The organism is Devosia aurantiaca, from assembly GCF_011058215.1.
In the GTDB taxonomy this organism is placed as follows: domain Bacteria; phylum Pseudomonadota; class Alphaproteobacteria; order Rhizobiales; family Devosiaceae; genus Devosia; species Devosia aurantiaca.
Genome location: NZ_JAALFG010000003.1, coordinates 340939 through 396092, shown reverse-complemented (window position 1 = coordinate 396092; position 55154 = coordinate 340939). Strand labels below are relative to the sequence as shown.

The following is a 55154-nucleotide window of genomic DNA, read 5'->3' as shown; positions in this document are numbered from 1 at the left end:
TGTGAGGCCGCGATGGTGACGGCCGCCTTCATTGCCAAGCGCTTCACCGTCGTCACCACCATGGAACGCTCGCGCGTCCCTATCGAAGAGCTTGCGCACCGTTACGGCATGGCTGCGCGTGCCCGCATTCGCGCTGCAGACGTGCCCGTTCTCTCGCTCGAAGATCCCAATTCCGACGCCCGCCAGAAATTGCGCGCCGAAATTGGTCGCGCCATAGCCGACGATCGTGCCGAGGCCATCGTTCTTGGCTGTGCCGGCATGGCCGACCTGGTCAAATCCTTTTCCGCCGAGTTCGGCCTTCCCGTCATCGACGGTGTCGGCGCTGCGGTAAAGCACGCCGAAGCGCTCGTGGCCCTCGGCTTGCGCACCAGCAAACAGGGCCCCTACGCCCCTCCCCTCGCCAAGCGCTACGACGGCGCCCTGGCTCAATTTGCACCGGCCTGATCGGCCCTTTTCAAGGAAACAATCGTGGCAAAAGAGATCCTCGTGGGCTTTGGCGTCGATGTCGATGCGGTCGCCGGTTGGCTCGGCTCATATGGCGGCGAAGACAGCCCCGACGACATTTCACGCGGCATGTTTTCGGGCGAAGTGGGCTCCCCGCGCCTGCTCAAGCTCTTCGAGCGCGCTGGCATCAAGACCACCTGGTTCATCCCCGGCCACTCGATCGAGACCTTCCCCGCCCAGATGAAGGCTGTCGCCGATGCAGGCCACGGATCGGCATGCACGGCTATAGCCACGAAAATCCCATCGCCATGACGCGCGAGCAGGAAGAGGCGGTGCTCGACAAATCCATCGCCCTCATCACCGAGCTCTGCGGCAAGCGCCCGACCGGCTATGTCGCGCCCTGGTGGGAATTTTCCACCGTCACCAACGAACTCCTGCTCGAGCGCGGCATCAAGTACGACCACTCGTTGATGCACGACGACTTCACGCCCTATTACGTCCGCGTCGGCGATAGCTGGACCAAGATCGACTATTCGGCGCGACCGGAAGACTGGATGAAGCCCCTGGTGCGCGGCGCCGAAACCGACCTCATCGAAATTCCAGCCAACTGGTATCTCGATGACCTGCCGCCGATGATGTTCATCAAAACCGCGCCCAACAGCCACGGCTTCGTCAATCCGCGCGATATCGAGCAGATGTGGCGCGACCAGTTCGATTGGGTCTATCGCGAGATGGACTACGCGGTCTTTCCGATGACCATCCACCCCGACGTCGCCGGCCGCCCGCAGGTGCTGCTGATGCTCGAGCGGCTGATCGAATACATCAAGGGCCACGAAGGCGTCCGCTTCGTCACCATGGACGAAATGGCCGACGACTTCGCTCGCCGCTCGCCCCGCACCTGACGCCATGTGCTCCCTATGCGGCATCCTGGGGTGCGACGATCATTGGTCAAGCGCGGTGTCGCGCGAGGGCACCTATTCGCCCAATACCGACCGCCTGGCTCGCCGCCGTGAAGCTGCCCAGCGTCAGGATACGGTCAACGCGATCCTTGCCACCCAACGCATGAAGCTGAGCGACTGGCACGGCCGCCAGTATGTGCTGCGCACCGCAACCGGCAAGGCCAAGGTCTTCGATAGCCTTTCGCATCTCTGGCCCGAAGCCGAAGCGTTGGGCGGCGTCTCCTTCGACCCGCTAGACCCGGCGCTGCTGGCCCGCCTCAAGTCGCGGCCATGACGCCGACCACCATCAATCTCCTCACCGGATTTTTGGGCTCCGGCAAGACCACGCTGCTGCAGCGCCTTCTCGACCACCCCGACCTCCACGGCACCGCCGTGCTGATCAACGAGTTCGGTGAGGTAGGTCTCGACCATCACCTCCTCGACCGCATCGACGCCAATGTCGTGCTGATGAAGTCAGGCTGCCTTTGCTGCACGGTGCGGGGCGAAATCGCCGATGCCCTCCTCAATCTTCACGCCATGCGTGCTCGCGGCGAAGTCCCTTGGTTTGACCGCGTCGTCATCGAAACCACTGGCTTGGCCGACCCTATCCCGTTCTCTCCACAATCCGCGCCCACCCGGTGCTGCGCAGCCATTTCGTAGCCGGCGCAGTGATTGCCACTCTCGATGCTGTAAACGGCCACGGCCTTCTGTCCACAAGAGAGGAAGCACTGCGACAGCTTGCGGCAGCCGATACCGTCATTCTGACCAAGACCGATCTGGCCGCGCCAGCCGAAATTTGTGCGCTTAAGACCATGGCACGCGCGCTTAATCCTGCAGCCGCGATCCAGGATGCTCAGACCATGTCGGCCGACGCGCTGCTCGACACACACTTTAACGACCTTCGCGTCGCGCCGTTTGCCAAGGAGGATCACCGGCATCACCACGTCGATGGTTCCGATATCCGCTCATTTTCCATCGTGACCGACGATGCGCTGGATTGGACGGCATTCGGCGTCTGGCTGACCATGCTGCTAAATCGCCATGGCGACAGGGTGTTGCGCGTAAAGGGCATTCTCAACGTTGCCGGCAGTGAACGACCGGTGGCCATCCATGGGGTACAACGCCTCGTCCACTCCCCGGTGCATATGTCTGCCTGGCCAGACGAGGACCGCCGCTCGCGTCTGGTCTTCATTCTCAGTGATCTCGATCCGGCTTTGGTGCAGCACTCCTTCGATGTATTTCAAAGCCTGAGGCGGGCGCCCGCACTTGCACCGGCCCAAGCTGGCGAACGGAGAATTTTGGGATGAAACGCATTGTCATCGTGGCCACGGGAGGCACCATTGCCTCGGGCCGGGCACAAGACCAATCGGTGATTGCGGATCGAAAAGGCGCCGCCCTTTTGGCAACCCTCCACGACCCACTTGAGGGTATCGCGGTCGAGGTCGATGACTTCACCGCGCTCGGCAGCTACGCGCTTGACCTGCAGACGCTGCATCGGCTGATCCTTCGCGTCGCCTCCCACCTTGAACGCAGCGATTGTGACGGTGTCGTCGTTACCCACGGCACCGACACCATGGAAGAATCCGCCTTCGTTTCAGACCTGCTGATCGGTAGCGACAAGCCGGTTGTCTTCACAGGTGCCCAGCGGCATGCCGACATGGTCGATACCGATGGCCCCCGCAATATCGCCGATGCCGTCCGCGTCGCAGCATCTCCCCAGACCGTTGGCCTTGGCACATTGGTGGTCTTCGAAGGTGATATCCATGCGGCCGCCACGGTTACGAAGACCCATGCTTCACGGGTCGATACCTTCCGCTCGCCCGGCTATGGCAAGCTCGGCTTCATCGACCAGCAAACCGTCTTCATCGGTCGACGTTCAGCGCGACGATGCATAGACAATCATGGGCTGGCCGAAGGCATCGAGCTTGTCAAGCCGGGTCTAGGGTCGAGCCCCGACTACCTCGAATATTGTGCGACGAAAAACGTCTCCGGAGTAGTCTTGGAAGCCTTCGGCCGTGGTAATGCGCCAAAGGGCTTTGCCGCAGCGGTGGCAAAGCTCGTTGGTTCATCCATTCCCGTTGTAATCGCTTCCCGCTGCCCGGAAGGACGCACCGACCAGATCTATGGCGGCGACAGCGGCGCAGTGACGCTCAAAGCCGCTGGCGGCATATTTGCCGGCGAATTGTCCGCCATCAAATCTCGCCTTCTCCTCTCCGGGCTAATTGCCGGCAAGGCGACGCAAAACGAAATCGCGAACAGCTTTTCTATGTTCTGAAAGAGCTGCAGCCTCAGCGCACAGCATTGGCGAATTCTTGGATGCGTGTCACGGCAGCCTCAAGGTCCTTATCGGAGGCTGCATAGCTAAGGCGCATGTATCCCGGCAGGCCGAAGGCAGCGCCGTGGACGAGGGCGACGCCCTTTTCTTCGAGCAGGGCGCTAACCAGCGCTTCGTCATCCACCAAGGCCCTTCCCGTTTCGCTGGTCTTGCCGATCAGACCTTTGACGGAGGGAAAGACATAGAATGCTCCTTGGGGGATCAAGCATTCGATGCCGGGAGCGGCGTTGAGGCCGTCGACCACCAGATCTCTGCGCGCTTGAAATCGGGCGCGCCAGTCATCCAGAAATCCTTGTGGTCCTGTCAAGGCCTCCACCGCCGCCCATTGCGAAATCGAGGACGGGTTGGTGGTGGACTGCCCCTGCAGCTTGATCATCGTCGACAAAAGCGTGCGAGGGGCGGTGCAGTATCCGATCCGCCATCCGGTCATGGCGTGACTCTTGCTGACGCCGTTCATCGTCAATGTGCGCTCCATAAGCGCCGGCTCGACTTCAGCTATGGTGACGAAGGTGCCGCCATCATAGATCAATGCCTCGTAAATATCGTCGGTGAGGATGTGAACGTGCTCGTGCCGCATCAACACAGCGGCCAGTGCTTTGAGCTCATTGCGACTATAGGCGGCGCCAGTCGGGTTGCTTGGAGAATTCAGCAAGAGCCACTTGGTGCGCGGCGTGATCGCAGCCTCAAGCGCTTCCGGCGTCAGCTTGAACCCGGTCGACGCATCCGCCATGGCAAAAACCGGAGTGGCGTTGCAGAGGCGTACGATCTCGGGATAGCTGACCCAGTAAGGCACCGGGACGATAACTTCGTCGCCATGATTAAGCGTTGCCAGCATGGCATTGAAAATGATCTGCTTTCCGCCTGTAGAGACCATGCAGTCAGCGGCCGTTACATCAAGGTGGTTGTCGCGCCGAAACTTGGCTGCAACGGCTTCCCGAAGCTCGAGCACACCATCGACATTGGTATAGCGCGTCTTACCTTGAGCCATGGCTCGGGACGCCGCTTCTTGAATATGCAAAGGGGTGTCGAAATCAGGCTCGCCGGAGGAGAGTGCGATGACGTCCCGGCCTGCGCGCTTCATGTCTGCGGCCCGGGTCGAGATGGCAACGGTAGCCGATGGAGCAATCCGCAAGGCGGCGTCGGAGAGGAAGGCCATGTTAGCCCTATCGTCTAGAATTGGGGATGTGCGACGGCGCAAGCACACGCTGCTGAGTAAGTGGGGACGTCCGTCGCGGATCGGGTGCCGGAGCAAAAAGCGGCTCGATTTCAGGACTGACGCCCGGAGCTAGCGCGACTGGATAAGTTCCGCTGCTCACAAGGTCATCGGCCTTTGGTGAAGACCGGAGTACCAGCGAGGCGGTTCAGAGCCTCTTCCAAGGTTTGCCGGGTGCAGCCAAAATTGAGCCGAACAAATTGTGCATACTGGACACCAAAGTCACTGCCGCTGCTAAAGGCAACACGGGCGTGTTCGAGGAAATAGGCTTGTGGATCGGCGAGGCCGAGGGCGCTGCAATCGAGCCAGGCGAGATAGGTCGCCTCCGGCGCCAGCAGGGTGACGCCGGGCAGACGCTCAGCCACGGCCTCGACCAAATAATCGCGATTAGCCTGGAGGTAGGCGACGACCGCGTCACGCCAGTCAGTGCTGTCACGAAAGGCTGCGAGCGAGGCTTCGAGCCCCAGAATATTGACGCTATCGACCATGCCCAGACGCGAGGCATTGAAGTGCTCGCGCATTGCCTTGTCGGTGACGATGGCGAAGCCGGCCTTGAGGCCTGGGATGTTGTAGGTCTTGGCGGCCGACATCAGGGTGGCGGTGCGCCGGGCAATGGCGGGATCAAGCGAAGCGATCGGGATGTGCCGTAGCCCGTCATAGAGCAGCTCGCAATGGATCTCGTCGGCAATGATCGGTTTGTCGCCGGTCGCGGCGGCCAAGGCGAGCAGGTCTTCTCGGCTGTAGACCTTGCCGGTCGGGTTGTGCGGATTGCAAAGGAGAACCGCATCGGCCAGCGCCAGCACCGAAGCCTGTTCGTCGACGGGCTGGTCAACGCGAAGATCGACTTTGGACAGATCCCAATGGCGCGGCGCCATCAGGATGGGGCGGTAGATCGGGGTCTGGATGACAAGTGTCTTGCCGCGCGGCACGAAGGCCTTGATGGCCATGTTGAAGCCCGGTTCGACGCCCGGCAAAAACACGATGTCGTCGGGCGTGATCGTCCAATTATATTTGGCCTTCATGTCGGCGACGATCTGCTCGCGCAGTTCGGGCTTGGCCGAGCAATAGCCAAAAACCGGATGGCGCAGCCGCTCTGCGATCGCCTCGACGATCGGCGGAGCGGCCGCAAAATCCATATCCGCCACCCACATCGGCAACACGTCGGAGGCGTATTTGCTCCACTTGTTGCTGCCGGTATTGCGCCGGTCGATCTGGGTGTCGAAGCCGTAGTCCACGCCCTAGAGCCCCTTGATCATGCCGCCATCGACACGGAGCATGCTGCCGGTGACATAGCTCGCCTGCTGGCTGGCAAGAAACGCGACCACGGCGCCAAATTCCTCGGGACGGCCATAGCGACCGGCCGGAATTTCGTTGCGGAGGCTTCTTGTACCGCCTCGACGCTAGCGCCGGTGCGGCTGGCCTTGCCCTGGTCGAGCTCGCGCAAGCGATCGGTATCGATGCGGCCGGGCAGAACCATGTTGACGGTGATGCCGTGCTGAGCGACTTCGCTGGCGAGGGTCTTGGACCAGCCGGCGATGGCGCCGCGGACGGCATTGGACAGGGCGAGATTGGGGATCGGCGCGACAATGCCTGACGAGCCTACGGTGATGATGCGGCCGAACTTGCGCTCGATCATCTGCGGCAGGAGCGCGTCGGTGATCGCATAGAGCGATGTCGCCATGGTTTCGAAGGCGGCGAGCCAGTCGGCACTTGCCTGACCTTGTGCAGGGCCGGCCTTTGGTCCGCCTGAATTGTTGACCAGGATGTCGACACCGCCCTCGGCCTTGACCTTTTTGATGAGGGCGGCGACGGCGGTTTTGTCGCCGAGATCGACGGGATAGTCGCCCGAGCGCGATGCACGGAGGACAGTAACGCCTTCGGCGGCGAGGGCTGCGGCGCTGGCTGCGCCAAGACCGCGACTTGCGCCCAGGACAAGGGCGCGCTTACCGGAAAGTCCGAAATCCATTACGACAAAGCCTCAAGTTTTTTGGTCTGGCGGGTGATCAGGCGTTCGACTTCAGCGATCGCCTTGGGGGCAAGCATTGCGCCGGGACGACGCTGGGTGGCGCTCGCGATAGCGCCGCGCTTGGCGAGCGTATGCTTGCGCACGGCGAGGCCAAGGCCGGGCTGCTGCTCGTAGCGCACCAAAGGCAGATAGGCGTCGAACAAGTCCTGGGCGCGATCCATCTCGCCCTTCCCCGCATGGCGAACGACGTCGACCATCATTTCAGGGAAGGCGAAACCGGTCATGGCGCCATCGGCACCGCGTTCCATTTCTTCGGGCAGGAAGACGCCACCATTGCCGCACAGGATGGAGATGCGGCGACGGCCCTTTGCCTCGGCGTTGCGGATATCGGAAATCTTGGCGAGGCCGGGCCAGTCTTCATGCTTGAGCATGACGATCGAGGGCATGGCCTCGACGATCCGGCCGAGTAGCGAGGACGAGATGTGAATGCCGGTGACCAGCGGAAAATCTTGGAGCACCAGTGGCACGTCGGTGCCCAGTGCGTCGACGACGTTCTGGTAGTAGCCAAAGATCTGGTCGTCGGTCTTGAGCGAAGCGGGCGGAGCGACCATGACGCCGGCGGCGCCCAAGTCCATGACTGCCTTGGTGAGCTCTTCGATGGCGGCAAGGCCGGGGGCCGAGACGCCGACGATCACTGGTTTGTCGCCGGAGCGCTTGAGGGTCTGGCGGCTGATTTCGATGGCTTCGGACTGGGTGAGCTTGGGCGCCTCGCCCATGATACCCAGGATGGTCAGGCCATCGGCCCCCTTGTCGTAGTAAAAATCCACCATGGAATCGACGCTTGCGCTATCGACCGCCATCGTGTCGGTGAAGGGGTGACGGCGATGACGAAGACACCCTTCGTCTCGGTCGTGATTAACGGCATTGGCGGATCCTAGTGCTGAAACCAATGGGAGGAGAGGCGCGGCGCATATTTGCCGTCGCCCGGCTGGTTGACGATCGCCTGCCCATCCCAGGCCAGCTTGCCGCCGACATAGGTGCGCTTGACGCTGCATTCGAAGCGCCGGCCGTGGAAGGGGCTCCAGTTGAGCTCGTCATGGGCCTTCGCCTCGTCCCAGACTTGGGGCTCGCGCGACAGGATGGCGATATCGGCATCCGCGCCGGGCTGCAGCACGCCTTTTTCTGGCCAGAGGCCAAAGAACTTGGCTGGGCGTTCCGCAAGTTGCTCCACTGTGAGGCGCAAGGCATCGAGCTGGCGCTGCAGGGCGCCGGTATAGAAGGCTGGCAGCAGGGTTTCGAGACCCGGCACCCCTGCCCCGGCGTCAAAAATGGAGGGCGTGAACTTGTTGTCAATGGGCCAGCTCGAATGGTCCGAGCTCACAAAAGCTACTCGGCCCGCCACCACGTCGGCCCAGAGCGCCTCGATCTGGCCAGGGCGGATGGGCGGATTGACCTTCATGCGGGCGCCCAGCGCATTATCGACCGAAGGATCGAACCAGAGGTAGTGCACGCAAAGCTCGCCGGTCGACCGGAAGCCATCACGGCGATAGTTTTCGACAAGATGGAAGCCGCGAGCCGAGGTCAGGTGGACGATATGGGCATGGGCGCCCGAGAGCGCGCCAAGCTCGAGGAAATGGGCTGTCGAGGCCTGCTCGGCGGCCAGTGGGCGGCTGGATGAATGGGCTTCGATGCCGTTTTGCCCCGCGGCTTTGGCGCGGACGATGCGGGCGCGGACGATTTCCTGGTCTTCGTTATGGATGCCCAGCGGCACGGCGGTCGGCGCAAGCGCTTCGAAAAGATCGAGCACTTGATCGGCGGCGATGCGAGGAAACCGGGTCGGGCTAGACTCAAAGCCTGAAATCTTGAAGGCGACGACGCCGGCATCGATCAGCGGCTGCACGGCGCTCATGTCCTGGCCCGGCATCACCGTGCCATAGAGCGCCACATTGGCATGGGCGTGCGCAGCGATCGCCGCCTTCTTTTCCTCGAGCCGCTCCATGGTGTTGAGCGGGTTCGGATTGTCATATGGCATGTCGACGATGGTGGTGATGCCACCAGCAACGGCGGAGCGCGTCGTCGAGGCAATGCCCGGGAGGCCGCCATAGCTGCCGGCATGGGTCTGCCCATCGATGATGCCAGGAATGACATAGGCTTCGCCGGCTTCGTGGGTGACGGCGGCAGCAGGCGCTTCGCCCTCACCGATGGCGGCGATCTTGTCTCCTTTGATGGCGAGCCAGCCGTTTTCGATCGGCCCTGTTGGGGTGACGATGGTGCCGCGGATCAGCTGGTCCATAGGTCAGCGCGCCTTTGTGCGATAGTGGAGATCAAGATTAATGACGGCAAGCGCCACGCCGGCCTGGACGGGATCGACGACCGGCAGGCCCAGTGCATCCTCAAGCGCGGCGCGATAGGAGCCGAGCCCAGCGCAACCGAGGATGACGACATCGGCGCCGTCTTCGTCGCGCAGTTTTGTGCCGGTGCGCACCACGGTTTCGACCACGTCATTGGCCATGAGCTGGGGGATAGTCATGTCAATGGAGCGGTCGCCCGCCAGGCGGCCGGGGAGGCTCAAGGCGTCCAGATAACGCTTATGACGGAGGATGGAGGATGGCCCCAGCGAAACGATGCCGAAGCGCTGACCGAGGCCCAGGGCGGCGAGGTAGGCAGATTCGGCGATGCCGGTTACGGGCTTGTCGGTTGCCGCGCGAACCTGGGCGATGCCTGGATCGGAAAAGCAGGCGAGGACATAGGCATCGGCGCTAGTTTCGCCGATCTTTTCGATGATGTTGGGGATGACCATCGCCACGTGCTCATCGGTCTCGATGCCAGGGGGCGATTTGGGCAGTTCGATGCAGGTGACGTCGTATTCGGTACGTGCCCGCACAATTCCCAGGCACCCGTCCATCGACCGCGTGACAGTGGGCGAACTATTGGGATTGATGACGAGAATCGACGGCACAGCGCACCCCACATTGGAATATTCCACGTAATATACTAGAGACTTGGACAGGAAAAGGGTGTGTGCGACTTAGATAGTCAATCTTGGCATGCTGCCCTATGTTGAGGCATAGCCGTGGGCGTCGCCCTTACGTTTGATCCGGGGATCCATGGACCTGTCGAGCAAAATCAAGACCTCGTTGACCGACCAGGCCTATCAGCAGCTGCGCCAACGCATCATTACCGGGCAGTTGCCGCCAGGCAGCGAGATGAGCGAGCTGGAACTGGCCGACGATCTGGCGATGAGCAAGACGCCAGTGCGCGAGGCGCTAGGGCGGCTCGGGGTAGAGCGCCTGGTGGAGGCCTTTCCGCGCCGCGGCTATCGGGTGACCACGGTGACGGTCAAAGACATGAACGACCTGTTCGCCGTTCGTGCCATGCTGGAAGGCACGGCGGGTGCGCTGGCCTCGGTTAACCTCACGGAAAAAGAACTTGAACAGCTCGATGCGCTGGCGGATGCGAGCTATGTGCGCGGGGAAAATGTCAGCACGCAGAGTTTTGTGCGGGCCAATGAGGACTTCCACACCGCAATTGCCCGGGCGACACGCAATCCGCGGCTTTTGAGTCTTGTGGTCAGCCATCTCGAAGAATGCGGCCGGTTTTTCTATATGGGCGCGCAGGTGCGTGACGTGAATCCGGAGACCACGAACGATCACCATCGGATCGTCCAGGTGCTCCGGCAGCGCGATCCAGAGGCGGCGCGCGCGGCAATGGTCGAGCACAACGAGAACACACGGCAGGGTCTGCTGCATGCCCTGCTCGACACCGCCCAGAGTGGAATTTCGTTCTAGCTCAGGCGGCCCATTCGTCGCCGGGGACCTGGACCATATGGCCGGGCGTTGGCTCGCGGTATTGCCGGACCGGCGGGACGTAGTCGGCGGCACGCACGGGACTGCGGATTTCGTCATTGTCGACGACGCGCCTGATGTGTCGCCGCTTTGGGTCGGCGATTGGCACGGCGGCGAGGAGCTTTTTGGTATAGGGGTGCTGCGGATTGCCAAAAATCTGGGCGCGCGGACCGATCTCGACGATTTCCCCAGATACATGACGGCAACGCGGTGGCTGACGCGCTCCACCACCGCCATGTCGTGGGAGATGAACAGATAGGCGAGCTTCAGCCGTTCCTGCAGCTCGAGCATCAAATTGACCACCTGCGCCTTGACCGAAACATCGAGGGCAGACACCGCCTCGTCGGCAACGATGAGGTTGGGCTTGAGCGCCAAAGCGCGGGCAATGGCGACGCGCTGGCGCTGGCCGCCGGAAAATTCATGCGGGAAGCGCTGCGCCATGTCAGCGCTGAGGCCGACGCGGTCGAGTAGCTCGACGACGCGATGGCGAGCCATCGCCGGTGTTTCGATGCCGTGGCTGAGGAGCGGCTCGGCAATGGCGTCGCCGATGCGCATGCGCGGGTTAAGGCTCGAAAAGGGGTCCTGAAAGATCATCTGCATGGTGCGGCGCTTGGCGTCGAGCGCACGCTTGGACAGGGTGCGAACGTCTTCGCCCGCCACTTCGATGGTGCCGCTGGTGGCGTCGATAAGGCGAAGGACGGAGCGGCCGGTCGTGGATTTGCCGCAACCTGACTCGCCGACCAAGGCCAGGGTTTCGCCCGGCTGCAGCGAGAAGCTCACATTTTCGACGGCATGGACGCGGCCCATGACCTTGCCGAAGAGGCCGGAGCGGATCTAGCGCGTGGTGAGATTCTTGACCTCAAGCACCGGCTTGCCGGGCTGGATGGTGTCGCCGCTTTCGCGGGCCGGGGTGGTTGCGCCCGTGGCCACATCGACGATCGAAAACTGGGTGGGATGGTCGATGCCGGCCATGGAGCCGAGCTGGGGAACGGCGGCGAGGAGGGCGCGGGTGTAGTTTTCCTCGGAATGGGCGAAGATGTCTTCGGTTGGGCCACTTTCGAGGGCGCGGGATCGGAACATCACCACGGTGCGGTCAGCAATTTCGGCGACCACGCCCATGTCGTGGGTGATGAAGAGCACACCCATATTTTCTTCGCGCTGCAGTTCCTTGATGAGATCGAGAATTTGGGCCTGGATGGTGACGTCTAGCGCGGTCGTCGGTTCGTCGGCGATAAGGAGGCGCGGGCGGCAGGCGAGCGCCATGGCGATCATGACGCGCTGCAGCATGCCCCGGAAAGCTGGTGCGGAAATTCGTCGTAGCGGCGTGATGCGGCGGGGATGCGCACCCGGTCGAGCAGCTGGATGGTCTGCGTTTTGGCATCGCGGCGACTGAGGCCACGATGGCGGATCAGCGTTTCGGCGATCTGGCGGCCGACCGTCAGCACCGGATTGAGGCTCGTCATCGGCTCCTGGAAGATCATGCCGATCTTGTTGCCGCGCAGGGACTGCATGCGCTTTTCGTCAAAGCGGAGCAGATCCTCACCATCGAGCAGGACGCGGCCGGTGATTTTGCTGACCCGCTCGGGCAAAAGACCCATGATGGAGAGTGCGGTTACGCTCTTGCCCGAGCCAGACTCTCCGACCACGGCCACCGTCTCATTGGCGTCGATATCGAAGCTCACATCATTGACGACAGTGTTCCATTGGCCGGCGCGGCGCAGCTGGGTGGTCAGATGCTGGACGGAAAGGATTGGCACGGGGATATCCTTTGAGGGAGCAGTTCATCACAACGCCCGGCATGACAGAAGTCAACGTAATATGCTACGTGATATTCCAATGAATGCTGGAGACGTGCCGTGATCGACCCCATCCGCAGCCGGGTTCTGCTGACGCCTACCGAGCTCAAGGCGATGATGGACGCGGGGCACGACCTTATCCTGCTCGCGGTGCAGTCGCACAATCCCTATACGGGCGCCGACTCTATTCGTGACCGGCGCATCGCAGGCGCGATTGACACGGAAGCCTATGAGGACTTCCAGTCGCCATCATCGCCCAAAGGTGGTGCCCGTCCCCTGCCCGACATCGGCGTCTTACAAGAGAAGGCTAGGACATGGGGACTTCGTCCGGAGGCGACGATCGTTGTTTATGACAGCGATCGCAGCATGGTGGCGGCGCGGGCCTGGTGGGTGCTGCGCTGGGCCGGCCATCCAGATGTCCGCGTACTCGACGGCGGCATGCCGGCCTGGTTACGTGAAGAGCTGCCTGTCGTGACGGATGTCTCAACTCCCAAGCGCAGCGAGATCGTGCTGACGCCAGGACACATGCCTCAACTGGATGTGGACGGTGCTGCTGCTTTAGCGCGGAGTGGTGTCCTGCTCGACGCGAGGATCAAACCCAATTATGTCGGCGGATTAACGCCCGATGGCGTTCCGGCCCGAGGACATATTCCCGGCGCCATCAGCACGCCGGCGCATGATAATTTGACGGATTATGGCACCTTCGCCGATCAGGATGCCCTCACGGGCATTTATGAAGCCGTTGGCGCCGATGGCAGCAAGCCGGTCGGCGCCTATTGCGGTGCCGGGATGTCGGCGGCTCACACAGTTCTCGCGCTTGCAACGATAGGGGTAGAGGCCGCGCTCTATGTCGGCTCTTGGTCGCAATGGGCCAACGAGCCGTCACGGCCTGTCGCACGAGGCGGATTGCCAAGCTGAGGAAAAATCAGCTGGCACAGCAAGGCGGGGCGACGAAATGTTTCGTGCTCCCTGCCTTCTTCGCCACGCTGTTGCGTAGGTTGATGGTCACACCGCACAATTTTTGTGCAGACCTAATGCCTGTACCAAAATCGAAGCAGCGCAGCTTTACAGTCAAAAATACGTAGGATATTTCGTAGTATACCAGCCGAGATATGACAGCTGGCGTCATTGTTCAGACCGCGAAGGGGTCACCGATGAAGTTACGCAACCTCCTGGCAGGCGCAGCTATCGCCCTGCCGCTGATGCTCAGCACCGCCTATGGTCAGAGCACAGACCCGACCAAGACGCTGATCGTTGCTGTGCCGTCCGATGCTGTGGGCCTTGAGCCAGGCGCCAACAAGGCGGAGCCGGTCGGCAGCGAAGTCATTCTCAACGTTTTCGATACGCTGGTCGCTTGGACCGCGCCGGACTTCACCCAGCTCGAAGGCCGCCTGGTGGACAACTGGACGGTTTCCGACGACGGCACGGTCTTCGACTTCAAACTGCGTGAAGGCATCAAGTTCCACGACGGCACCGACCTCGATGCCGAAGCGGTCAAGTTCTCGCTGGAGCGCACCAAGGCCATCAACACCTATGTGGAAGCTACGTTCGGCCTGATCTCCGAGATCGCCATCGTGTCGCCTACCGAAGTCAAGATCACGCTGAGCGAACCCTACCCGGCGTTCCTGTCGATCCTGGCGCAGCCGCAGGCCGCTATCGTCAGCCCGGCAGCCGTCGATGAATATGGCGACGAAGGCTTTGCCACCCACCCCGTGGGCACCGGTCCCTTCAAGTTTGCGAGCTACCAGGCTGATACCAATATTGTGCTCGATGCCAACCCCGATTACTTCCGCGGTGCGCCGCAGCTCGAACGCATCATCTACCGCGTCATTCCCGATGCTTCGACCCGCCGCCTAGAGCTCGAAAACGGTGGCGTCGACGTGGTGCAGCAGCAGGGCCAGCTTTCGGCCATTGCTGCCGAGGACGTGGCAGCGCTCGAGTCCAATCCGGACGTGACCATCCTTGAAGCGCCGAGCCAGATCATCCGCCAACTCGAATTCAACAACAACAACCCCGATAGCCCGGTCGCCGACATCAAGGTGCGCGAAGCCATCGTCCATGCCATCGACTATGACGGCCTGCTGCAGGGCGTATTCGGCGGCACGGCCGAGCGCGTCTATGGCCCGCTGACCAGCAATAGTTGGGCGTTCAATCCCAAGATGGAAGAACTGGCCCCGACCTACGATCCGGAACTGGCCAAGGCGCTGCTTGCAGAAGCCGGCGTCGATCCGTCGAGCCTCGACCTAACGCTTTATAGCTTCCAGGGTCCGCTTTGGGGTGCGGTTGCAACCTTCGTCCAGGCCAACCTTGCCGATATCGGCATCAATGCCACCATCGCCCAGACCGAATTCCCGGCCTACCGCGCGCTCCAGACCGCCGGCGAGTTCGATGTGGCGCTCGATGGCCGCCAGCCCTGGCACAACGACCCCGATGCGCATATCACCATTGGCTACCTTTCGAGCCTTGCCGACACGGCCATGACCTTCCGCATGCCCGAAGACGCTGAACTCGACGCGCTGATCCTCCAGGCGCAGCAGACTGTCGACCAGGACGAGCGCAAGCAGCTCTACTTCGACATCCAGGAAAAGATCGCGGCCAAGGTTCCGGGCGCCTACCTTTTCAGCCCCAAGCTGATCGTTTTCACCCGCGCCAATGTCAAAGGCCTCGTGATCAACACCGCGCCTCCGCTTAATGAATACTGGGGCGTTTCCAAAGAGTAGGCTGACCCTGCTCGACCTGCCGCGGTGCTTGTCCCTCAGCGCCGCGGCAGATTTTCGTCAGACGGAGACCTGGACATGGCGAGTTTTCTGGTGCGCCGCCTGGTGGCGCTCATCCCGGTCCTGATCCTGGTCCTCGTGATCGTTTTTTCGCTTGTCCGCCTGATACCCGGGGATCCGGCCGTGACGCTGCTCGGCCCCGGCGCCACCGATGCGCAGATTGCTGCACTGCGTGCGCAGATGCGCCTCGACGAGCCGTTCTACCTTCAGTTTTTCAATTACGTGCTCGGCCTGTTGCAGGGCGACATGGGCACCTCGCTCAAGAGCGGTGCACCGGTATTGCAGGAAATCATGCTGCGCTTGCCGGCAACGCTGGAGCTGGCGATCTGCGCGACCCTCGTCGCGATCGTTTTCGGCGTGCCGATCGGGGTGCTTTCGGCGACGCGGCCGAACTCGCTCTTCGACCACTTCACTCGCGTCTTTTCGCTCGTCGGCGTCTCCATGCCGGCCTTTTTGCTGGCGCTCATCCTGCAGCTGATCTTTGCCACCTATCTCGGCTGGCTGCCGGTTTCGGGGCGCCTCAGCCCCTATATCATCATGCAGCCGATCACCGGCTTTGCCATCATTGACGGCATTATTACGGGACAGTGGGACGTCGTGTGGAGCGCGGTCCAGTACCTGATTTTGCCGACCGCCGTGCTGGCAGCGTTCCTCGCGGCAACGCTGGGGCGCTTCGTTCGCAACACCATGCTTGAAGTGATGTCGGAAGACTTCATTCGCACCGCTCGCGCCAAGGGTCTCACCCGATCCCAAGTCGTGCTGGAGCATGGGCTGCGCAATTCCCTTCTGCCGGCGATCACCGTTATCGGGCTCAAATTTGCGGAAATGCTGGGCGGGGCGATCCTGACCGAGACGATCTTCGCCTGGCCGGGTATTGGCCGCTTCATGTTCGAGGCGATCAAGAACCGCGACTATCCGGTGATCCAGGGCACGACCCTCGTCTTCTCGCTGCTGTTCATGCTGACGTCCGTCCTGGTCGATCTCCTCTATGGCGTGCTCGACCCCCGCGTGCGCAAGAGGATGAAATGACGGCTTTGATCCTTTTCCTACGCAAGAACAGCCTCGCGACCGTCGGCGGCCTGGTGTTGCTGGCAGTCATCCTCGCCGTGATCTTCGGGCCGATGATCAGCCCCTACGGGCCGACCAAGCTCGATGTGCTCAACAAGCTTCAGGGTCCGAGCTGGGCGCATTGGCTGGGGACCGACAGCCTTGGCCGCGATGTGATGACGCGCGTGCTGCATGGCGGACGCTATACTCTCGCCATCGGCATCGGCGTGGTCAGCATCGCCTTTGCCGTCGGCGTCTTGTTCGGCACGCTGGCGGGCTTTGTCGGTGGCGCCATCGACATGATCATCATGCGCGTGGTGGACGCCATGCTGTCGTTTCCGGCGCTGGTGCTGGCCATTGCGCTGGCGGCAGCCTTCGGGCCGAGCCTCAACAATGCGATGCTGGCCGTAGCCATCACGCTGGCGCCGCAATTTGCCCGCGTGGCGCGCAGCCAGGCGCTGGCTATTTCGGTCAAACCCTATGTCGAGGCGGCGGTATCGCTGGGCCTGCCGACACGGCGCATTCTTTGGCGCTATGTGTTTGCGAACGGGCTGGGGCCGCTTCTGGTACAGGCCTCGCTGAGCTTTGGCAGCGCTATCCTCCAGACGGCCAGCCTTGGTTTCCTTGGCCTTGGTGCGCAGCCGCCACTGGCGGAATGGGGCGCCGACGTTTCGGCGAACCTGCAATATATGCGCGAAAGCCCTTGGGTCGCGCTGTCCCCGGGCATGGCGATCCTGCTTACAGTGCTCTGCTTCAATCTCATCGGCGACAGCCTTGCTGACTGGTTCAATCCGCGCCGGCGCAACGAGATCGATTGATGCTGACCATCGCTCTCGAAAAGCTCGACTTCCTGCCGGCCAACCGGGTGACGGACGACACGTCGATCCTGACGCTCAAGACGCTGGCATTCGAACCGCTGCTCCGTTGGCGGCCCGGAGGACGCGTGGCGCCGGCGCTGTTTTCAGAATGGTCGCACAGCGCGGATGGGCGGCAGTGGCACTTCACCATCCGGCCGGGCGCGATGTTTCATGATGGAGTCGCGTGCACGGCCGAGCACGTGCTCGCCTTTATCGATGGAATTTTGAACTCGGTCGACATGTTCGGCATGAAGTGGAGCTATTCTCGCTATCTGGCCGCCGCAAGAATTAGCGCGCCGAGCGCGGACACCGTGCTCGTCGATAATCCCGAGCCCCTCGCGGACATCCTCGACATCTTTTCGGAATTCTTCATCTGCCGGCAGAACGAGGCCGGACAGGCGGTGCTGGGCACCGGGCCTTATCTAGTGGCGGAGTTTGCGGCGGGGCAGTCGGCACGGCTTGAGCCGGTTGAGGTCGGGCGCGTGATTGCCGTGCGCTGCGTGCCCGCTGCTGAAGAGCGATACGCGCTGCTGCGAACTGGTGAGGTCGACGCGGCGCTCAATCTCGAGCGCATGCACGCGGCGGTGGACTTTGATCCGCAATTCCAGTGGGGCCAGGCGGTAAACACGCTGTCGGTCATGTATTACCTCAACTGCAGCGTGGGGCTGTTCCGCTCGGCCGGAGCGCGGCTGGCGGTAAATTATGCGGTAGATAAAAAGCGGCTGATTGACGAGATTTTTCAGGGTTTCGGCGCGGAAGCGTCGACGGTCGTCAGCCCATTTCACCTGGGCATGTCGGAGCCGATTGCGCCGATTGCCTATGACCCGGATGCCGCGAAGCGCCTGCTCGACATAGCAGGCGGTCCGAACGCCATTACCTTACGCACGCCGCTTTATATGCCCGAGCGGGCGCCGCAGATCAGCAACTTCGTGGCCGCTTCGCTTGAAGCAGTGGGGCTGTCGGTCACTATCGAAACAGTGACGGATCGGCCCGACTATGCGCGTCAGGTGGGGCGCAAGGAAATGGGCGACATGGCCATTTTCGACTCCTCGCCGCAAAGCACTTTCCGCGTGCTAGACGACAAGATCTCGGCCCGCAACAAGGCCGTCTGGTGGCAGGGCTTCGAGGACGCGGAGACCGACAGCCTGATCCAGGCCGCCAATCGTGCGGTGGCCGATGATGACCGGGAAGCGGCCTACGGCGCGACGCTGCGGCGGCTCAACCAGAACCCGCCCTGGCTCTACCTCTTTCACCCCACCGATATCTTTGCAGCCCGGGCCGATATCGGCGGGCTGGGCATCGATCACAAGGGGATCCTGACGATCCAATGAGCAGCGACATGACCAAAGACTATTCGATCACCTTTTTCTATTACCCCGACATCCATGCGGTGACGGATTTCTACGAGACCGTCCTGGGCTTCGAGCTGGTGCTCGACCAAGGACTGGCGCGCATCTACCGCATCGCGCCGAACAGCTATTTCGGCATCGTCGACGGCAATCGCGGTCACCTCAAGCATCAGGAAAAAGCGCGGTGCTGCTGACCATCGTGGCGCAAGATGTCGAAGGCTGGCATGCCAAGATGAAGGCGGCGGGTGTCGCCAACCTTTCCGAAATGCTGCGCGGCAATTATTGCGAGCACTTTTTTTTCGAGGACCCGGCAGGCTACGCCATCGAAATCCAGCGCTTCCACAATCCCGACGTCGCCAAGCTTTTTCAATGATCGCGCCCCGTTTGACGCTGCGGGTGAATTTTACCCACGAAGACAAGGCCGCCAAGGGGCTGCGCTCGTTTCGCGAACCGCAGGCGGCCCCAGAGCCTCCCGTGTATTTTACCGCGCGCGAAGCCGTGGCGATGTTCCCGCGGCTCTTGCTTTTGGGCGAGCGCGGTGCCGGCAAGACCGTGTTTGCCAAGGCTCTCGCCGCCGAGACGAAGGCGCATTACGTCGATTTGGCAAAAGGGCTGAATCTGCCAGGCATGGGCGCGCTGGTGCTCGATGGGCTGGACCGGATCGATGCGGCAGCCCTGCCGAAGTTGCTGGAGGAGATCGGCGAGCGGCCGGTGGTGCTGTTGGGCGATGGCGCGGTGGTCAAAGGCTGGAGGCTGCCGTCCGATATCGCCGTCCATAGCCTGATGCCGCTTGATGCGGCTGAACGGGCGGATTTTTTGGCGGAAGCAGAGATTGCTTCGCCGGCTGCGCTTGGGGACGCTGCGGGCAACTTTGCCCTTTTGCCCTGGCGCTGACTTTGAGCGAGGCGGCGGACAGCGGCGAGCGGATGATCGACGTCGTCCTGCGGCAGCAGCCAGAGCGGGCACAGCAAGGTTTCGAAGCGCTGCGGAATGGCGCGTCGGACAATCGGGCCGTGGATGGGCTACTTGCGGGGAGCTATTTGACTGCGGTCGACGATCAAGCCGTAGCTGCGCTTTTTCTTGATGATGCGACGCGATGGGGACCGAGCGTTACCAGCCTGCTCAAACGCCAGCCGGAGCGAGCGCACACGCTGGCGCCCCTGCTGATAGATGGGGAGAGCGACGCTGCGTTGCGGGGCGCCTTGCTGATATCGGACGTTCTGCCGGACGATCGTTCGATTTTGGCGCGGCTCAGGGCGATGGTCGAGGCGGGACGGCTCGCCCCGATGGACCGCGATCGCGCAGCAAAGGTGCTCTCCGTGGCCGGTGATCCACGCGACCTCGAGGCGATGTGTGCCGTTCCGGGCGGGCGCTTTACCATGGGGTCGAAGAGCCACCCCAACTCAATGCCGGTGCACGAGGCCGAGGTCGACGCTTTCCGCATCGGCCGCTACCCCGTCACCAATGGGCTTTACGCGCGCTTCATCGCTGCCACGGGCCGGCAATGGGTGTCGCCTGACGCGGATAATTCGCAGCGGCGAAACGTGCCGGCGACGGACCTAACCTGGCATGATGCTCGCGCCTATTGCGACTGGCTGACCATCCAGTGGCGGGCAGAGAGCCGCATCGGCGCGGACGAGGCAGTGCGGCTGCCAACGGAGCCTGAATGGGAGCGCGCGTCGCGCGGGGATCAGGGCGACGGTGGGGACGCAATCGTTTATCCCTGGGGGCTAAGCTGGAACAGTGATGCCGCCAACTCGGAGGAAAGCGGCTTTAACGCGCCTTGTGCCGTGGGTCTTTTTCCTGCGGGCCAGTCCCCCTATGGCTGCCTCGACATGGCGGGACAGGTTTGGGAATGGACGACGACGCTTTGGGGCGACGACATGGCGACGCCCCACTTTGCCTACCCCTATGCCGATGATGGCCGCGAAGACCTTGACGCCGGGCCGGCCATCCGCCGCGTGCTACGAGGCGGATGCTTCTCCAGCACGAGCCTCAAGGCCTGCTGCTCTTATCGCGGTAGCCTCGAACCGGATGGCTTCTGGCGCGGTAACGGATTTAGGATCGTCGTGAGCTGAAAACATTCAGGGTCCGCGACACGATAGAGCGATCACTCTTCAGGGGTGCCAGTGAGCCGAAGCGTTCTGAGATCATTGGTGAGGAATTCTTCGATCTGGGCGTCGGTAAGATCGATGTCACCACGTGCAGCAAACAGCATGCGGCCTGCCATCCGGTCGAAACGGCCGGAACCGACCGCAACGCTGAGTTCTGCTGCGCGCTCGGGCGGCACGTTGACACCGCGGCTGAACATGTCGGCGATCCCACTCAGATATTGCTGCCCGGCCGGGTCAGTGAGCTGAAATTCGGTCATCGAGGTCCGTACCAAACCTGGATCCATGGCAAAGATCCGCACGCCCGTGCCGTCCAGAGTGCCCGAAACGCTTTCTGTAAACCGCATCACGGCAGCCTTGCTCGAGCCGTAGCCAGAGCCCTGCGGAAAAGGCGTGCCGGTGCCGCCGCCCGTCAGGTTGATGATGCGGCCTGAGCCTCGCTGCAACATCGCTGGCAACACCGCTCGGCAGCAGTTGAATGTGCCGCGTACGTTTGTCTCGATATCACGCCACCAGGTGTCTGGATCGACTTCCCATATCGGTCCAATCGCGAAAAAGAGGCTGCGTTGTTGGTCAGAAGGCTGACCGGCCCGAGATCGCGCTCGATGGCCTGAAATGCGCCACCCACGGAGGCACCATCCAGGATATCGACGCGATAGGCCATTGCCTCGCCGCCCGCGGCCTTGATTTCGGCCGCAACCTCTTCGACCTCTGCGCTGCGCGCCAGCACCGCCACCTTCGCACCGGCGCGCGCCTGCTCGATGGCGATTGTGCGTCCTATCCCGCGGCTTGCACCGGTTACCACAGCGACCTGCCCCTTAAGCACGTTACTCATGTTCCGATCTCCCGCGGTTCGTCGTTTCAGGTTCAGTTTGATGATTCAGTCAGGCTAGCAGGAAAGGTTGGTGGCACCTACGTGATGTCACGGAATTATCAAGGTGGGCTCACACCGCCGGACAATGTGCGAGCCATTGCAGTGGCTCAGACAGTCAAAGATTGGCTTTCGTTTCGTACCCGCTTAGCCGCTAGTTCGGCGACACAAAGGGCTAGAATCCCACCGCCATGCCATCCTTGCGATGGGCGGAGCCGCCGATATACCCGTCGCCGTAGCGGTGGATCAGTTGGGCGCCGCCGAAGGCGAAGCTGGTGTCCGGGCTTTCCCGGGTCACCTCGTGTCCCAGATCTTGCAGGCCGATGACCGTTTCTGGGCTGACGCCCCATTCGAGAGCGACCGCCTTGCCGCGTATGAAGCGCCAGCGCGGTGCGTCGCTGGCGGCTTGCGGGTTCTGTTTATAGAGCTGCGTTCGCAAGACCATCTGCACATGCCCCTGTGCCTGCATAGGACCACCCATGACGCCGAAGCTCATGAGCGGCTTGCCGTTCTGCATCAGAAAGCCCGGAATGATGGTGTGAAACGGGCGTTTTCCGGGACCGACTTCGTTGGGGTGTCCAGGTTCAAGGGTGAAGCCCGAACCTCGGTTTTGGAGGTGGATGCCGGTACCGGGCACGACAATGCCTGATCCAAAGCCACCGTAGTTCGATTGGATAAAGGACACCATCATCCCCTGAGCATCGGCGGTCGTGAGATAAACCGTGCCCCCGTGGTCGGCGCTCCGGCGCCGAAATCCTGCGCCCGTCCGGGGTCGATCAGCGCTGCGCGTCGCTTGAGATAAGTCTCATCCAAGAGGGCGTGCACCGGTACCGTCATGGACGATACGTCCGAAACGTAGCGTTCCGCGTCAGTCATGGCCAATTTTACGGCCTCGATCTGAAAGTGAAACGCGTGGGCGCTATCGGCCTCATGATCGGCGACCGGCAAGTATTTGAGCATGCCCAGAGCCATCAAGGCGACGATGCCTTGACCGTTTGGCGGAATTTCGTGGAGGGTGACGTCGCCAAAATCCATCGAAATGGTTCCGCACCAATCATTGGTGTGGCTGGCGAGGTCCGTGGCATTTAATGCCGCGCCATGTGCCTGTGCAAAGGCAACGATACGGTCCGCCAAGTCGCCTCGGTAGAAGGCTTCTCCTTTGGAAGAGGCAATGGCCCGGAGCGAGGCTGCAAGTGCAGGATTTTGAAACATCTCGCCCACATTTGGAGTGCGTCCATCGCGCATGAACGTCTCGGCGAAACCTGGCTGTTCGGCGAGAAGCGCCGCGCCGGTGCGCCAACCGCGCGCAACGGTTGGGCTGACGGGAAAGCCTTTATCGGCGTAGCCGATCGCCGCCTGCAAAAGATCTGCGAAAGGCAGAGAGCCGAAGCGATCGGACAGATCGACCCAGGCCGAAACAGCGCCCGGTACAGTGACGCTTTCCCAGCCCATCCCCGGCATTTGCGACAATCCGGCAAAGCGTTGCGGCGTCCAGGCGGCGGGCGATCGTCCTGAAGCATTCAGACCATGAAGTGCATCGCCGTCCCAGACAATTGCGAAGGCGTCGCTTCCCAATCCATTGCCCGTCGGCTCCACCACGGTGAGTGCCGCAGCCGCGGCGATGGCAGCGTCTACCGCATTGCCCTCACGAGCTAAAATTGCCAACCCCGCCTGAGCAGCCAGGGGCTGTGACGTCGCAACCATGTTTCGCGCCAGCACTGGGCGGCGCGGCGCGAAATAGGGTGTGGCGAAAGAAAATTCCGTCATGAGAGCCATGTCCTCTTCACCAATCCGCGCCTGCTGAAGATTTCAGCAGCTTCGAAAACAGCACAAGGTTGCATCAATGTATATTGTATGACAAGGTTTTGGCGATCTAAGCCGCTGTGGTCCAAACTGTAAGTGCCGATGGCGGATCAAAATTCAGCGTTTAGAAGCCATGGGAGGAAGTGAAATGTCGCCAGCTGATCAACGCTCACTTGCTCGGAAACGATACTCTACAGTCTTCGCTTACCGGCTTGTGTCGCAACGACTTGCCGCAAAAGCGCCGGGTCGAACTTCCCCGACACTTCACGCGGGCCACGATCAGCCAAGGCACGAATATTGGTTTGGGCGGCTTGGGACGAATAATGCGCAACGAGCACTGCATCATAGAACGCAGCGAAAGCAGCACTCTGCTCTCGTTCAAAATCGGCGACGAGCTTTGTGGCGGCGTCCCGATCAAGACCCTTTAGCGACGTCAGCAGCGCGGCCACTTCCGGATTTTCGGCAGCAATCATCAAGTCCTCAAGCCGATCAATCCGGCTGGTGGGGATCAACAGGGAAACCAGGAACCGCAAGGATTCATCGTCTTGTGCAGGCATCGACGTCATGGTTTGAGCTCCAAAGGGCGGGACTGTAGGTCATGGCTGAGCTGGCAGCAGATGTGGTCATCATCGGCGCCGGCCCTACCGGCGCTGCTGCTGCCTGGCGCCTGGCCAGCCAAGGCATTTCCGTGATCATACTCGATCGCGGTCACTGGTTCGACTACCAAGCCGCCGACCGCGACAGTTCCGATTGGGAATTTCGCCGCAGCGCGGCCCTTCACGCCAATCCCAATATCCGGCGCGCACCGGATGACTATCCGGTCGATGATAGCGAGACGCCAATCAAGCCGATGATCGGCAATGGCGTAGGTGGCAGTTCCATTTTCTGGTCTGCGCATGTGCCGCGTTTCCGGCCCGAGGATTTTCGAACCAGAACGCTCGACGGCGTCGGCGATGATTGGCCAATCAGCTATGCCGATCTGGAACGCCATTATGAACTGCTCGACGAGCGTTGGGGGTCGCCCGTGTTCCCGGTGATCCCTCCGCAGTTCCTGCGAGAGCCCGACCACTGACATTGCCGACCATCGACGCACATGGCCGCCGCATCGCCGAGGTTTTTGATCGTTTCGGCTGGCATTGGTGGCCGGTCGATCTGGTCGTCGGGCGAGACGGGGATGAGCCTCGAAACGGGCATTGCACCCATATTGGACCGTGCGACGTGGGCTGTCCCAGTCGAGTCCGGTCCGGTGCCGACCGCGCCTTCGTCAAGGACGCCGTGGCTGCAGGCGCCCGTTTGGTCACGGGTGCGCGCGTGCAATATCTTGAACACAACGCAGCCGGGCTGATTACGGCGGCGGTCTGCCGAGGCGCAACCGGCACCTACCGGGTTGTAGCCGAGCGCTTCATGATCGCCGCCAATGGCATGGGCACGCCGCGTCTCTTGTTGCTGTCGCAATCCGCCCGTTTTCCTCAGGGCCTGGCCAACAGCTCCGGTCTCGTCGGCCGCAACTTGATGCTGCACCCCTATGCGCGCGTGGACGGGATTTTCGAGGAGCCCCTGGGCGCTTGGGTCAGCGGGGAAAAAGCGGGACTTGTGTCCTTCGAGTTTACCGCCACCCGCCCAGAACATCCCTTCAAGCGAGGCCTAAAGTTGCAACTGACCGGCGGGCCCGGTCCCCTGGCTTTGGCCAAGGGCGCCGTTTACGGGTCGCGGCTGCCATGGGGCGACGGACATCAGGCCGCTTTCGAGCAGCGCTTCGACCATAGTTGTGGCTTTACCGTTTGTGCCGAGGATCTGGCCGAGCCCGACAACCGCATCGCGCTCTCGACCGAGCTCTCGGACAGCGACGGCCTGCCGGCGCCGAAGATGATCTACAAGCTCTCCCAAAACAGCCGGAACATTCTCGACTTCGGAATGGCACGCGCCGACGACGTGTTGCGCGCGGCCGGCGCGGTTCGCACCGTCCACACGCCGTTGCGCAGCGAAGCAGGCTTCCACCTCATGGGGACTGCGCGCATGGGCGACGATCCGGAACGCTCCGTCGTCGATGCCTATGGGCAGTGCCACGACGTGCCCAACCTTTTATCGCCGATGCCAGCACGTTTGTGACGTCTGCCGCCATCAACCCGACCGCCACCGCCCAAGCCCTCGCATTGCGTACAGCCGATCGCATCGCTGCGGGCCGGGGTGCCTGAAACAAGGAAGTTCGCCGTGAGATTGATCTTTGAAGCCGATGTGGTGATCGACGGCACGGGATCACCAGCCTTGCAAAGGAGCGCAGTTCTTGTGGAAGACGGCAAGGTCGTGGCCGTGGGCCGTCAAGCCGATTTCGGCCTGCCCGAAGGTGCGACCCGCATCGCCATGCCACCGGGATCAACGCTGATGCCCGGGCTGATCGACTCCCATGTTCACCTCGCCTATTCGGGAAGCGCCGACCCAAAATGCCTGCGGGCCGACCGCATGGACATCTCATATCCCGCGATGGCGTTGCGGGCGGTCTCCCACGCGCAAGATGCGCTCGTCCACGGTTTCACCGCCTTGCGCGACATGCATTCGCCGGGCGGCGCCATCATCGATCTGCGCAATGCCATTGCCCGGGGCGACGTGGTTGGCCCGCGCCTTACAGCACCTGGGCGTGGCCTAACGGTCAGCGGCGGTCACATGGACCTTCCCGTCTATGCCGAGCACGTGACTCTGGACAATTCGGCCCATGCTTGCGACGGCCCGGACGCTTTTCGACGCGGTGTCAGGCTAGAAGCAAAGCGCGGCGCCGATTTCATTAAGCTCAACACCTGCGTGGGCTCGCGCAAGAAGCCCGGTATCTACTGGCGCCCCGAAATGAATCCCGAGGAAATCCGCGCCGCCTGCGATGAGGCACATGCCCAAGGACTGCTTGTTGCTGCCCACACATCAGGCGGCCCGCCACTGACCGCCACCGTGGCCAATGGCGTCGATTGCGTCGAGCACGCGCATTGGATCGATGATGACTGCATTGACCTCATGGTCGAGCGGGGCACCTTCCTCGTCCCCACCCTCCTCGTCAACGAACGTAACTTCGAAGTGGCGCTGGCGCCCGGACAGGTTCTGTCCGAGTGGGCCTATGCTTCCCGCAAGGCTAAATGGGTGTCGCTCGAGAAGGCCCGTAAGGCAGGTATCAAAATCGGCGCGGGTACCGATGCCGGCTTCATGGTCCCGCATGGCACAATGCATTGGCGCGAGCTGGCCCTGCTCGTTCAAGGCGGCTTTTCACCCATGGAGGCGATTGTCGCGGCGACTGCCGTCAACGCCGAGATCATGGGCATCAATGCGGGCCTGCTGGCGCCCGGCAGACATGCGGACATGCTGGTGGTCGCCGGTGATCCGCTCGCGGACATCGGTACCCTGGGCGATGTGCAAAAGCTCACCGTCTTCAAGGACGGCGTCAGGGTCGCCGAAGGTGGCGCCCTTCTTTCATCCATCCCGGCGGAGCTTGCCGCATGAAACTCATTCGCGCAGACCAGTTGATCGATGGCACCGGCGCGGCGCCATTGCATGGTGCCGCCATTCTTATCGAGAACGATCGCATCGTGGCAGTTGGACGAGCGGCGGATATCGGCACGCCGGACGGTGCCGAAATCATCGACGCGCCGCCCGGCTCAACGATCATGCCGGGCCTGATCGATGTGCATGTCCACTTGGCCTATAGCGGCGATGTCGACCCTGATGCGTTCCGGGCCGAGAGCGCCACGATCCACTACCCGGCCATGGCCTTGCGCGCAGCACGCTATGCCCGCGAGTCGCTGGAATATGGCTATACCGCGCTCCGCGACATGCATGCGCCAGGCGGCGTGATCATTGATCTGCGCGATGCGATCAATCGCGGCTACCTGGAAGGCCCTCGCATTAAGGCGCCGGGACTGGGGCTGACCGTCACCGGCGGTCACATGGATCAGCCCGGCTTTGCCGACTTTGCCACGTTTCGAGACATGAGCGCGGCATGTGACGGCCCGGACGGATTTCGCAAAGGCGTGCGCGCGCAGGCGAAACGTGGCGCCGACTTCATCAAGATCAATCCTTGCGTCGGCTCACGCCGGGACGAGCGCTTCTACCGCTTCGAGATGACCGTGGATGAAATCACAGCCGCCTGCGATGAGGCGCATGAGCAAGGCTTGATGGTTGGCGCGCACACTTCGGGCGGGCCACCGCTCTCCGCCGCCATCGCAGCCGGCTGCGACACGGTTGAACACGCCCACTGGATCGATGATGCAACGCTTGAACTAATGGTCGAACGCGGCACCTTTCTGGTACCGACCCTCGCCGTCAACGAGGCTTCATCGACCTACATCTTCGAGCAGCCCGATGCCCCCGCAAAAACGCTGCGCTGGGCGCAAGCCTCCGAGGAGGCAAAGTGGGAGCGCCTGACGCGCGCCAAGCGCATGGGCGTCAAAGTCGCGGCTGGGTCGGATGCCGGCTTCTTCATGCCGCATGGAGCCGGCAATGGCCGCGAACTGGAATTGCTGGTGCAAGGCGGCTACTCGCCGCTCGAAGCCATTCACTGCGCGACGGCCGTCGGCGCCGACCTGATGCAGATCGAGAGCGGGCGCCTGTTGCCCGGCAAACTTGCCGATCTGCTCTTGGTGAAGGGCGATCCCCTCCGGCACATTTCCATTCTGCGCAAGCGCGAAAATCTCGACGTCTATCTCGGCGGCAAGCCTATCTCCCGACGTCTCGCAGTGGCCGCCTGACAAGATGCGACTTCCGCATCGTGGTTGAGCAAACATGACGATCTCGCAGCAGATGCAAAGCGTGAGGTCTCAATCGGCAATCGAATAGTTTTCAGCAAAGGAACTCCGATGACGACGATAAAGACGCTGCTCCTCTCAAGCCTGGTGGTGGCGCTGCTGCCCTCGGCCGGTGTTTACGCCGCCCCGCCCGACGATACTCTGGTGGTGGGTTTTTCGGCCGACGCCAGCACCTTCGATCCGGCCCAGATTTCCTCGCGCGACAATTCCAATATCGCACGCCACATGTTTCGCACCCTGTATGAAGGGCTGCCGGACGGTGACACTGTTCCCGACCTTGCCGTGTCCTATGTCGTCTCCGACGACGGGCTCGATTACACATACACGCTGGCTGAAGGCCTGACCTGCGAAGACGGAGAGCCGCTGACGGCGGAAGATGTCGCCTATTCCTTCAATCGGGCGGCCGATCCTGCGAACAAGTTCACCGGCAGCACTCCGGGCTACATCTTCTCCTCCGTGGACTTTCAGTCTGCCGAAGCGGTGAGCGAGCTCGAAGCCAAGATTTCGATTGGCCGCAAGAATCCCATCGCCTTCAGCCTTCTTGCCGACGTCTTGATCCACTGCAAAGACAGCTATGAGGCGCTGAGCATCGAGGAGGCCGTGGTTGCGCCTGTCGCATCCGGCGACTATCGGCTCGTCACCTGGGATCGCGGCTCGCAGATCGTGTTGGAAAAGTTTCGCGGCGACGCAGCATTCGACAACCTGGTCTTCCGCATCATTCCGGAAGCGTCGACGCGAACGGCCGAATTGATTGCCGGCAATGTCGATATCATCACCAATGTCGGGCCCGACCAGATCGACGCCGTCGACAGCTCCGGCAACGCCGTCGTGCAAAAGGTGGAGGGCACGCGCCGCATCTATGTTGGCTTCAACCTGCGAGAAGATTTCGCCGAGGCAAGTGAGGGTGGCGCAGCCATCCAGAAGACGGATGTGCGCAAGGCGCTGCAATATGCCATCGACGTACCGGCCATTTGTTCGCAGCTCCTCAACTTCGACTGCGTGCGGGCCGATGGACTGGTCAATCCGCCCAACGACAATCAGAGCCTTGAGCCCTACCCTTTCGATCCCGATATGGCTGAAGAGCTTTTGGATGCCGCAGGCTACCCACGAGGCGAAGATGGGGTCCGCTTCGAAATCAACCTTCAGGGGCCGCGCGGCCGCTATCTCAACGATGCGGCCGTGATCCAAGCCATCGGGCAGTATCTTAACGATATCGGCGTCAGCACCACTGTGGAGCTGATGGAGTTTGCCTCGGTCTATGTGCCGCTGATCCGGGAAAAGAATGCCGGGCCGCTTTTCTTTCTGGGAACTGGCGGCAATCTTTCCAGTCCGCTCAATGACATGACCGACCTGTCGACGGTTGAAGCTGGCACCAACTACACCAGCTGGGCCAACCCTGAATGGTTCGATGGTTGGGCCGAAATCGCCGAAACGACGACGCCCGAGGAGCAAAGGCCGATCATCGACCGCATGCTCGAGGTCTTCTACAACGACCCGCCTTGGCTGATGCTCTACTTCCAGCCCGACTTCTATGGCGTCTCCAACCGCATCAACTGGGAAGCGCGTCGTGACGAGCGCGTCTACCTATGGGGCGCGACACTGGCGTCCCAATAATCGGGCTTCATGATCTGACGTGAACCTTCTGGTCGCCCTCCATCTGTTCCAGAAAGTGGAGGGCGGCACGGCGCATCATAGGACTCAGACGGATTATAACCTTTGCGAGGACTGCGAAGGCGCAAGTCCTGAGGCCAGAGCGATCTGCAAAAGTTCGGTCAGAGTGCTTGCGTCGAGGCGATGCATCAGCTGGGCGCGGTGCAGTTCGACAGTGCGAGGGCTGATGCCAAGCTTTTGGGCAATGGACTTGTTGGTGCCGCCCTCGACCAGGCCGACCGGGACATCATGCTCCCGCGCGGTCAACCTGCCTACTCGTCCCAAGGCGCTTTCCTTGGCTGTCGCGGGACGCGCGACGACGGAGCATTGTCGGATAGCGGAGGCAATAGTGGTCTCGAAGCCCGGGTCGCCGACATCGACAAGATAATCGGATGCCCCTGCTTTCATCGCCGTCACCGCCGCCTCGACGCCCACCCCTGCCCGATCAAGCAAGATCGTCGGCAGATCGATCGCCCGTGATTTGAGTTCGCGAGGGATCTGGAGGCCGTCGCTCTTTCGTGTTTGCAGATCGACCAGAACACAGCCTGAAACAAGAACGGGCGCGAGATTTAGAAAGGCCTCGGCAGTCTGAAAGACGCGAACCGTGAAGCCCTCAGACCTTAAAGCGTTGGCGAGCCGTCGGGCGTCGGCGCTACGGCCGCAGATAAGGTAGACCTGCGTTGAAATGTCAGGTGTCAGATCCTCGGTGATGCCGGCAATGCGATAAACGGCGCCGTTCTCGTCAAGGATCGGAAAGCTCGTGTCGTGCAATTGCCGCACCGCGCCATCCTTGGATGCACGAGGCGATAATCGAACTTGGTGACCTCGCCTTGCGCCACCGCATCAAGCGCGCGCTTTACCTGATCGCGGTCGTCCTCATGGACATCCTTTATCCAGTCGGCCAGCGAGTCTGCGCCATCGTCACAGGACTGGCCGCAGATGGCCTCGTATGCCGCACTGCGATAAACAATGCTGTCCTCAGACGGATCGCCGATCCAGATCAGATTGCTGCTATGGTCGGCGAAACTGCGAAACAGTGCTTCGCTCGAGCGTACCGCCTGCTCGTTTTGCCGCTGGCGGCTAACGTCGATCGCCGCCCCGATGAAACCGATGGCTCGGCCATCGGCAAAGGTGGTCTGGCCCTTGGTCGCGATGTGCCGAATGACCCCATCATCGCGACCGATCACGCGGTATTCGACGCTGTAAAGCCCAGTCCCGTCAGGATCGGTACAATCTGTGATGGCTTGGTTGACGCGTGGACGATCATCAGGGTGGATCGCGGACTGAAAGACATCCATGTCCACATCCGCTGCTCCATGCAGACCCCACTTGGCGCGCAGGCGATCATCCCAGGAGAGCTCGCCGGTTTGCGGATTCCAGGAATAGATGCCCACCCCGACCAGTTCGGTCGCGGCACGCAGCCGCGCCGCGCTCGCTGCGCTTGAGCTCGGCTTCGACCCGGTGTCGTTCGCTGGTGTCGCGTGAAACTCCCACGACGAGCTCGATCGACCCGTCGGCATTGCGAGCAGGACCCCAACGAAACGCGAACTGGGCGGCGTAGCCGGTCGGGCTGCGGTAGAAGACCTCGTCGTCTATCGCCTCTCCCGTGGCAAGCACATGCCGAATGTGGCCGTTAAGCCGATCGGCAAGGTCCGATGGATATCCGAGCCCGGCGAAAGTCTTGCCCAGCATGGCTTCGGCCGTAAGACCAAAGAGGGCTAACATGCTACTATTGGCGTAGGCGAAGCGACCCTCCCTGTCGAATGCGTAGACGAAGTCCGGTATCGAGGAAAAGGCCGCTTCCAGCGACAGGGACCGGCCAATTGGCTGGCTGATCTCTTGAGGGACCAAAGGCAGGTCGATCCGCATCATGCCGCTTCCAGCCTGGTTTCAGGCACGGCTGCAATGACGCGATATGCGTATGGTTCCTAAGGCATCACACGTGTTTAGTTCGACCTGGCGGCGCTGAATATTAGCTCTCGTGCGAACGCAGGAGAGCAACATGAAAGCACTAGTCTGGCACGCGAAAGAGGACGTCCGCTACGACACGGTTTCTGATCCGGAGATCGAGCATCCACGCGACGCCATCATCAAGGTCACAAGCTGCGCCATCTGTGGTTCCGACTTGCATCTCTTCCACAACCTGATCCCGGCCATGTTGCCCGGAGACGTCTTGGGCCACGAAGCCATGGGCGAGGTGGTCGAGGTGGGGAGTGACGCCAAAAGCACGCTCAAGAAAGGCGACCGCGTCGTCATTCCCTTCACCATCGTCTGTGGCGAATGCGAGCAGTGCCGCAAGGGCAATTACTCCGTCTGCCAGCGCAGCAACCGAAAAGGAGACCTGGGCGATAAGGTCTTCGGCCATCGAACGGCAGGCTTGTTCGGCTATACCCATCTCACCGGCGGCTATCCAGGCGGTCAGGCCGAGTATTTGCGCGTCCCTTTTTGCCGACACCACCCACGTCAAGGTGCCAGAAGGCATAGACGACGAAAAACTGCTTTTCCTCTCCGACATCTTGCCCACCGGGTGGCAGGCCGCGGTTCAGGCCGATATCCAGCCGGGAGACACAGTGGCGGTCTGGGGATGCGGCCCGGTCGGCCAGATGACCATACGCTCCGCAATTCTGCTAGGCGCCGAACAGGTGATTGCCATCGACTGCCTGCCGGAGCGTCTGTCCATGGCAGCGGCGGCGGGCGCAATTACCATCAATTTCGAACAGGAAAGCGTCATCGACCGGCTCAACGAGTTGACCGACGGGCAAGGTCCGCACAAATGCATTGATGCGGTGGGCACGGAAAGCCATGTGGCCATGGAACAGCCCGACACCGTGCTTGATCGCGCCAAGCAGATGCTCAAGGCCGAAAACGACCGTCCGCATGTACTGCGCGAAATGATCTATGCCTGCCGGCCAGCGGGTGTGATCTCGATCATCGGCGTTTATCTCGGCCTCGCGGACAAGATTCCGATGGGCCAGGCCATGAACAAGGGACTGACTTTCCGCATGGCGCAGGCCCATGTGCCGCGCTGGACGGAGGACCTGCTGCGGCGGATCGAAGACGGCCAGATCGACCCGTCCTTTGTCATCACCCACAAGGTGGACTTGTCGCAAGGCCCCGAAATGTACCGCACGTTCCGCGACAAGGCGGATGGCTGCATCAAGGTCATGCTTCAACCCTAACCCCTCAGCAAATCAGGTGTCATGATGCCAATCGCCAATGCAACACAGTTTGCCCGGTCGAAAGGGGATCCAAAGATCCAGCATTCCGGGCCCAGCTCACTGACCGGACCGGACAAGCTTGCCCGAGCGCTCGGCTGGTTTTCCATCGGCTTGGGCATAACCGAACTGGTTGCGCCCGGAGCCTTGGCCCGCACGCTCGGGTTGAACGGCAAGGAGGGGCTATTGCGTGCCTATGGGGCGCGGGAATTGGCCAGCGCGGTTCCGACGCTTTCGGTGGATAAATCCGTGGGTCTTGCATCCCGACTGGCTGGCGATGCGCTCGACCTTGCTACCCTTGCCACCGCCCTCCACCGCGGCAACCCCAAGCGCGCCAATGCCGCAATTGCCACGGCCCTGGTCGTGGGCGTGACCCTGCTCGACTTTGTCGCCCTGGCCGATGTCCAGGCGGCGCATCGCCGAAAACCGGGCAGCGACCGCGACTATTCGGACCGCAGCGGCCTTCCCCGCGGACCCGAGGCGTCCCGCGGGCTTGCGCGTCAGGACTTCGAGATTCCGCCAGACTTCAAGGCAGAACCGACCGTGGTCGAGGCCTTGGCTGAACGCCCTGACTAGGAGCAATCCGATCGAAGTAGGTGCTGGCGCCCCCACCGCTGGGCCGGGGCGCTGACGCCTGGGTTTACCAGGGCACAACTTGGCCGTCATAGCCCCAGAGCTTGCCGCTCTCTGCAGGCGTTGCGGTTTCGATGACGCGACGCAGGCCGGAGACGGACTCTGATGGCGTGAGATCACCCTCAAAGCCGGTCATGCGGGTTTTGACCCTGCCCGGGCGGAGCGTCAGGCAAATGGCGCCCCAGTCCTTCCAGTCGACCGAAAGGTTGCGCCACATCTGATTGAGCGAAGCCTTGGAAGCGCGGTAGGCGAACTGTCTGGGCACGGTATAGGTGCTCGACGCAGCAAGGCTCGAAACGGCTGCCAGAACCTTGTGCTGTCCGATGCGCAGATTGGGCTCGAGCAGCGCTGCCAGATGCAACGGCGCAAATGTATTGGTCAGCATTGCCCTCTCCCAAATCTCCGCGGTCACCAGTTCAGGCGGCAGGTCTGGCTGATCGTCAATACCAGCGTTAAGGATCGCGACATCGATGGGCCGCCCTTTCAAGCGCTTGGCAATGTCGGCGGCCGTGGCATCGTCCATGGCATCGTAATGAAATTCGGTAACGTCCATGCCCAGAGACGCGAAATCCTTGGGCGCCATGGGCGTGCGGTTGGCGAGCACGACCTGCCAGCCGGCATTGGAATATTGGCGGGCAAATTCCAGGCCTATGCCGCGGTTGGCGCCGGTGATGAAAACTGAAGGCATGATCGAACTCCGGGTCACCAAGGCACGTCGGTGCCGTCATAGCCGATGATCCGGCCGGCATCGGCCAGGGTCATGCGCTCGACGACGGACTTGAGGCCAGCCACGCTGGTTTCGACGGCGATGCCTCGATATTGGGTCATTTCCGTTGCCACCATGCCGGGGCGGATCAGGCCGCAGGTAATTCCCTCCGGCCGCCATTCCTGGGCTAAAGCGCGCCAGGAGGCGTTTAGCGCCGTTTTCGACGCGCGATAGGTATATTGGGTTGCCCAGTCATTGGCGGTGATCGAGCTCATAAGGCTCGACATGGCGAGGGCAATCTTGCGCTCACCGGCAAGGATGTTGGGCTTTAGCGCTGTCGCCAGAGCGAAGGGGCCGATGGTGTTGGTGCGCAAAACGGTCAAGAAATCCGCACGCGTCACCTCGGCCGGCTCGGCTTCGAGGTTTATGGCGATGCCGGCATTGGCGATCAGGACATCGATGGGCTGACCTTTAAGCGTCTTCACCAGATCCGCGATCGATGCAGCAGACGTGGCTTCGAGCGGCAAAACACTTGTGTTGGGAAAGCCTTGAAGCTCTGCCGCAGCTTCTGGGTTTCGCGCGGTGCCGATGACGGTCCAGCCATCATGGGAGAACTGGCGCGCAAGTTCCAAGCCGATGCCGCGATTGGACCCTGAAATTAAAAGAGTGGGCATTTGTCCCCGCCAAATTTCGGTACATCACTGGTATGCCGGCGTGAGCGACGCTTCAAGTGGGCTGCACAATTTTAGCTTGGCGCAAAACTTGCACGAATGAAAAGCACTTTTGCCTTGGCATAGTTGGCGTACACTTGGTATACCGCCTTTATAGGTATTTTGATTGCCGCAACTAGACTGAGAAAGGCAGCACACCGACTATGCTCGCTGTATCCGAACCAGCACTAGCTTCTCCCTCTCCCCGGCTCAGGAGATCCGGCCATCCACGCTGATTGAACTCAATCATGTGGGTGTCACGTTTCCCACGCGCAGTGGCCAGCCCGTCGTTGCCGTGGAGGATTTCAGCCTCAAAATCGATCGCGAAGAAATCGTCTCCTGGTCGGGCCGTCCGGTTGCGGCAAGTCAACGGTGCTGCGCATGCTGGCGGGGTTACAAAAACCGACCACCGGGGACGTCTGGATCGGGGGCGACAAAAACCGGCGCGGCTTTTCGGAAGTGGCGATCGTCTTCCAGCGCGCGACCCTCCTGCCCTGGCTCACCATCCTCAAGAACGTGCTCTATCCGGTTCGCGTGCTTAACGGACGCGCCGACGCGCAGGACAAGGCACGCGCTCTTGAGCTGCTCGAAATGGTGGGCCTTGCCGACATGGCAGAGCGCATGCCGCATGAATTGTCGGGCGGCATGCAGCAGCGCGCCGCGATCGCGCGCAGCCTGATCCTAGATCCCAAAATCCTTCTGATGGACGAGCCGTTTGGCGCCCTGGACGCACTGACCCGGGAAGACCTGCAGCTCGACCTCCTCGACATTCATGCCCGCACGCGGAAGACCATTTTGCTGGTGACCCACTCGATCAACGAGGCCGTGCTGTTGTCAGACCGGGTCGCCGTGATGTCGGCGCGCCCAGGCCGCATGCAGGACCTGATCGAGATCGACATCCCCAAGCCGCGCAGTCACGAAAGCGCAGCACTGCCGGCCTTCATCGATTACTCCAAGCGCATCCGCGACGACATTTTCGGGCCTCGCGCCCACCGGATTTCAGCATCATGACCACCACGCAACGCCGTATTTTCCTGCCGCTGATCACCTTCGTGCTATTCGTGGCGCTTTGGCAAATCCTGAGCTGGGGTTTGCGTGTTCCCGTCTATCTGATGCCGTCGCCCATCGACATCTTCAATGGCGGCATGCGGTTGGGCCCTGCCCTCTTCACCAATACCGGCGAAACGCTGATAACGATTTTGATCGGCTTTGCCCTATCCTGCGCCATCGGCATTCCGCTCGGCGTACTGGTCTCGGTCAATCGCATCACGTCGGAAGCGATCTACCCCCTGATCGTTTTCCTCAACGCCATTCCGATCGTCGCCATCGCGCCGATCCTCGTCGTGATTTTCGGCACCGACATGGTGGCACGCCTGATCATCGTCACGCTCATCGCCTTTTTCCCGATCATGGTGGCGACGGCAAGCGGTATTCTCGATACGCCCGATGAGATGCTGGATCTCGCGCGCGTGGCGGGTGCATCGCCGCTGACGGAAATCCTCACCGTCCGCCTGCCCCACGCCATTGCCCTTATTTTCGGCGGGCTGCGCATTGGCGTGACGGTGGCCGTGGTGGGTGCTGTCGTGGCCGAGTTCGTCAACGCGAATAAGGGCCTCGGATTTCTAGTCACCTCATCGACCGCTCAGTTCGCCATTCCAACGGCCATGGCCTGCGTCGTCATGCTGGCGCTGATTAGCGTGGTGCTATACGAGGGCGTCAATTTTGTGCACCGCACCTTCTTTGGGTGGTCGCTGCGCCAGGAAGCGGGGGCCACTAAGCCACCGCAAAGAAACACGGGGCGGCTCGCGGGCCGCCCCTTTTTTGTATGGAGAGCTGCCGTCAGGCGGCTTCGTTGAGTTCCTGGTTGACGATCGACACCCAATAGGCCGAGCCATAGGGAATGGCTTCGTCGTTGAAGTCGTAGTCGGGCATGTGGTTGTTCTTCCACTGCGGCCCGTCGCCATTGCCCATCATGACATTACAACCTGGGCGTTCGCGCAGCATGTACGCGAAGTCGTCGGCAGCGTTGATCGGCGGATTGTCGCCATCGACATTGCTGGCGCCCACCAGTGCCGAGGCAGCGGCGATGGCCTTATCGGTCTCGATGCGGGTGTTGATCAGCGGCGGATAGCCCCGGACATAGTCGACAACGGCGCTGCAATGGCTCATCGCTGCGGCACCCTCGGCGATTTCGGTCAGGCGTTTTTCGATGAGATCGCGGATTTCCGGGCGATGGCAGCGCGTGGTGCCGGTGACGATGATTTCGCTCGGCATGACGTTGAAGCTCATGCCGCCATTGACCGTGCCGATGCTGACGACGGCCGAATCCTGGGCGGACATGTTGCGCGAAACGATCGACTGGATACCCAGGATGAACTGGGCTACCGGCATTGTCGTGTCGGTGGATTTTTCAGGTGCGCCACCGTGGCCGCCGGTGCCCTTGAAGGTCACGGTCCAATGGTCCGCGCAGGCGAGCTGCGGGCCGTTGCGGGTCACGAACTGGCCGACGGGAATGCCGGGCTTGTTGTGGAGGAATAGACCGCGTCGCAGGGGAAGCGGCTGAAAAGACCTTCCTCGATCATCTTGAGCCCACCGGCCCCGCCCTCTTCCGCCGGCTGGAAGATGCAGTGCACCGTGCCGGCAAAATCGGGATTGTTCTTGAGATAGCGCGCGGCCCCCAGCAGCATGGTCGTGTGCCCGTCGTGGCCGCATCCATGCATCTTGTTGGGTATGGTCGACTTGTGGGCAAATTGATTGGTTTCAATCATGTTGAGTGCGTCCATGTCGGCACGAAGGCCGATGGCGCGATTGCCCGGCTTATTGCCGCGCAGCACCGCGACGACGCCGGTGCCGGCAATGCCACGCTCGTACTCGATGCCCCATTCGGTCAGCTTATCGACCACCAGCTGCGAGGTACGGTGTTCCTCGTAGCAGGTCTCGGGATGCATATGAATGTCGTGGCGGATGGCCACCATTTCATCCTGATGTTCGCGAAGCGCGGATATGACCTGGTCCATTTGCATCGCTGCACGTCTCCATTTGTGGTATCGCCACTATGCACATTTGTAGAGCGATTTAGCTAGCCGCCCACGCAATGAGCACTGGACGTTACACCAACGGTATTCTATTGGTATGCCAGTTGCAATCGGAAGCGACTGGAAGGGAACGACGATGAATTTCAAGGGTAGATCGGCTGGGGTTGTGGGGACCCTCGCCTTGGTGTTGCAGGCCGGAACGGCCATGGCGGCTGACGATGTAAGCTTCCAGCTCGACTGGACGCCGGGCGGCATTTCTTCGGCCTATTACCTGGGTGTCGAAAAGGGGTGCTTTACGGATCAGGACATCAACGTCACGATCTCGCGCGGCTACGGCGCCGCCGATGCGGTGACGAAGGTCGCGACCGGCGTCGCTGACTTTTCGGTGACCGACCTCGGCGTCATCATCGGCGCGATCGGCGAAACACAGGCGCCGGTCAAGGCCATCATGCCGATCGTATCCCAGTCGCCGCTGGCGATTGCCATTCGTGGCGACAGCCCGATCCAGACCATGAACGACCTCGAGGGCCGCAAGCTCGGTTCATCAGTCGGTAATGCCGCGCTTGAATATGTGCCTTACGGCATGCAACTCGCCGGCGCCGATTACTCCAAGGTCAAAGAAGTGCTGACCGATGGCTCGGCGCTCAACGGCCTGCTGCTGAGCGGCCAAATCGATGCGCTGGCCAGCTACATCACCTCGGCCGTTCAGATCGAAGCGCTTGCTGCACAGAATGGCATGACCATCCGCACCGTCTTCTATGGCGACCAACTCGACATCTACAATGCCTCGGTCTTCACCTCAGATGAGATGATCGCCAACAATCCCGACCTCGTCAGCCGCTTTAAGAAGGCCGTCGAATGCTCCTATGAGGCTGCTTCGGCCGATCCGGAAGCGGCTGTCGACGCGATCACCGCTGGTGTCGAAGGCATGATCCGCGACACGCAGGTCACTTCGGTCCCCTTCGCCATGAACTTCTCGTTCGGCCCCGACAATCCGGTTTTCGCCGCCAATGGCTTCAACTGGGACATGGACCGCGTCACGCACAATATCGACGTGGTCGGCAAGGTGCATGACAAGACCTACGACCTCACTGCTGACGACATCGTTTACAGCCCTGCCGAATAATCAGCCCGGCCCGGTGGCGTCCCGCTGCCGGGCCTTCTTGCCAGCGAGTTTTTCATGACCTTGATCACATCCGAGAGCAAGGGCGTCTACGTCATTGCCGTTACGCCCTTCAACGAGGATGGCAGCATCGATAGCCATAGCATCGACAGCGTCACCGATTTTTATTTCGAAAAAGGCGCCGATGGGCTGACCATTCTCGGGATGATGGGCGAAGCGCCCAAGCTGACGCAGGCCGAGGCCCTGGCGGTAACCCGCCAGACGCTGGCGCGGGCATCGGGGAAAGTCGTCGTGGTCGGCGTCTCGGCGCCAGGCCTGGCGGCCATCGAGGAGCTCACCAAGGCAGTGATGGACATGGGCGCCGCCGGCGTCATGGTGGCACCGCCCTCGAACCTGCACACCAACGAGCAGATCGTCGCCTATTATAGCCAGGTCGTCGAAGCGCTGGGCCCGGATGTGCCGGTCGTGCTGCAGGACTTTCCCCTCTCGACGACGGTGCAGATCAGCATCCCTGCCCTGGGCCAGATCATCGAGGCCTGCCCCAGCATCGTAATGGTGAAGCACGAGGATTGGCCGGGCCTCGCCAAGATTTCGGCCCTGCGCCAAGCAGAAGCCCAGGGCCGCCGACGCGTCTCGATCCTTTGCGGCAATGGCGGCATCTTCCTGCCCGAAGAAATGCTCCGCGGTGCCGATGGCGCCATGACCGGGTTCGGCTATCCCGAAATGATGGTCGATATCTGCCGGCTGACCGCGAGCGGCGACATCGACCGGGCGCGGGACCTCTTCGATGCCTACCTGCCCCTCGTGCGCTATGAGCAGCAGCCAGGCGTCGGTCTTGGCGCCCGCAAGCATGTGCTGGCCAAGCGCGGGGCGATCCGCACGGCCACGCAACGACGCCCCGGCGCGCCGCTTGCCGGCGATGCAATACAAGAGATCGAGACGCTGATTACCCGTCTCGAAAAGCGCCTCGCAGAGTTGGGCTGAGGCTAACGCGACCCAGCCTTCGCGTAGCCTTCGAGGGCACGCGGGGGCAGCATGCTGAGGGCCAGCAGGCACACTGCGAGGAGCCCTGACGCTACGAGCGAAATCGTCCACATCGGAATGCCGGCCTGTCCCTGCGGAACTGCTTCCGTCAGTCCGGACGCCACCGCTACTGCGCCCACCACCGCGACGCCGATCGTGCCTCCCATGGCCCGCATGAAGCCGAGCACGCCGATCGCTGCGCCCATGCGCGTCGGACCGGCAGCGTTTTGCGTGGCCAGGGTGAAGATCGGATAGGCCGACCCGATGCCAAGACCCAGGGCAATGGTCGCGATCTCGACGCCAACAAGGGTCGGCATGAATGCGAGAACGGCGGTGAGGCTCAGGGCTCCAAAAAGCGCGAAGGCGGCGGCACCGACCACGAGCGGCTTGTAGTGCGGGTTGAGCCGCAAAAGCTGCGGCGGAATATAGGCCCCCGACATGATGCCGCCCAGCAGGCCGAGGATGGCAAAACCAGCCTCGCTGGCCGAGAAACCGAAGATGTTCTGGTAGTAGAGCGGCAGGTATACGGCCATGCCGATATTGCTGCCCTGGCAGCAGAGAAGCCCGAGGGCAGAAAGTAGGATGGTCCGCTCGGTCAAAACGCTGAGTGGAACGAGGGGCGTCGCAGCGCGCAGCATTCGCCAAGCGAAACCGCCCCAAGCCGCTAGCGCCAGAGGAGCGAGCATCCAGGACGGCAGCAGCGAAGCTTCTGTTCCCGTGACGGCATTCAGCCACAGAACGCTCGAGGTTGTGGCCGCGATCAGCAGCAACGCTCCGAGATAATCGATGGTGCGCCGGCTGAGCCGATCATGGTCGGCCTCAAAGAGGACGGCGACGGCGACGATGACCAGCAGGGCAATGGGGACATTGATCCAGAAGATCGCGGTCCAATGGACGTAGTCGGCCAAAAACCCTCCGGCAACGGGGCCAAAAATGCTGGCGACGGCATAGATCGTGGAGATATAGGCGCTGTAGGCAGCGCGGCGATACATCGGCACCTTGTCGGCAATGACGACAAAGGGCAGCGAGGTAAGGCCGCCAGCACCGGCACCCTGAACAATGCGGGCCGCGACCAGCATTTCAAGGCTGGTCGCCATTGCTGCAAGAACGCTGCCCAAGAGAAACAACGACACGCAGGCAAAAAGCGCAAGGCGACGGCCGCGCAGATCTGCAATGGCGCCAAGGATGGGCGACGAGGCCGTTGCTGCCAGAAGGTAGGCCGTCGCGACCCAGGACAGGAGGCTGCCGCCGCCCAGATCGCGGGCGATGTCGCCCATGGCGGGACCGACAATGGTCTGCTCAAGGGCGGCCATGAACAGCGCGAGCATGACCGCGACGATGACGAGCCGCTCCTTGCGCGTGGCGGTGGTCGCCACATCGGCGGGAGGGGACGTCGTCATGATGGTCAAAGACCTCTGTGTCAGCTGGTGCGGTGGCCGAGAATGAAGCCGATAATGGCATCCCGGACATTGTCGATGTGGTCCGCCATGAGACGCCGCGACCGTTCCGGATCGCCGCCCATGACCGCTTCGATGAGGGTCAGATGCTCGCCTGCACCCACCACGAGGCGGTGAGGAATGCGGGCGGTGTTGAAGATATGGGTGCGGCGCCGAAGATCACGGATCGTCGTGGCGACCATTGGATTGCCGGCCGCTTCGGCAATGCTGGAATGGACCAGATCATCCACGGACCAATGCTGGGCGGGGGTGATGCTCGGGAGATCGACGAGTTCAGCGATGGCTTGGGCAATAGTCTCGGCAATGGCTGGATCGAAGCGGCCCGTCGCGCGAGCGGCGGTCTCCATTTCCAGGATGCGACGCATGTCGAGAAGGCTGATGTAGTTCTCGACGCTGACGTCGGCGACGAAAAGCATGCGGCCATTGCGCCGCGTCACCAGGGACTCAACCTCAAGCCGCGACAGTGCTTCCCGCACCGGCGTGCGGGATATCGACATCATCTCGGCCAGGCGACGCTCCTGCAGAACGGTCCCGGCCGGCAGGTGACCCGACAACATCAGGTCCAAGATTTCGTTGTAGGCAGTTTCGCTAAGGCTTGGCGGCGCTGCTATCAGCGCTGAGCGGCTCTCCGCGATGGCAGCGGGATCGATGAAGGTCATAAAAGCGCTCCCCTACGCTCTGGTAGACCAGTGATATACCTGATGTCAACGCGGTGCGCGCTGACGGCAATAGACCTCTTGGCTGAACATCACCTCCGCTTGACGATGTCCGTGCGCCATTGGTATTCCATTGGCACACCTAATTGTCATACCGGAGACTTACATGGCTTTCACCCCTTGGCGCGCGACGTGCATTCAGATGGACAGCAAGGTCGCAAGCAATGCTGCGACCAAGGAGGAAGCCTGGGCGATCATCGACGACAATCTTGCCAATGCCATCAGCAAGATCGAGGCTGCCTGCACCAGCGACACGCCGCCCAAACTGGTCGTCTTGCCTGAATTTGCCTTTCAAGGCCCGCCGCGGGCAACGCCGGTGAGCGAGTGGATCGAGCGAGCCTGCGCCCCGATCCCCGGCCCGATCACCGACCGGCTCGCAGAAGTGGCGCGCAAATTCGCCATCTATATCGCTGGCAACCATTTCGAGGTCGATCCGCGCTGGCCGGACCGCTACTTCAATTCCAGCTTTCTTCTCGACCCCAAGGGCGAGGTGATCATGCGCTATCGCCGCATCAACACGGCGAGCTGGACGTCTCCGCACGACATCATCGAGGAATATCGAGAGGTTTATGGCGAAGACGGCATTTTCCCAGTGGTCGATACAGAACTGGGACGCCTCGCCATCTATCCGTGCGGCGAAGTGCTGGTGCCGGAGCTTAGCCGCGTCCTCATGCTGCGCGGCGCCGAGGTCATTATTCACCCTTCCAACGAACCAGCCAATGCCCGCGCCAATGCAGCCAAGGTCTGCCGCGCTGCCGAGAACATGGTTTATCTGATCAGCGCCAACATTTCTGGCGCTATTGGGTTCTCCGATACCGAACGCGGTGGCCATTCGCAGATCGTCGACTTCAATGGCAATTACCTTGCCTTCGAGGAGAGCGACGAGGAAACGGTGAATTGCTCGGCGATGATCGACATCGACGCGCTGCAGAAGGCGCGCCGCGACACCAATATGGGCAACGGGCTGATGCGGACGCGCTTTGAAATGTACCGCCAGTATTATGCGACAGCCGACCTCTACCCCGCCAACCAGCTTGCCGAAAAAGCTTTCGAGACCTATGGCGAACTCACGCCTGTCCAGGAAAAGGCATTGGCCAACATGACAAAGGCAGGCGTGCTGCGCGCTTAAGCCTCCCAAGATCGCCATTTCGAGCGGGGCACTCCGGTGCTCCGCTTTATTTGTTAGGGCACGGCTTGCACCATTTGGCGCCATCTATTGCGTTGCAAGACCGAAAACCGCAGCCTTTACAACATGTTATCCAAGCGCCCCAGTCACTACGACATACATAATTTGCGTGCTTTGTGCCCAAATTTTGAGCGCCATCCACGGCCTGCTCAAACCCGTCGCAACGCGGTTGACACGTGATATTCCGTTGGCATACCGTCCGAATGCCACGAGGTGAGGTGGCTCAAGGGGAACGAGATGACACAGATTTTCACACGCAGCTTTCTGCCAATTTTGGGCGCCACCCTTCTGGGGTCGGTCACGCTGATGCCTGCCTTCGCACAGGACCTGACACCGGTCACCCTGCGCCTGGCCTGGATTGCCGGTGGCGTCGACGCGCCGATTTTCGTCGCTGATGCCAAGGGCTATTTCGAGGAAGCCGGCCTCGACGTCGAGATCGTGGATGGCAATGGATCGACCGGCACCATCCAGGCGGTGGGCAATGGCGACTTCGACATCGGCATTGCCGGCCTCGGCGTCTTGGCGCAGGCGCGCCAGCAGACCGGCGCCGACACCATGATCGCCGTTGCCGGCCTTGTGCAGAAAGACCCGACCTCGATCATCAGCCTCGAAGGTTCTGGCATCACGTCTCCCAAGGATCTTGAAGGCAAGCGCCTCGGCACCGATGCCGGTAACCTCGAAGACGGTATGATCCGCGCTTTTGCGGCGGCGAACGATGTCGATTTCGACAGCATCGAAATCGTCGTCATCAATGGCGGCGCTGACCGCGTCGCGCTGCTCAATGGCGATGTCGACTTCATCAACGGCTGGGCAAACCCGGATGGCGATAAGGTCGCCGCAATTAGCCCGATCGAGCCGCCCCTGTTGTTTGCGGACTATGGCGTCAACATCCTTGGGTCGAGCGTTATCGTCCGCAAGGACTACCTGGCCGAGAACGCAGACGTGGTCCGTGGCTTCCTTGCCGCACTGCAGAAGGGCGAGGCTGAAGCCAGGCCAATCCGGAAGAAGCGCTTGCCGTGATCATGGAAGCCCGCCCGGACTCCGACGCCGACCAGATCGCGCTCGAACTGCGCGTCATGCCGCCCTATGCGCATACCGCGGCAACCGAAAATGAACCCTATGGCTGGGTGGCGGAAGCCGACATCCTGCAGACCATTTCGCTGCTCGAAGAATATAGCAGCATGCCTGCCGGCCTGACGCCAGCCGACATCTACGACGGCTCTTACCTGCCGGCCAAGTAAGCTCCGCGTGCGGGCGACGGCGAACCCTCCGCCGTCGCCCTTTTTCTTATCCGCAGCTTCTCGCGCGGACCACAGGACCAACAATGAATCTTGGACTAGACGACAAGCACGCGCTTGTTCTTGGCGCCAGCCAGGGCCTGGGACTTGCCAGTGCGCAGGCTCTTCTGGCCGAAGGCGCAAGCGTCACGTTGAGCGGACGCTCCCTCGACCGTCTTGAGGCGGCGCGTGCCGCCCTCCCAGCCGACCAGCAAGACCGCTGCTTTATTGCGGTTGCCGACCTAGCCGACCCGGCCGCTGCCGCGACGATTTCTGCGCGGGTACAAGCCGAAGGCGGGGCGGTCGACATCCTTGTCAACAATACAGGCGGTCCCCGCCAGGCGCGCCGAGCACGATCACCACCGATGCCATGGCCAGCCATTTCGCCTCCATGGTGCAGCCCGTCGTGGCGCTCAGCCTTGATCTCGTGCAGTCCATGCGCGCCCGGGGCTGGGGACGGATCCTGACGATCGCGTCAAGTGGGGTCGTCCAGCCCATCCCGCATCTGCCAATTTCCAATGCGCTGCGCTCGACCCTTGTAGGCTTTATGAAGAGCCTTGCCGGAGAAGTTGCCGCGGACGGCGTCACCGTCAATGTCGTGCTGCCGGGCCGTATTGCGACGGGCCGCACGCACTCGATCGATGCGGCGCAGGCCACCAAATCCGGCAAAGACCTTGCCGAGGTCGCAAAAGCTTCGGCCGCCACCATCCCTGCCGGCCGCTACGGCACGCCGGAAGAGTTCGCCGCCGTCATCGCTTTCCTCGCCAGCATGCCTGCCAGCTATGTCACCGGCAGACTGGTGCGCGTGGATGGCGGGGCCATCAGATCCATCTGACCCGGAGAGATCGGCCGAAAGGCGATCAGCAGTTCATGAACGTCATGCAGGCCTCACAAAGCATGCCAACGGACGCCGAGACCCATATTTCCATCTCCGGCGTCAGCAAAACATTCAGCACCCGCAATGGCAAGGTCCAGGCGCTGCAGGACATCGATCTCACCGTGCGAAAGGGTGAGTTCGTTTCCGTTCTCGGACCTTCGGGCTGTGGCAAGAGCACGCTGATGATGCTGCTCTCGGGCCTTGAAGACGTGACCGCAGGACGCATTACCGTCGGCAAAAAGGATATCTTCGGCCCCAACCCGGACTCGGGCATCGTCTTCCAGCAGGACGTGCTGCTCGAATGGCGCAGTGCGCTCCAGAACATTTTGATGCAGGCCGAAATCCGCAAAGCCGACATGGGCGAAGCCACGCTGCGCGCCCGCGAACTGCTCAAGATGGTGTCGCTGCAGGATTTCGAGAACGCCTATCCCAAGGAACTCTCGGGCGGCATGCGGCAGCGCGTTTCGATCTGCCGCGCCCTCCTCCACAGGCCTCCGCTCCTCTTGATGGATGAGCCATTCGGCGCACTCGACGCCATGACGCGCGACCAGTTGCAGATCGATCTGCTCAGGCTCTGCGCCGAAACGGACATGACGGTTTTCTTCATCACCCATTCGATCGCCGAGGCCATCTTCCTCAGTGACCGCGTGGTGGTGATGTCGCCGCGGCCCGGCCGTATCGAGCGCATTATCGATATCGACCTGCCCAGGCCGCGTCGTCTCGCCATGCGCGAGGATAAGCGGTTCAACGAATATACCCGCGAGCTGACCGATATCTTTAAGGGGCTTGGCGTCTTCCGGGAGGAATACTGAGATGGCAATTGCTGTAGATCAACCAACCACCATCGCAAGGCCCAGGCCGGTGAGGAAAGCCTTGGGCTGGGTCTCCCCCTCCGCATGGAGCCTTCTCATTATCCTGGTGCTTTGGGAATTGTCGGTGCGGATCGGCAATGTGCCGGCCTATATGCTGCCTGCGCCCAGCGTCATCGGTCAGGAGTTCATCGATTACGGACACCGGCTGCTGCCCAATGCCGGCGTCACGCTGTTCGAAGTGCTGCTGGGCTTTACGCTCTCGGTCCTGATCAGCATCCCGCTTGCGGTGCTGATCGTTTATTCCAAGGTCATTGAGCGGACGATTTATCCCCTGATCGTTTCGAGCCAAACGGTCCCCATGGTTGCCGTGGCGCCACTTCTTCTGACTTGGTTCGGCTATGGCATGGCGCCAAAGATCGTCATCGTCATCCTCCAGACCTTCTTCCCGATCGTCGTCAACACGGTGATGGGGCTCAATTCGGCCAGCCGAGAAATGATCTACCTGGCGAAGTCGATGGGGGCGAGCAACTGGCAGGTCTTCTGGAAATTTCGCCTGCCGCAGGCCCTGCCCTCGATCTTTGCGGGGCTGAAGCTGGCTACCGCCATGTCGGTGATCGGCGCCATCGTCGCCGAATTCGTGGGCGCAAATGCGGGCCTCGGCTATGTGATCCTTGTGGCTGGCGCGAGCTTCAACATCACGCGCCAATTTGCGGCGATCATCCTGATCGTGGTGATCGGCATCGCCTTCTTTGCCGCTCTCGAGCAGATCGAGCGGATCGCCATGCCCTGGCGCCGCATCGCCCGCTGATCAGCGAAGCCATCGTCAAATGGCGCTCCTTGCGGGGCGCCATTTTTCTTTGTGCATGGAAAAAGGCCCGGCATCAGCCGGCCTCTTCAAGTGTCTCGTCAGCCGCGAGTTCTAAAGGTCCAGGACCAACCGGTCGGATTTGGCGCCGGAGCAGCAGATCATGATGAGCTTGTTGCTATCCTTCTCGCGGCTCGAGAGGACGTTGTCCTTGTGGTCGCATTCGCCTTCGAGCACCACCGTCTCGCAGGTACCGCAGACGCCTTCACGGCAGGAATGAGCCACCGGCACGCCATTGGCTTCAAGCACGTCCATGATGCTTTCGCCGGCCTTGACGAAGAACTGCTTGTCCTGCCGCTTGAGCACGACGGTAAAGTCGGTCGTGGGCTTGGCATTGGTGCCGGCAAAGTGCTCGACATGGACATTGTCTTCCGGACGCCAGCCGGCCGATGCTTTGAACGTCTCGATCATCTTCGAGGGGCCGCAGCAATAAACGTGCGCTGCCTTGGGAATGCCGACGGCAAGCTTGAGCAAAGGCATGACCTTGCCCGCTTCGTCGTCGAAATGGAAATGCACCCGGCCCGGCTCCAGCGCGTCGAGTGCTTCAAGCTCACTTAAAAGGCGGCGCTGGCGCGGTTGCGCGCGGCATAGAACAGCTTCCAGGGCCTTTTCAGAGCTTCGAGATGACGGATCATCGACAGGATCGGCGTGATGCCGATGCCGCCCGCAAAGAACGCGCTCTGTTCGGCATCCTCAACGAGGCCGAAGGTATTGTGTGGCGGATCGATGGTGAGCACATCGCCGACCTTGAGCCGGTCGACCACATAGGCAGACCCACCGCGACTGGCCACATCGCGATTGACCGCTATCGAATAGCGGTCGCGCGTTTCGGGGCCATTAGTGAGAGAATAGGAGCGGCTGAGATCGCCAGGCAGTTTCAGATTGATATGCGCGCCAGCGGTAAAGCCAGGCAGCGGTTGGCCGTCGACGGAGACAAAGTCCACGGCTCGGATGGTTTCGGCCACCATGGTGATCGTCGCAACTCGGACCTCGAGGGGGCGTGCATCGGCAGGTGTGTGGTGGTGCAGGTCGGACATGGCCACCTCATAGTCTTGTGGAAGTAGATCCGGCGCCATAGCGCCGGATCCCGGGGTCAGCCCCTCGCTCATTCGGCGGCGGCCATCTTCGGCTTATAGCCTTTCACCTCGGCCATCTTTTCCTCATAGCCATCGAGCCAATCGGTGCCGTAGGGCACGACGATATCACCGCCGCGGGCATCGCGGGCATATTCAGGATGGTCGACGAAATCGGGCAGCTTGCCGGTGGCGGCGTATTCCTTGGCAGCGTCGAGCATGACGCGGCGGGTGAGGATGACCATGCGGTCGGAGGCAGCGAGGTGCTCCATTTCGCGGTCGACGATATGGCCCATCGATTCCTGGATCATCTGGTCCTGCATCGGAACGCCAACGACGCCGGTATAGCTGTCGCCATTGCGCTGCCATTCGCGGTCGATGCCATAGTCGTTCGACCGGTCCTTGACCGGGCGCCAGCGACCCTTCCAGTCGGTGGTGTTGGGCAGATATTCGAGTGGCCGTGCAAGGCCTTCTACCGGAGTGCCGTCCTTGTACTTGAAGCCCTTCTTGCCGCCGCCAGAAGCGCGGCGCAGGTCGATGTTGAAGATCATGGTGCTGTCGTCGTCGATCGGCACCCAGGCATTGGCCGTAACGGCGTTTTCGAGCTCGCCACCTGGATAGGTCACCCAGAACGGGAAAAGGTAGCTGGCGAAACGATGATGCTCGGTGCCTTCGAACGCGTTGCGCTGGGCGGAGTACATGGTGCCGTAATTGGTGACGGTCACGTTGATCTTGGGCGCTTTCTCGGTGACGGTGAACACTTCCGGATCGGAGAGGTCGAGCTTTTCGCCGTCGATGCCGCCGACATGAAGGAAGCCGAGATGGGAGGTGTCGATGTCGCCTTCAAGCGCCTGCATGTAGTTGCAGTCGCGGTGCGTGAGCGCGATATTGCGGTCATCGCCCTCGCCCATGATGGCTTCGATCTCCGGCAATTCCGGGGATTTTCCTGCCGCTCGCCCATATAGGCGAAAACCATGCCGCCCGATTCCTTGACGCGATAAGCAATGGCGGGCGTACCGGCCGGGTACTTGGACTTATCTTCGAGGTTGGGCTGGTCTAGGCACTTGCCGGTGACGTCGAACTTCCAGCCGTGATAGGCGCAACGGATGCCGCCCAGTTCGTTACGGCCAAAGAATAGCGACGCACAGCGGTGCGGGCAGCGGTGATCGAAAACGCCGACGCTCCCTTCGCTGTCGCGGAACGCCACCAGCTTTTCGCCCAGGATCATCAGGCGGACGGGGTCGCCATCGGCCTTGAGCTCGGAGCTGAGGCAGACCGGCAGCCAGAACTGACGGAAGAAGTTGCCCATCAGCGTACCCTTGCCAACGCGGCTGAGCTGTTGATTTTCTTCTGCGGTGATCATTGAACTCTCCTAGTGAGCAGAGGGGGCCACGGGCTCGGCTGCGCCCGGCGGTAGGGGATTGAGGACGCGGGCGCGCTCAAGATTGGTGCGAGTGGTGGCGATATTGCCCTTGGTCTGGGCCACATCGACCATCGGCGTGTCGCGGAAAGTGTCGGGCGGATAGAACTTGGCGGCGCTATAAAAAGGCACGTACATTTCGTAGCGCGCCCGCAGCAGTGGATTGACAGACCGGTATCGGTGCGCCGATCGGTGCGCAGCTGCTCGACATCGATCATCGCGGAAACGGCGATGGTCTCCTCGGCACCGTCCTCATAGGCCAGGGTGTTGCCGTGATGATCGAGGATATGCGAGCGGCCGCCGGGAATGGTGTTGTCCGGCGAAAAGCCGATCGGACCCGCGACATTGGCACTGACCAGATAGGTCATGTTTTCCGTGGTCCGGCTGAGCTTGGCCGCTTCCTGCGCGTCCGTGCGCTTGGAATTGGTGGGATGAAGGATCACTTCGGCGCCCTGCATCATCATCATCCGCGCGACTTCGGGGATGACGATCTCGCCGCAGGGGATCAACGCCAATCGACCGAGGCGTGTGTCGACGACGGGGAACACTTGGTCCTGGTCGGTGACCGCGAGATAATCGCTCATGAAATCATGGACGGATGGGAAGGCAGCCGTGTTGACGCGGCGGTAATTGAGAATGACCTCGCCCTGATCGTCGATCAGGAAGGACGAATTGAAGTAGCGCCCTGGCCATTCAGGCGGCGCTTCGAACATGTTTCCGGCGATGAAAATGCCTTCCCGCTTGGCCAAAGCCTGAAGCGGTTCGGTGAGCGGGCCGGGAATGGAAGAGCAAGCGCGCTCGATCCACTCCTCCACCTTCATGTGCAAGGGTGGACCCTGCATGGCAAATTCAGGAAATACGACGAGATCAGGCTTCTGGTCCGAAGCGCAGGCTCTTTCGATCAGGGCGATTAGGCGATCCTGATTGCGCTTAATGATGTCGGCTGCAGCCGCGTTATCGGCCGCCTGAGAGGCGCGTTCGCTGCGAACTTGGATTGCGGTTGCACGCCATGGCTTGATGGTCATCCTGCCTCCAGAAGCTGGCGGACTAATTGCACGCCAATGGTATACCATAGGCATAACGTGGTTGATGGCGGTTGCCAAGACCTCCGGTGTAGCGCCGACGATTATTTGTGCAGAGTACCGATCATGCTCGCAGAGGGCATCCCTGACGCATGCTCCTCGTTTTCAAAACGTGGAATACCGGCACTATTCCAAAAGTCTTCCAAGCCTTGGCTTTGCGAGCTATGGAGGATCAGCGAAGGGGAAAACAATGGGCGAACTTGCTGAGTCGATCTTGGGCGGCGCAACCCTCCAGGCTGATCGGCCCAATCTGACAGAACAGGTCTACGAGCAACTGATCGACATTCTCATTCGCGGCGAATTGCAGCCCGGAGATGTGATCGTCGAGCGCCGGATGGCCGAACGCCTCAATGCTTCGCGCACGCCGGTGCGTGAAGCCTTGGGCCGGCTCGAGGCTGAGGGTCTCGTCTACAAGCAGGTCGGGCGCGGTGTCACGGTCAGTCCGTTTTCAACCGAGGCATTCGTTGAACTTCTCAACGTCCGCCAACTGCTCGAAGCGGAGGCCGCTCGCCTGGCTGCCGGTCACATTCCGCAACGCCAGCTCGAGGATATTCGCGAGCGGCTGACGGTGCTGGGTGAAAAAATCCGATCTCGGCCTCGACGAGATCTGGGAAGTCGACGACATCCTGCATGGCGCCGTTGCCGATGCTTCGGGCAACAAGCTCCTTGCCGGCATGATCCGCGACCTGCGGCGCCGGACCCACGTGTTCAACGCCTATCGCAATCCGATCACGCCCAAATTCACTGCCGAGGAAAACCTGTTCCTGCTCGAAGCGATTGCCAGCGGCGATCAGGACCGCGCCGAAAACGCCATGCGCGAGCATATCGAAAGCGTTCGCCTGGCGATCATCGACAGGCTGTCGGGGGCACGGCGCTAGCCGCGGGGCACGAAGCGCCCCTGCCCTTCCGTGCCGGTGACAGCGGCGCCGTCCCACATCTTATTGCCGCGCACAAAGGTCGCAGCGGGGGTAACGTCGAACACCATGCCGTCATAGGCGCTCCAGCCGGGACCACGAGCGTTGCGCTTGCTGTCATAAGCTAGTGGCTCGCGACGAAGCACCGCGATATCGGCGTCGTAGCCCGGGGCTAAAAGCCCTTTTTCGCCAGTCCAAAGAACTCCGCAGGTCGGCGTGCAAGATACTTCGCTGTCAGCCGGACTGCAGCTTCCGTCCCCTTTCGCTTTGCAGCCGCCGTGAAAAAGGCCGGAAGCAGAACCTCGAGCCCCGGCATGCCAGCAGCCACCTCGAAAATCGAAGCGCTGATCTTGCGGTCAAGCTCCCAGGCGCTGTGATCGGATGACACGAAGCTCACTTGGCCCTCGTCCATGATCTGCCACAGCGCTTCGCGCTCCCCGGCACGGATGGGCGGGTTGACCTTGAGCAGGCCGCCGAGCCGCGGCATGTCGATGTCGGCATCGAAGATCAGGTAATGCGCACACATTTCGGCGGTCGCCTTAACGCCGCGTGCGCGATAGGCATCGACAAGCCGAAAGCCCTCGGCCACCGAGATGTGGACGATATGGGCATGCGCCTGCGTCGCGGCAGCCAGTTCCAGGAAGTTTGCGGTTGCCGTGAGCTCAGCCACCGGCGGCCGGCTGTCGCTATGGTCGGTGGGGGCGGTGCGGCCGGCGGCAATGAAGTCAGCCGTCGTCTGGCGGACGATTTCCTGATCTTCGTTGTGCAGGCCCAGCGGCAGGCCGGTATTCTCCAGCGCCCGAAGCAAAAGCAGCGTCGCCGCATTGTTGATGCGCGGAAAGCGATCCGGGTGCGCTTCGAAGGAGGAAATCTTAAAAGCGCACACGCCCCCGGCAATCAGCTCGTCGATATGGTCCTCGTTCGGCTGGGTCGGCACCGTGCCATAGAGCGCCACGTCACAGAGAGCATGCTTGTCGATCGCCGCGATCTTCTCGGCCAGCACAGCCCCGGTCGTTACCGGCGTCGGATGATCGTAGGGCATATCGACAATGGTGGTGACGCCACCCATGACCGCTGCATGGGTGGTCATGCCGATGCCGGGAAAACCGATCTGGCTTCCCGCATGGGTCTGGCCGTCGATGGCGCCGGGCATGATCCAGCTATCACGAAATCCTCGACCGTGTTGGCGTCCGGTGCCGAACCCTGACCCACGGCGCTGATCGTCCCGTCGCGGACGGCGATCCATCCGTTTTCCAGAATTCCGTCGCTGGTGACGACGTGACCGCGAACTACCAGACCGTCCATTCCAGCCTCCACTGATTTCGGCGTGCAATTGGCATTCACTTGGTGTACCAACGGAATGCGAGTTTGAAAAGCCACCGGAATTGACAACCTCATGCTCTACGACCTGACGATCCTCTCCCTCCTGCCCAACACGCTTGGCGCGGTGATGCCGCTGCTGCCGGAAACCTACAAAAGCTTCTCCAAAACGGGTACGACGCTAGGCGCCTTCGCCTGTGAATTCGGCACGCTCAATCGCTTCGCCTTCCTAACCGCCTATGAAAACGTCGCGGCGCTGACCGAAGAGCGCGCCCGCCTTATGGAGACGGAAAACCCGTACGGCATCGGGCAGTATCTCGGGGGCGTCAACAGCACCGCATTCAAGCCACTCTCCTTCGCCAAGCCGATCGTGCCGGGCAGCTATGGCCCCTTCTACGAATTTCGCACCTATACGCTGGCGCCCAATGGCCTGGCGGAAACCGAAGCGGCTTGGGCCAAGATCATCGACCGCCGCAACGCCATGTCTCCGCTTCTGACCAATATGGCCTCGATCGAGGAAGGCCCGCAGAAGATGGTCCATATCTGGCCCTACAAGACCATCGAGGACCGCGTCGTGGCCCGTGGCCAAGCCAGCAAGGAAGGCATCTGGCCCCCGCCGGGTGGCTCGGGGCACCTGACCAATCTTCAGTCCGAGCTTTTGTCGCCACCAGCTTCTCCGACCTCAAATAGCCATGTCCAAAACCGCTGCCCGCCTTGCCGCCCTCGGCATCGTCCTGCCACCGCCGCCGCAGCCGATCGGTCTTTTCACGCCGACCCTGCTTACGGGAAACCTGATGTTTCTCTCGGGTCTCGCGCCAGCGCCCGCAGGCAGTCCGCCGATTACCGGCAAGGTGGGCGCGGATTTCACCGCCGAGGAGGCCCGCGACCATGCGCGTATGGTCGGGCTCAACCTCCTTGCCGCAATGGATGCCGCGCTCGGCGACCTCGACCGGGTCTCGCGCATCGTCAAGCTTTTGGGTCTCGTCAACGCCACGCCCGACTTCACGCGGCATCCCTTTGTTATCGACGGCTGCTCGGCGCTCTTTGCCGACGTCTTTCCCGATCTAGGGCCCCATGCGCGGACGTCGATGGGCACATCATCGCTGCCGAACAACATTCCGGTCGAGATCGAAGCCGTGATAGAGATCGCGCACTAGAGCCGCCCGACATCGGCATGGCAAAAGTGCCAGACTATCGCCGCTTCTGGCCGATCGATCCTGCGCCAACGGCGACGAGGATTAGCACGCCGACGAGGACCTGGCGGATATAGCTGTCGACGCTCATCTGGGTGAGGCCGTTGTCAAGCACGCCGAGGACGATGACGCCGACAACGGTAGCCAGAATGCGCGGCTCACCATGGCGGCTCATCGTGGTGCCCAGGAACACGGCGGCGATGGCATTGAGCATGAGGCCGCTCCCCTGCACCGGATTGGCCGAGGCAACACGGCTCGCATACATAAGGCCTCCCGCGGCGGCGGCGAGACCCGTCAATGAAAAGGCGATAAGGCGCAGGCGCTTGACGGCGATGCCGCTCAGGTGCGCCGCCTCCATATTGCCGCCGATGGCGTAGAGGCGGCGGCCGAAGGTTGTCTGTTCGAGGAGCACCCAGACGGCCAGGATCACGACCAGGGCGATGATGGACAGGTTGGGCAGGCTGATGGCCACGCCCCCCACTCGCCCAGCGGGATGCCGCCGCGGGCGAAATTGCCGAACTCTTCGGGGATGGCGCGGCCGGAAATGGTCTTGCCGCCGCTGACCACAAAGGCGAGTCCCGAAAACATGGTCATGGTCGCAAGCGTCGCGATAAACGGCAGGATGCCGACCAAGCTGACCATGGCGCCATTGAGGCACCGCCGAGAAGACCGACGACGAGCGCTACGGCGACAGCGGCCCAGATCGGCTGACCGGCCGCCATCATCAGCGCCGC

Annotated in this window: 59 protein-coding genes and 9 pseudogenes (2 of these 68 only partly in view); 37 read left to right on the top strand and 31 right to left on the bottom strand. The window is 61.7% G+C overall.

Annotation, left to right across the window (positions count from 1 at the left end):
• The 6 genes and pseudogenes from G5575_RS15260 to G5575_RS15240 form a co-directional block, all read left to right on the top strand.
• Nucleotides 1-444, top strand: the 3' portion of a protein-coding gene (locus tag G5575_RS15260; RefSeq protein WP_164535074.1) for an aspartate/glutamate racemase family protein. It extends 291 nt beyond the left edge of the window; 444 of the gene's 735 nt are visible here — the last part of the coding sequence; its start codon lies beyond the left edge, outside the window; the stop codon is at nt 442-444.
• A 24-nt stretch (nt 445-468) separates the two neighbouring features.
• Nucleotides 469-1346 (top strand): annotated as a pseudogene (locus G5575_RS15255) (polysaccharide deacetylase family protein).
• A gap of 55 nt (nt 1347-1401) precedes the next feature.
• Nucleotides 1402-1677 (top strand): hypothetical protein, encoded by a 276-nt coding sequence (locus tag G5575_RS15250; protein WP_328766283.1) that lies wholly within the window; start codon nt 1402-1404, stop codon nt 1675-1677.
• Nucleotides 1674-2167, top strand: a pseudogene (locus tag G5575_RS21895) (CobW family GTP-binding protein); the annotation flags it as partial. The gene G5575_RS15250 and the pseudogene G5575_RS21895, both read left to right, overlap by 4 nt.
• A 27-nt stretch (nt 2168-2194) precedes the next feature.
• A complete protein-coding gene (locus G5575_RS15245; protein WP_407924869.1) occupies nt 2195-2689 on the top strand; it encodes a GTP-binding protein in 495 nt (164 codons plus the stop codon).
• Nucleotides 2686-3657: an asparaginase gene (locus tag G5575_RS15240; RefSeq protein ID WP_164535072.1), complete on the top strand. Its 972-nt coding sequence runs from the start codon at nt 2686-2688 to the stop codon at nt 3655-3657. The genes G5575_RS15245 and G5575_RS15240 overlap by 4 nt, the downstream gene beginning before the upstream one ends.
• A gap of 13 nt (nt 3658-3670) precedes the next feature.
• On the opposite strand, the gene G5575_RS15235 is transcribed toward G5575_RS15240, so the two are convergent.
• From G5575_RS15235 to G5575_RS15210, 6 genes and pseudogenes are all read right to left on the bottom strand, one after another.
• Entirely contained in the window at nt 3671-4873 is a 1203-nt protein-coding gene (locus tag G5575_RS15235) for a pyridoxal phosphate-dependent aminotransferase (RefSeq protein WP_164535071.1), read from the bottom strand.
• A gap of 164 nt (nt 4874-5037) precedes the next feature.
• Nucleotides 5038-6165 (bottom strand): MalY/PatB family protein, encoded by a 1128-nt coding sequence (locus G5575_RS15230; RefSeq protein WP_164535070.1) that lies wholly within the window; start codon nt 6163-6165, stop codon nt 5038-5040.
• A gap of 3 nt (nt 6166-6168) precedes the next feature.
• A pseudogene (locus G5575_RS15225) lies at nt 6169-6896 on the bottom strand (SDR family oxidoreductase).
• The gene (locus G5575_RS15220; RefSeq protein ID WP_328766275.1) at nt 6896-7726 is read right to left on the bottom strand and encodes a dihydrodipicolinate synthase family protein; all 831 of its coding nucleotides are present in this window, start codon (nt 7724-7726) and stop codon (nt 6896-6898) included. Before G5575_RS15220 ends, G5575_RS15225 begins: the two are co-directional and overlap by 1 nt.
• Before the next feature lie 104 nt (nt 7727-7830).
• Nucleotides 7831-9189 (bottom strand): dihydroorotase, encoded by a 1359-nt coding sequence (locus G5575_RS15215; protein ID WP_164535069.1) that lies wholly within the window; start codon nt 9187-9189, stop codon nt 7831-7833.
• Nucleotides 9190-9192: 3 nt separating this feature from the next.
• Nucleotides 9193-9855 (bottom strand): aspartate/glutamate racemase family protein, encoded by a 663-nt coding sequence (locus tag G5575_RS15210; RefSeq protein ID WP_164535068.1) that lies wholly within the window; start codon nt 9853-9855, stop codon nt 9193-9195.
• A gap of 148 nt (nt 9856-10003) precedes the next feature.
• Between G5575_RS15210 and G5575_RS15205 the strand changes: the two genes are divergently transcribed.
• Complete coding sequence (locus G5575_RS15205; protein WP_164535067.1) at nt 10004-10684, top strand: GntR family transcriptional regulator; 681 nt, start codon at nt 10004-10006, stop codon at nt 10682-10684.
• A gap of 1 nt (nt 10685) precedes the next feature.
• On the opposite strand, the pseudogene G5575_RS15200 reads toward G5575_RS15205, so the two are convergent.
• Nucleotides 10686-12504: pseudogene (locus tag G5575_RS15200) on the bottom strand (ABC transporter ATP-binding protein).
• Nucleotides 12505-12597: 93 nt separating this feature from the next.
• Here G5575_RS15200 and G5575_RS15190 point away from each other — a divergent pair.
• From G5575_RS15190 to G5575_RS15155, 9 genes are all read left to right on the top strand, one after another.
• Nucleotides 12598-13455 (top strand): sulfurtransferase, encoded by an 858-nt coding sequence (locus tag G5575_RS15190; protein WP_164535065.1) that lies wholly within the window; start codon nt 12598-12600, stop codon nt 13453-13455.
• Nucleotides 13456-13691: 236 nt separating this feature from the next.
• The gene (locus tag G5575_RS15185) at nt 13692-15257 is read left to right on the top strand and encodes an ABC transporter substrate-binding protein (protein ID WP_164535064.1); all 1566 of its coding nucleotides are present in this window, start codon (nt 13692-13694) and stop codon (nt 15255-15257) included.
• Between the two features lie 75 nt (nt 15258-15332).
• Nucleotides 15333-16343 carry an ABC transporter permease gene (locus G5575_RS15180; RefSeq protein WP_164535063.1) on the top strand — a complete coding sequence of 337 codons (1011 nt, stop codon included), beginning with the start codon at nt 15333-15335 and terminating at the stop codon, nt 16341-16343.
• Nucleotides 16340-17179: an ABC transporter permease gene (locus G5575_RS15175; protein WP_164535062.1), complete on the top strand. Its 840-nt coding sequence runs from the start codon at nt 16340-16342 to the stop codon at nt 17177-17179. The genes G5575_RS15180 and G5575_RS15175 overlap by 4 nt, the downstream gene beginning before the upstream one ends.
• Nucleotides 17179-18549 (top strand): ABC transporter substrate-binding protein, encoded by a 1371-nt coding sequence (locus G5575_RS15170; RefSeq protein WP_207633176.1) that lies wholly within the window; start codon nt 17179-17181, stop codon nt 18547-18549. Before G5575_RS15175 ends, G5575_RS15170 begins: the two co-directional genes overlap by 1 nt.
• A gap of 8 nt (nt 18550-18557) precedes the next feature.
• On the top strand, nt 18558-18761 hold the full coding sequence (locus tag G5575_RS19545) for a VOC family protein (RefSeq protein WP_207633175.1): 204 nt from the start codon (nt 18558-18560) through the stop codon (nt 18759-18761).
• A complete protein-coding gene (locus tag G5575_RS19540) occupies nt 18752-18940 on the top strand; it encodes a VOC family protein (RefSeq protein ID WP_207633174.1) in 189 nt (62 codons plus the stop codon). The genes G5575_RS19545 and G5575_RS19540 overlap by 10 nt, the downstream gene beginning before the upstream one ends.
• Nucleotides 18941-18951: 11 nt before the next feature.
• Complete coding sequence (locus tag G5575_RS15160; protein WP_164535060.1) at nt 18952-19461, top strand: P-loop NTPase family protein; 510 nt, start codon at nt 18952-18954, stop codon at nt 19459-19461.
• A gap of 2 nt (nt 19462-19463) precedes the next feature.
• On the top strand, nt 19464-20645 hold the full coding sequence (locus G5575_RS15155) for a formylglycine-generating enzyme family protein (protein WP_164535059.1): 1182 nt from the start codon (nt 19464-19466) through the stop codon (nt 20643-20645).
• Between the two features lie 32 nt (nt 20646-20677).
• Here the strand turns inward: G5575_RS15155 and G5575_RS21890 are convergent, their stop codons facing one another.
• The 5 genes from G5575_RS21890 to G5575_RS15135 form a co-directional block, all read right to left on the bottom strand.
• Nucleotides 20678-21181, bottom strand: coding sequence for an SDR family oxidoreductase (locus G5575_RS21890; RefSeq protein WP_328766318.1), 504 nt, complete (start codon nt 21179-21181; stop codon nt 20678-20680).
• On the bottom strand, nt 21091-21513 hold the full coding sequence (locus G5575_RS21885; RefSeq protein ID WP_164535058.1) for an SDR family NAD(P)-dependent oxidoreductase: 423 nt from the start codon (nt 21511-21513) through the stop codon (nt 21091-21093). The genes G5575_RS21890 and G5575_RS21885 overlap by 91 nt, the downstream gene beginning before the upstream one ends.
• A gap of 211 nt (nt 21514-21724) precedes the next feature.
• Entirely contained in the window at nt 21725-22234 is a 510-nt protein-coding gene (locus tag G5575_RS21880; RefSeq protein ID WP_328766269.1) for a gamma-glutamyltransferase, read from the bottom strand.
• Between the two features lie 2 nt (nt 22235-22236).
• Nucleotides 22237-23316: a gamma-glutamyltransferase family protein gene (locus G5575_RS15140; protein WP_328766267.1), complete on the bottom strand. Its 1080-nt coding sequence runs from the start codon at nt 23314-23316 to the stop codon at nt 22237-22239.
• Between the two features lie 227 nt (nt 23317-23543).
• Nucleotides 23544-23918: a hypothetical protein gene (locus G5575_RS15135; RefSeq protein ID WP_164535057.1), complete on the bottom strand. Its 375-nt coding sequence runs from the start codon at nt 23916-23918 to the stop codon at nt 23544-23546.
• 32 nt (nt 23919-23950) lie between these two features.
• Here G5575_RS15135 and G5575_RS15130 point away from each other — a divergent pair, with 32 nt between their 5' ends.
• From G5575_RS15130 to G5575_RS15110, 5 genes are all read left to right on the top strand, one after another.
• Nucleotides 23951-24424, top strand: coding sequence for an FAD-dependent oxidoreductase (locus G5575_RS15130; RefSeq protein WP_164535056.1), 474 nt, complete (start codon nt 23951-23953; stop codon nt 24422-24424).
• Between the two features lie 2 nt (nt 24425-24426).
• Nucleotides 24427-25461 carry a GMC oxidoreductase gene (locus G5575_RS15125; protein ID WP_164535055.1) on the top strand — a complete coding sequence of 345 codons (1035 nt, stop codon included), beginning with the start codon at nt 24427-24429 and terminating at the stop codon, nt 25459-25461.
• Nucleotides 25462-25563: 102 nt separating this feature from the next.
• The gene (locus G5575_RS15120) at nt 25564-26832 is read left to right on the top strand and encodes a metal-dependent hydrolase family protein (protein WP_164535054.1); all 1269 of its coding nucleotides are present in this window, start codon (nt 25564-25566) and stop codon (nt 26830-26832) included.
• Nucleotides 26829-28076, top strand: coding sequence for an amidohydrolase family protein (locus tag G5575_RS15115; protein ID WP_164535053.1), 1248 nt, complete (start codon nt 26829-26831; stop codon nt 28074-28076). Before G5575_RS15120 ends, G5575_RS15115 begins: the two co-directional genes overlap by 4 nt.
• A 108-nt stretch (nt 28077-28184) precedes the next feature.
• Nucleotides 28185-29747: an ABC transporter substrate-binding protein gene (locus tag G5575_RS15110; RefSeq protein ID WP_164535052.1), complete on the top strand. Its 1563-nt coding sequence runs from the start codon at nt 28185-28187 to the stop codon at nt 29745-29747.
• 93 nt (nt 29748-29840) lie between these two features.
• Here the strand turns inward: G5575_RS15110 and G5575_RS15105 are convergent, their stop codons facing one another.
• Genes G5575_RS15105 through G5575_RS20665 form a run of 3 tightly spaced genes read right to left on the bottom strand, consistent with a single transcriptional unit; the run spans nt 29841 to nt 31655 of the window.
• The gene (locus G5575_RS15105) at nt 29841-30563 is read right to left on the bottom strand and encodes a response regulator transcription factor (RefSeq protein WP_164535051.1); all 723 of its coding nucleotides are present in this window, start codon (nt 30561-30563) and stop codon (nt 29841-29843) included.
• Nucleotides 30479-31177, bottom strand: a complete 699-nt coding sequence (locus G5575_RS15100) for a PAS domain-containing protein (protein WP_328766263.1) — start codon at nt 31175-31177, stop codon at nt 30479-30481. The genes G5575_RS15105 and G5575_RS15100 overlap by 85 nt, the downstream gene beginning before the upstream one ends.
• A complete protein-coding gene (locus G5575_RS20665; protein ID WP_235936042.1) occupies nt 31128-31655 on the bottom strand; it encodes a PAS domain-containing protein in 528 nt (175 codons plus the stop codon). The genes G5575_RS15100 and G5575_RS20665 overlap by 50 nt, the downstream gene beginning before the upstream one ends.
• Nucleotides 31656-31785: 130 nt before the next feature.
• Here G5575_RS20665 and G5575_RS15090 point away from each other — a divergent pair.
• Nucleotides 31786-32962 (top strand): annotated as a pseudogene (locus tag G5575_RS15090) (zinc-dependent alcohol dehydrogenase).
• A gap of 24 nt (nt 32963-32986) precedes the next feature.
• Nucleotides 32987-33574 carry a hypothetical protein gene (locus tag G5575_RS15085; protein ID WP_235936041.1) on the top strand — a complete coding sequence of 196 codons (588 nt, stop codon included), beginning with the start codon at nt 32987-32989 and terminating at the stop codon, nt 33572-33574.
• A gap of 64 nt (nt 33575-33638) precedes the next feature.
• Here G5575_RS15085 and G5575_RS15080 read toward each other — a convergent pair whose 3' ends face one another.
• Together G5575_RS15080 and G5575_RS15075 are read right to left on the bottom strand one after the other, a co-directional pair.
• A complete protein-coding gene (locus G5575_RS15080) occupies nt 33639-34319 on the bottom strand; it encodes an SDR family NAD(P)-dependent oxidoreductase (protein ID WP_164535047.1) in 681 nt (226 codons plus the stop codon).
• A gap of 14 nt (nt 34320-34333) precedes the next feature.
• Nucleotides 34334-35011, bottom strand: coding sequence for an SDR family oxidoreductase (locus G5575_RS15075; RefSeq protein WP_164535046.1), 678 nt, complete (start codon nt 35009-35011; stop codon nt 34334-34336).
• Between the two features lie 417 nt (nt 35012-35428).
• Here G5575_RS15075 and G5575_RS15070 point away from each other — a divergent pair, with 417 nt between their 5' ends.
• Both G5575_RS15070 and G5575_RS15065 read left to right on the top strand, forming a co-directional pair.
• Nucleotides 35429-36058 carry an ABC transporter ATP-binding protein gene (locus G5575_RS15070; RefSeq protein WP_235936040.1) on the top strand — a complete coding sequence of 210 codons (630 nt, stop codon included), beginning with the start codon at nt 35429-35431 and terminating at the stop codon, nt 36056-36058.
• Nucleotides 36055-36903 carry an ABC transporter permease gene (locus tag G5575_RS15065; RefSeq protein ID WP_164535045.1) on the top strand — a complete coding sequence of 283 codons (849 nt, stop codon included), beginning with the start codon at nt 36055-36057 and terminating at the stop codon, nt 36901-36903. The genes G5575_RS15070 and G5575_RS15065 overlap by 4 nt, the downstream gene beginning before the upstream one ends.
• Here the strand turns inward: G5575_RS15065 and G5575_RS21875 are convergent.
• A pseudogene (locus G5575_RS21875) lies at nt 36887-37995 on the bottom strand (M20 aminoacylase family protein). The gene G5575_RS15065 and the pseudogene G5575_RS21875 sit on opposite strands and share 17 nt — an antisense overlap.
• 223 nt (nt 37996-38218) lie before the next feature.
• On the opposite strand from G5575_RS21875, the gene G5575_RS15055 reads away from it, so the two are divergent.
• Together G5575_RS15055 and G5575_RS15050 are read left to right on the top strand one after the other, a co-directional pair.
• Complete coding sequence (locus G5575_RS15055; RefSeq protein WP_164535044.1) at nt 38219-39208, top strand: ABC transporter substrate-binding protein; 990 nt, start codon at nt 38219-38221, stop codon at nt 39206-39208.
• A 54-nt stretch (nt 39209-39262) separates the two neighbouring features.
• A complete protein-coding gene (locus G5575_RS15050) occupies nt 39263-40189 on the top strand; it encodes a dihydrodipicolinate synthase family protein (protein ID WP_164535043.1) in 927 nt (308 codons plus the stop codon).
• Nucleotides 40190-40191: 2 nt separating this feature from the next.
• Here the strand turns inward: G5575_RS15050 and G5575_RS15045 are convergent, their stop codons facing one another.
• Both G5575_RS15045 and G5575_RS15040 read right to left on the bottom strand, forming a co-directional pair.
• Complete coding sequence (locus G5575_RS15045) at nt 40192-41628, bottom strand: MFS transporter (protein WP_164535042.1); 1437 nt, start codon at nt 41626-41628, stop codon at nt 40192-40194.
• 20 nt (nt 41629-41648) lie between these two features.
• On the bottom strand, nt 41649-42344 hold the full coding sequence (locus G5575_RS15040; RefSeq protein WP_164535041.1) for a GntR family transcriptional regulator: 696 nt from the start codon (nt 42342-42344) through the stop codon (nt 41649-41651).
• 163 nt (nt 42345-42507) lie between these two features.
• Here G5575_RS15040 and G5575_RS15035 point away from each other — a divergent pair, with 163 nt between their 5' ends.
• From G5575_RS15035 to G5575_RS15010, 6 genes and pseudogenes are all read left to right on the top strand, one after another.
• A complete protein-coding gene (locus G5575_RS15035) occupies nt 42508-43530 on the top strand; it encodes a nitrilase-related carbon-nitrogen hydrolase (RefSeq protein WP_164535040.1) in 1023 nt (340 codons plus the stop codon).
• Between the two features lie 294 nt (nt 43531-43824).
• On the top strand, nt 43825-44607 hold the full coding sequence (locus G5575_RS15030) for an ABC transporter substrate-binding protein (protein WP_164535039.1): 783 nt from the start codon (nt 43825-43827) through the stop codon (nt 44605-44607).
• Complete coding sequence (locus G5575_RS15025; protein ID WP_164535038.1) at nt 44604-44828, top strand: hypothetical protein; 225 nt, start codon at nt 44604-44606, stop codon at nt 44826-44828. Before G5575_RS15030 ends, G5575_RS15025 begins: the two co-directional genes overlap by 4 nt.
• An 83-nt stretch (nt 44829-44911) precedes the next feature.
• Nucleotides 44912-45699 (top strand): annotated as a pseudogene (locus tag G5575_RS15020) (SDR family oxidoreductase).
• 62 nt (nt 45700-45761) lie between these two features.
• Nucleotides 45762-46553 carry an ABC transporter ATP-binding protein gene (locus G5575_RS15015; protein WP_235936039.1) on the top strand — a complete coding sequence of 264 codons (792 nt, stop codon included), beginning with the start codon at nt 45762-45764 and terminating at the stop codon, nt 46551-46553.
• A gap of 1 nt (nt 46554) precedes the next feature.
• Entirely contained in the window at nt 46555-47361 is an 807-nt protein-coding gene (locus G5575_RS15010; RefSeq protein WP_164535037.1) for an ABC transporter permease, read from the top strand.
• A gap of 111 nt (nt 47362-47472) precedes the next feature.
• On the opposite strand, the gene G5575_RS21870 is transcribed toward G5575_RS15010, so the two are convergent.
• From G5575_RS21870 to G5575_RS14990, 5 genes are all read right to left on the bottom strand, one after another.
• A complete protein-coding gene (locus G5575_RS21870; RefSeq protein WP_164535036.1) occupies nt 47473-47934 on the bottom strand; it encodes a flavin reductase family protein in 462 nt (153 codons plus the stop codon).
• 38 nt (nt 47935-47972) lie between these two features.
• Nucleotides 47973-48455, bottom strand: coding sequence for a ferredoxin reductase (locus G5575_RS15000; protein ID WP_164535035.1), 483 nt, complete (start codon nt 48453-48455; stop codon nt 47973-47975).
• Between the two features lie 68 nt (nt 48456-48523).
• Complete coding sequence (locus G5575_RS20655; RefSeq protein ID WP_328766315.1) at nt 48524-49327, bottom strand: hypothetical protein; 804 nt, start codon at nt 49325-49327, stop codon at nt 48524-48526.
• Nucleotides 49213-49854, bottom strand: coding sequence for a Rieske 2Fe-2S domain-containing protein (locus G5575_RS21865; protein WP_164535034.1), 642 nt, complete (start codon nt 49852-49854; stop codon nt 49213-49215). Before G5575_RS21865 ends, G5575_RS20655 begins: the two co-directional genes overlap by 115 nt.
• Nucleotides 49851-50936 carry a nitrilase-related carbon-nitrogen hydrolase gene (locus tag G5575_RS14990; RefSeq protein ID WP_164535033.1) on the bottom strand — a complete coding sequence of 362 codons (1086 nt, stop codon included), beginning with the start codon at nt 50934-50936 and terminating at the stop codon, nt 49851-49853. The genes G5575_RS21865 and G5575_RS14990 overlap by 4 nt, the downstream gene beginning before the upstream one ends.
• Here G5575_RS14990 and G5575_RS22325 point away from each other — a divergent pair.
• Both G5575_RS22325 and G5575_RS19520 read left to right on the top strand, forming a co-directional pair.
• Nucleotides 50929-51372: pseudogene (locus G5575_RS22325) on the top strand (GntR family transcriptional regulator); the annotation flags it as partial. The gene G5575_RS14990 and the pseudogene G5575_RS22325 sit on opposite strands and share 8 nt — an antisense overlap.
• Nucleotides 51373-51568: 196 nt before the next feature.
• The gene (locus G5575_RS19520; RefSeq protein WP_207633170.1) at nt 51569-51871 is read left to right on the top strand and encodes an FCD domain-containing protein; all 303 of its coding nucleotides are present in this window, start codon (nt 51569-51571) and stop codon (nt 51869-51871) included.
• On the opposite strand, the gene G5575_RS20645 is transcribed toward G5575_RS19520, so the two are convergent.
• From G5575_RS20645 to G5575_RS20640, 3 genes are read right to left on the bottom strand one after another with little or no spacing between them, the layout of a single operon-like run.
• Nucleotides 51868-52053, bottom strand: a complete 186-nt coding sequence (locus tag G5575_RS20645; protein ID WP_235936037.1) for a hypothetical protein — start codon at nt 52051-52053, stop codon at nt 51868-51870. The two genes, G5575_RS19520 and G5575_RS20645, sit on opposite strands and share 4 nt — an antisense overlap.
• A gap of 26 nt (nt 52054-52079) precedes the next feature.
• The gene (locus G5575_RS14980) at nt 52080-53060 is read right to left on the bottom strand and encodes a dihydroorotase (protein WP_235936036.1); all 981 of its coding nucleotides are present in this window, start codon (nt 53058-53060) and stop codon (nt 52080-52082) included.
• Nucleotides 52994-53212 carry a hypothetical protein gene (locus tag G5575_RS20640; RefSeq protein ID WP_235936035.1) on the bottom strand — a complete coding sequence of 73 codons (219 nt, stop codon included), beginning with the start codon at nt 53210-53212 and terminating at the stop codon, nt 52994-52996. The genes G5575_RS14980 and G5575_RS20640 overlap by 67 nt, the downstream gene beginning before the upstream one ends.
• Before the next feature lie 91 nt (nt 53213-53303).
• Here G5575_RS20640 and G5575_RS22320 point away from each other — a divergent pair.
• Together G5575_RS22320 and G5575_RS14970 are read left to right on the top strand one after the other, a co-directional pair.
• A pseudogene (locus tag G5575_RS22320) lies at nt 53304-53828 on the top strand (NIPSNAP family protein); the annotation flags it as partial.
• Nucleotides 53829-53919: 91 nt separating this feature from the next.
• Nucleotides 53920-54384, top strand: a complete 465-nt coding sequence (locus G5575_RS14970) for a RidA family protein (protein WP_164535032.1) — start codon at nt 53920-53922, stop codon at nt 54382-54384.
• 34 nt (nt 54385-54418) lie between these two features.
• Here G5575_RS14970 and G5575_RS19510 read toward each other — a convergent pair whose 3' ends face one another.
• The 3 genes in view from G5575_RS19510 to G5575_RS19500 are tightly spaced (each overlapping or abutting the next) and all read right to left on the bottom strand, a layout consistent with a single transcriptional unit that may run on beyond the window.
• Nucleotides 54419-54892: an ABC transporter permease gene (locus G5575_RS19510; protein WP_207633169.1), complete on the bottom strand. Its 474-nt coding sequence runs from the start codon at nt 54890-54892 to the stop codon at nt 54419-54421.
• The gene (locus G5575_RS19505; RefSeq protein WP_207633168.1) at nt 54847-55014 is read right to left on the bottom strand and encodes a hypothetical protein; all 168 of its coding nucleotides are present in this window, start codon (nt 55012-55014) and stop codon (nt 54847-54849) included. The genes G5575_RS19510 and G5575_RS19505 overlap by 46 nt, the downstream gene beginning before the upstream one ends.
• A protein-coding gene (locus G5575_RS19500) for an ABC transporter permease (RefSeq protein ID WP_207633167.1) crosses the window boundary here: on the bottom strand, nt 55011-55154 show its 3' end. The gene runs 225 nt beyond the window's last position; the window shows 144 of its 369 coding nt (coding positions 226-369); its start codon lies beyond the right edge, outside the window; the stop codon is at nt 55011-55013. The genes G5575_RS19505 and G5575_RS19500 overlap by 4 nt, the downstream gene beginning before the upstream one ends.

Excerpts from the sequence above, each read along its gene's own strand:
- G5575_RS15050 (WP_164535043.1), top strand. The coding sequence starts at position 39,263 with ATGACCTTGATCACATCCGAGAGCAAGGGCGTCTACGTCATTGCCGTT.
- G5575_RS15030 (WP_164535039.1), top strand. The coding sequence starts at position 43,825 with ATGACACAGATTTTCACACGCAGCTTTCTGCCAATTTTGGGCGCCACC.
- G5575_RS15065 (WP_164535045.1), top strand. The coding sequence starts at position 36,055 with ATGACCACCACGCAACGCCGTATTTTCCTGCCGCTGATCACCTTCGTG.
- G5575_RS15110 (WP_164535052.1), top strand. The coding sequence starts at position 28,185 with ATGACGACGATAAAGACGCTGCTCCTCTCAAGCCTGGTGGTGGCGCTG.
- G5575_RS15055 (WP_164535044.1), top strand. The coding sequence starts at position 38,219 with ATGAATTTCAAGGGTAGATCGGCTGGGGTTGTGGGGACCCTCGCCTTG.
- G5575_RS15205 (WP_164535067.1), top strand. The coding sequence starts at position 10,004 with ATGGACCTGTCGAGCAAAATCAAGACCTCGTTGACCGACCAGGCCTAT.
- G5575_RS15130 (WP_164535056.1), top strand. The coding sequence starts at position 23,951 with ATGGCTGAGCTGGCAGCAGATGTGGTCATCATCGGCGCCGGCCCTACC.
- G5575_RS14980 (WP_235936036.1), bottom strand. The coding sequence starts at position 53,060 with ATGCCCGGCGCCATCGACGGCCAGACCCATGCGGGAAGCCAGATCGGT.
- G5575_RS15080 (WP_164535047.1), bottom strand. The coding sequence starts at position 34,319 with ATGCCTTCAGTTTTCATCACCGGCGCCAACCGCGGCATAGGCCTGGAA.
- G5575_RS15085 (WP_235936041.1), top strand. The coding sequence starts at position 32,987 with ATGCCAATCGCCAATGCAACACAGTTTGCCCGGTCGAAAGGGGATCCA.
- G5575_RS15135 (WP_164535057.1), bottom strand. The coding sequence starts at position 23,918 with ATGACGTCGATGCCTGCACAAGACGATGAATCCTTGCGGTTCCTGGTT.
- G5575_RS15175 (WP_164535062.1), top strand. The coding sequence starts at position 16,340 with ATGACGGCTTTGATCCTTTTCCTACGCAAGAACAGCCTCGCGACCGTC.
- G5575_RS19505 (WP_207633168.1), bottom strand. The coding sequence starts at position 55,014 with ATGACCATGTTTTCGGGACTCGCCTTTGTGGTCAGCGGCGGCAAGACC.
- G5575_RS15185 (WP_164535064.1), top strand. The coding sequence starts at position 13,692 with ATGAAGTTACGCAACCTCCTGGCAGGCGCAGCTATCGCCCTGCCGCTG.
- G5575_RS15115 (WP_164535053.1), top strand. The coding sequence starts at position 26,829 with ATGAAACTCATTCGCGCAGACCAGTTGATCGATGGCACCGGCGCGGCG.
- G5575_RS15075 (WP_164535046.1), bottom strand. The coding sequence starts at position 35,011 with ATGCCCACTCTTTTAATTTCAGGGTCCAATCGCGGCATCGGCTTGGAA.
- G5575_RS15040 (WP_164535041.1), bottom strand. The coding sequence starts at position 42,344 with ATGACCTTCATCGATCCCGCTGCCATCGCGGAGAGCCGCTCAGCGCTG.
- G5575_RS14990 (WP_164535033.1), bottom strand. The coding sequence starts at position 50,936 with ATGACCATCAAGCCATGGCGTGCAACCGCAATCCAAGTTCGCAGCGAA.
- G5575_RS15170 (WP_207633176.1), top strand. The coding sequence starts at position 17,179 with ATGCTGACCATCGCTCTCGAAAAGCTCGACTTCCTGCCGGCCAACCGG.
- G5575_RS20640 (WP_235936035.1), bottom strand. The coding sequence starts at position 53,212 with ATGGACGGTCTGGTAGTTCGCGGTCACGTCGTCACCAGCGACGGAATT.
- G5575_RS21865 (WP_164535034.1), bottom strand. The coding sequence starts at position 49,854 with ATGATCACCGCAGAAGAAAATCAACAGCTCAGCCGCGTTGGCAAGGGT.
- G5575_RS15015 (WP_235936039.1), top strand. The coding sequence starts at position 45,762 with ATGCCAACGGACGCCGAGACCCATATTTCCATCTCCGGCGTCAGCAAA.
- G5575_RS19545 (WP_207633175.1), top strand. The coding sequence starts at position 18,558 with ATGACCAAAGACTATTCGATCACCTTTTTCTATTACCCCGACATCCAT.
- G5575_RS15070 (WP_235936040.1), top strand. The coding sequence starts at position 35,429 with ATGCTGGCGGGGTTACAAAAACCGACCACCGGGGACGTCTGGATCGGG.
- G5575_RS14970 (WP_164535032.1), top strand. The coding sequence starts at position 53,920 with ATGTCCAAAACCGCTGCCCGCCTTGCCGCCCTCGGCATCGTCCTGCCA.
- G5575_RS15245 (WP_407924869.1), top strand. The coding sequence starts at position 2,195 with ATGGCACGCGCGCTTAATCCTGCAGCCGCGATCCAGGATGCTCAGACC.
- G5575_RS15140 (WP_328766267.1), bottom strand. The coding sequence starts at position 23,316 with ATGACGGAATTTTCTTTCGCCACACCCTATTTCGCGCCGCGCCGCCCA.
- G5575_RS15220 (WP_328766275.1), bottom strand. The coding sequence starts at position 7,726 with ATGGTGGATTTTTACTACGACAAGGGGGCCGATGGCCTGACCATCCTG.
- G5575_RS15000 (WP_164535035.1), bottom strand. The coding sequence starts at position 48,455 with ATGTCCGACCTGCACCACCACACACCTGCCGATGCACGCCCCCTCGAG.
- G5575_RS15180 (WP_164535063.1), top strand. The coding sequence starts at position 15,333 with ATGGCGAGTTTTCTGGTGCGCCGCCTGGTGGCGCTCATCCCGGTCCTG.
- G5575_RS15010 (WP_164535037.1), top strand. The coding sequence starts at position 46,555 with ATGGCAATTGCTGTAGATCAACCAACCACCATCGCAAGGCCCAGGCCG.
- G5575_RS15235 (WP_164535071.1), bottom strand. The coding sequence starts at position 4,873 with ATGGCCTTCCTCTCCGACGCCGCCTTGCGGATTGCTCCATCGGCTACC.
- G5575_RS15240 (WP_164535072.1), top strand. The coding sequence starts at position 2,686 with ATGAAACGCATTGTCATCGTGGCCACGGGAGGCACCATTGCCTCGGGC.
- G5575_RS15215 (WP_164535069.1), bottom strand. The coding sequence starts at position 9,189 with ATGGACCAGCTGATCCGCGGCACCATCGTCACCCCAACAGGGCCGATC.
- G5575_RS15035 (WP_164535040.1), top strand. The coding sequence starts at position 42,508 with ATGGCTTTCACCCCTTGGCGCGCGACGTGCATTCAGATGGACAGCAAG.
- G5575_RS21885 (WP_164535058.1), bottom strand. The coding sequence starts at position 21,513 with ATGAGTAACGTGCTTAAGGGGCAGGTCGCTGTGGTAACCGGTGCAAGC.
- G5575_RS15045 (WP_164535042.1), bottom strand. The coding sequence starts at position 41,628 with ATGACGACGTCCCCTCCCGCCGATGTGGCGACCACCGCCACGCGCAAG.
- G5575_RS20665 (WP_235936042.1), bottom strand. The coding sequence starts at position 31,655 with ATGATGCGGATCGACCTGCCTTTGGTCCCTCAAGAGATCAGCCAGCCA.